The organism is Pseudomonas sp. GW456-E7, assembly GCF_059424105.1.
This window is the reverse complement of record NZ_JBWKZB010000055.1, coordinates 1-41,583: the sequence shown is the minus strand read 5'-3', so window position 1 is coordinate 41,583 and position 41,583 is coordinate 1. Positions and strand designations below refer to the sequence as shown.

Sequence of the window (41,583 nt, the reverse complement as noted above, 5' to 3'; positions counted from 1 at the left end):
GTGTGTCAGGCAATACAGATGTCGACTGACACACCGCTTTCGCGAGCAAGCCCGCTCCCACAGGGTTTGCGGTGCTCGTTGTGAGCGAGTTATCACGTTTAATTTAACTTTACGTGAGGATTTGGCGATCTTCCGGCTCCCATACTCGGCCCCAACGAACAACAACACAGGGGAGCCGGACATGTCGCAGACCACTGCTTCACCCAAGGCCAGTCATCCACGCTGGCTACGCCTGACCCACTGGCTCAACGCCCTGGCGGTGCTGGTGATGGTCACCAGCGGTTGGCGCATCTACAACGCCTCGCCCCTCTACGAATTCAGCTTTCCCAGGTCGATCACCCTCGGCGGCTGGCTCGGTGGCGCGCTGCAATGGCATTTCGCGGCGATGTGGTTGCTGGCGATCAACGGCCTGATCTACCTGGCCTTCAACCTGTTCAGCGGGCGCCTGAAGCGGCGCTTCTTCCCGGTTTCGCCCAAGGGCGTGCTGCAGGATCTGTGGGCCGCCTTGCGCGGAAAACTCGCACACGCCGACCTCAGCCATTACAACCAGGTGCAACGCGTCGCCTACCTGTTCGTGATGGTCGACATCACGCTGCTGGTGCTCTCCGGGCTGGTGTTGTGGAAGTCGGTGCAGTTCCCGCTGCTGCGTGAATTGATGTTCGGTTACGAAGGCGCACGCCGTGTGCATTTCTTCGCCATGGCGTTGTTGGTGGCCTTCGTGGCAGTGCATCTGCTGATGGTCGCGCTGGTACCTAAAACGCTGTTGGCCATGATCGTCGGCCGCAAGGAGCAAGCATGAAAAAGCGCATTCAGATCCCCGGGCTGGACGAATCGTCGATCCTCACCGACGCCCGCAAGATCCTCGCCCCGCAAATCGAAGACCGCTCGCGGCGTTCGTTCCTGCTGCGTGGCCTGACCCTCGGCGGCGTGGCCATGTTGTCCGGTTGCAACATCACCGACAACGAAAGCGTCGACACCGCGCTGTCCTCCATGTCGCGCTTCAACGACCGCGTGCAGGGCTGGCTGTTCAACCCCAACGCCATGGCGCCGACTTATCCCGCATCGATGATCACCCGGCCGTTTCCCTTCAATGCCTTTTACGGCATCGACGAGGCACCGACAGTGGAGGAGGAGAGCTATCGCCTGGAGGTCAGCGGGCTGGTCGCCGACAAACGCAGTTGGCGCCTCGAAGAGCTGCGCGCCATGGCCCAGACCGAGCAGATCACCCGGCACATTTGCGTCGAAGGCTGGAGCGCGATCGGACGGTGGGGCGGCGTGCGCTTCAGCGACTTCCTCAAGCGCATCGGCGCCGACACCGACGCCAAGTACGTCGGCTTCAAATGCGCCGACGACTACTACACCAGCATCGACATGGCCACCGCGCTGCATGCACAAACCCTGCTGGCGCTGACCTGGGACGGCGCGGTGCTGCCGCGCGAATACGGCTTCCCGATGAAGCTGCGCATGCCCACCAAGCTTGGCTACAAGAACCCCAAACACATTCAGGCGATTTTCGTCAGCAACACCTACAGCGGCGGCTACTGGGAAGACCAGGGCTACAACTGGTTCGGTGGCAGCTGACGGATGCCTGGCCCTTTCACACCTCCACAACCCACGCTCCAAGGAGTTTCATCATGAAAAAGTTGACCACCGTTGTACTGTCCATGTGCCTGGCCGTTGGCGCTGCCTCCGTGTTTGCAGCTGACACGATGAGCAACGACAGCATGAGCAAGGATTCGATGTCCAAGGATGCCATGTCCAAGGACGCGATGAAGAAAGATGCAATGTCCAAGGACGCGATGAAGAAAGACGCGATGTCCAAAGACTCCATGAGCAAGGACGGCATGAAAAAAGACGCCATGTCCAAAGATGCGATGAAGAAGGACGCCATGTCGCAGTAAACATCAGCCGCCTCCAGTGGGAGCCCCCACTGGGGGAGCGGCAAGCGATGGAGAAGGTGCGCCGCAGCCAGCAAACAATTAGTTACGATGCCAGTCTTGCCGAAAGTGCACGCGCAACCAAAACTGCATGTTTAAAGTGCTGTACTCAATTCGCGGTAGAAAGAAATAACATGCTCTCACCTAGTATTTCATCATTAAACAGTCTGGCCACTAGCAAGCAAGCTGACACGCCGACAGTGGCGGCACCATCTTCCGAACACTATTTTCTTTCTTCTTTTTCTCCCGCCAATGGCGATCTGGTGTTAGGCCGGACATCCGTTGCAAGCAAGGAAGACTCAATGTGGACACCAAATCGTCTGCGGGAAAGTCTGTTGTCAATGTTTAATATAATGGTTGAGCAGCCTGAGTTTTTTTGTTTTCAAGACGCGGAGTGCACGAAAATAAACGACAGGCCGGATTCGATCGTGGATTTGGTGGACACGATGGATGTGGTCTTGAAGGAGGAGCGTCAGCGTAAAATATCAAGAGTGAACAACGAGCCGGTCAGACAGCCCGAGAATATAACTATTCACAATTCCAGCGTTGATTTGGCGAGGGGCTCAGTCGATGAGAGTACTTACGTCAGGAACTTTTGCAATGGTTTTCTTGATGCGATGTATGAGATTGAGGAAGGTATGGGAGACTCCAATGTCAGTGATGGCAGCGCATTGACGGATTATCGCGGAATTTTTTTATGCAGTAATCTAGATGGCTTGTTTTTAGAGTTGTGTAAGCACTCTCGTTATATTCCAGCAGACAAGCTTCTCGAAGCTGCAAATAATCAGAAAGAACCCATCGATGGAAACTCATGGCAGCGTATCCACAAACCTTCCGCCCATTTATTTTCGGCTATCAGTAAGGGCATGATTGATGGGTTCATTCGGCAGCAAAGCAAGTCCGAGCCTACCGCCCGTATTCATTTTTTTCTGGATGGCATCCCCATACATGATGTGGTTGACGGGACTGACACAGATGCCAGTAGAACAACGTCTGAGGAACTGCGTCATCTCTATCAACGCAGGGATGAGTTGGGCGATACGGTGAGGTTCTATCAAGATAACCTGGCGGTACCATCGCCGTGGGAGCAGGATCCGAATTTGTGGAGTCGTTGCGCAATCGGTGCCAATGTAACTCCAGCGCCGTCAGCACCTGAAAAAACGATAACCACAAACCTTCAAACTGACTCAAAGGGAGAGATGAGTGCATCGGTTTCATACCCGTTGACAGGTAAGTTTTACTTTTGTTTCCGTGATTTCGAACTTGGTGTTGAGTGCGCCAAACTTAATATAGGTTCTCCGGAGAGTATTAGTAAGGCGTATAGGGAGGAAAAGTGGGGTCGCATTATTACTCAGGAAGAATATGCCTCTCTTTTAGCCTATAAAATTAAGGGGTTTGATAAGTATATAAATCCTTGTTTGGGTAAGGTGGATTCAGGAAGAAAGGGTTTTAATACAATCGTATGCTACATAGTGTCTGCGTTGAATAAGTTGAGAGAGTCTGGGTATTCTAAATATTGTGATGAGTTTCTTATAGACGGGTTTTTTGCAGAAGAACAAAATCAGGGGCTTCCAGATGAGTTTCGCAAGGAAAGCTACCTGCAAAGTTCTGTTTGGCGGATACCGCCGCTTTCTGGTTATTCTCAAGAAAAAGCAGCGCGCCCTGATCAAGTGTTCGACTTCAAGAGAAATGATAAAAATGAGTATGTCTTTGTCCGGAAAAGCAATGGCGAAAGCTGCAAGCTGAACGGCGTGTTTACCTATGTCATTCTTGCAACTGAACCTGATCATGTTTATTGCGGTGTGGGAAATGGTCAGCAGAACTCGAAAGGGGAGCGGAACGAAAATCGGCATAGTAATCGAGACTACGTAGAAGGTCACAGCTCACTGGCTCAAGGTAAAGATGTACTGTTTGCTGGTGAGTTTTTGTTTGTGGACGGACAGCTGAAGCTCTGGACTAATGGTAGTGGCCATTATAAGCCAGTGGCTGAGCTTCGTTTGACTAATTTAACGGAGGTGGTTAAACGCATACTTCCTGAAAGTTTATTCCGAGATCACGATAAGCTGACGGCAACTGAAGTTCAGGAGCGCAATGCGTATATACGGATTTCGGAAAAGGACGAAGGCATTTTGAGGGCTCGTTACTCCGCACCTGCCGACTCTGATTCTGAGTCTGATTCCGACTCCGAAACCGATGCAGATATCTTCAGGGAATCAATGATAAAGAGAGGGTTGGGACACCGGGTGGCCGTACGGGCTGATGGTCCGAAAAACGGAGGCGCCGTATGAAGAAAAAAATGAGATGAAGTAACCGCTCCCATCGACGCCGCTACGAACAGAGTACTCTGGGGGTATGACTTGAAATCATACCCCCGTGACTTTTAATGGTTACAACCCACCCAACTCCAGGTGTTAAAAAATCGCAAACCAGCTCAGTCGTTCGGTGGAGCCGATATGACTATCAGCAAGGTGCCGTTGCAAGTGTTGTTTGCGCTGACGTCTTCGCGGGCAAGCTTCCCACAGGGATCACCACTGAACCTGTGGGAGCGGCGATGCGGCGATCCGACTTGCTCGCGAAAGCGTCCTTGCAGACGCTACAAATCCCGGATCAGAAGTAATACCCGATGTTCATGTACAACTGATTCTCCCAATGATCCGTCCCGCCCGCCCCAAGGCTCTGGGTGTAGCTGCTTCCACCAATGTACGGATCGTTCTTGCCGAAGATCCATTCCGTGGCGATCCACAATTTGCTGAACGAGAACGAAGTACCGAGGATCGCCCGCTCGGAGGTCTTGAAGTCATCGGCGGATTTGTCGAAGGCGCTGTAGTTGGCGTAGAGCTTGACCCCGCTGATCTGGTCGAACAGGTATTTGCCGGCCACGTCATAGCTGAGGTCCGCCACGTACAGGTTGCCGCGGCTGGCGACGTTGTAGGTGCCGTCGTAACCGCCGAAAGTCACCAGTTCATCGGTACCGGGGTTGCGTGGAGACATCTGCTGGCGCGCTGCCTGCAACTGCACGCCCCAGGGGCCGTTCTTGCCCAGGTAGTGCAGTGCGACGGCATTGCGCCGGCCGTCATTGTCGGTGTCGCGGTTTTGAATGCTCGACGTCAGGCCGGACAGGCCGACCTCGGATTTCCACGGCCCCAGGTCCAGCGCCCTGGCTACGCGCAGCACCACGGTGTGGCGTTCCTGGTTGTCGCTGCCGTCGGTCACGTAGCTGTCGGCTTCCGATACCACGCTGGAGTAGGTGACGCCATTGCTGGTGCCTTTGCCTTGCCACGCCGGACGCAGGTAGTACCCGGCCTGGACGTTCCAGTCGCCGCTTTGCTGGATGTACTTGGCGCCGACCTGCTGCACGTCTTCCAGGCCGATGACGTTGCCCAGGGTTTCGTAGAAGGTGCTGCCGAAGTACGGCTGCAATCCGAACGGCACCGAGTTCAGGCCCACTTGCACCTGCTGGTCGGGGTTGAACCTGTAGCCGGCCCACGCGTACTTGGCGAACTGGATGTCGCCGTAGTTCCTGGTGTACTGGTAGGGATAGGAGCGGCCGTAGAAACGGTACTGGGCCTCACCGATCCAGGTGTCGGAGTTGTACTTGGCGCTGAGGAATACGGTGTCCAGGCCGAATTTCTGGATGTCGCGGTCCGGGTCGTAGTCCCAACGGGCCCGCACCGCGCCGCCGAGGTCGAGGTTGTCGGTGACTTGCACGGCCATGGCCGGGGCCGCAAAGGTGCAGAGTAGAGCGAGGTACAAAGGACTGAAGCGCAGGGAAACAGGGAAGGGCATGTGGCAGCTCTCGGTTATTTTTATTTGAGATGCCGGCCAGTCTTGCGATCTGAGCTGCGATGAACAAACGATTAAAAATCCGCTGAAACCTTCCTCGAACGCATGTTACTGAAAAAATCCTGTAGGACAATGCCTCGCCGCCATGGGATCCTTGCGCCCTGTCACTGGTCCTTGAGAGCCTTTCATGAAACGCAAAATGCCCGGCCTGAATGCGCTCAAAGCGTTCGAAGTGGCCGGTAGCACAGGCAGCTTCACCCGCGCCGCCGAACTGCTCAACGTCACCCAGAGCGCGGTCAGTCGCCAGGTGCGGCAGCTGGAAGAGCAACTGGGCGAAAACCTGCTGGAGCGCCGTCACCATCACCTCGAACTGACCAGCGCCGGCCGGGTTTTGCTGCGGGCATTGCACCAATCCTTCGACAAGATCGAGCTGACGGTGCGCAGCATCCAGCAGAAAACTCATTCCAACCGCCTGCACATCAACGCGCCGCCGACCTTCACCAACCGCTGGCTGATGCCGCGCCTGGGGCGCCTGCGCGAGAAGCATCCAGAGCTGGAGTTGAGCATCACCACGCGCCTGCAGGACAGCCTGGCGGAAACCAGCACGCTGGACTGCGCGATCCGGTTCGGCAACGGCGAATGGGATGGCCTGGACAGCTCGTTACTCTTCAAGGAGCGGCACATCGCGGTGTGCGCGCCATCGCTGTATGCGCGGGAGTGGAGCGAGCAGGGTATCGACCTCAATCGCCTGACGCTGCTGCATGTTCTGGCCCGGGAAGACCAGCGCTACCTGACCTGGAAACACTGGCTGGACGCGGCACGCATCCATGGCGTCGATACTCAGGGCGGATACGAATTCGACCTGCTCGACCTGGCGATCCGCGCGGCCATCGATGGCCTGGGCATCACCATCGCCGACTGGCACATGGTCGCGCCGGAGCTGGCCAGCGGGCAACTGACCCAGGTGCTTAACGTGCATGTCGAAGGCCATCAGTCGTATTGGCTGGTGACCCGGCCGGAACAGTCACTGCCGCAGTTGCAGGTGTTCAGCCAGTGGTTGCAGGAAGAAATCTGGCTGGCGCAAAGGCAGCTCCTACAGGGTAACGTGCGTTTTTTGAATGTTATCTCGCTCAATAAATCGTTTGTCCAACTTGCGCCGGATGCCAAGACTGCTCGAACTGGATAAAAACAACGATGGGCGATGCACATGCGACTCGAGCGAAACTTTGTTAACGGGCAATTCAATGAGCCGGCCAGCGCTGCGTTGATCGCCGTCTATAACCCGGCCACCGAAGCGCTGATAGGCCACGTCTCGGCCGCCACCCGCGACGAAGCCACGGTTGCCGTCGAAGCGGCTGCAGCGGCGCAGAAAACCTGGGGCAAGCTGACCAGCATCGAGCGCGCCGACTACCTGCGTGCCTTTGCCGATGCCCTTGAAGCCAACGCACAAAACATCGGTGAGGCGCTCGCCGCCGAGTCCGGCAAAAGCGTGAGCGATGCCAGCAACGAAGCCCGTTACGCTGCGCAGATCACCCGTTATCACGCCGAATGGGCGCGCCGCATCGAAGGCGAGATCATTCCCAGCGACACACCGAACGAAAACCTCTTTCTGCACCGCGAACCGATTGGCGTGGTCGCCTGCCTGATCCCGTTCAATTACCCGGTCTACACCTTGCTGCGCAAAATCGCTCCGGCGCTGATTGCCGGCAACACGGTGGTCGTACGCCCGAGCAACAATACGCCGACCTCGGCCTTCGAAATCGCCAAGGCTGTACAGCAATCCGGCATGCCGGCGGGCGTGATCAATATCCTGACCATGGATCACGCCACCGCCGCCACGGTTTGCACCCACAAAGCCGTGGGCCTGATCACCCTCACCGGCAGCGTCAATGCCGGGCGCATCGTGCTCGATTATTGCAAGGCCAACATCGCCAAGCCGTCCCTGGAACTGGGCGGCAAGACCCCGGCGATCATCGAGGCCGACGCCGACCTCGAGGCCGCCGCCACTGCAATCGTCGCCTCCAAGACCACCCACTGTGGCCAGTTGTGCACGGCGGTGGAGCGGGTCTATGTGCAGGAAAGCATCTACGACCAATTCCTCGGCCTGCTGAAAGAGAAAATCAGCGCCGTGAAATACGGTGACCGCGCCACCGATGCCGGCCTGATGGGACCACTGGTCAATGCCAGTTCGCAGCAGAACATCCATGCCATGGTCGAGCGCGCCATCGCCGACGGCGCGGTGCTGGAAACCGGTGGTGTGCTGCCGGAAGGCAAGGGCCATTTCTATCCGCCGACCCTGCTCAGTGGCTGCCGCCAGGACATGGAAATCATCCAGGAAGAAATCTTCGGCCCGGTGCTGCCGGTGCTCAAGTACCGCGACATCGACGAAGCCCTGGCCATGGCCAACGACCACCAGTTCGGCCTGTCGTCGGTGCTGTACACCGAGAACTATCGCACCGCGCAGAAAGTCGCCAACGCCATCGAGGCCGGCGAGCTGTATGTCAATCGCACCCCGGCCGACCCGTACCAGGGCTTCCACGCCGGCTGGAAGCGCTCGGGCCTGGGTGGTGATGACGGCAAGCACGGCATGCTCGAATTCACCCAGACCCGATTGGTGGTGATGAAGTACTGATTTACCCGAAGCACCCCTCTCGCTTATGTGGGAGCGGGCTTGCTCGCGAAGACGTCTTATCAGTCGACATTGATGGTGCCTGACACTCCGCTTTCGCGAGCAAGCCCGCTCCCACATTGGCCTGAGTACACCTGAGTCATATAAAAACAATTATTCGAGCGCCCGGACCACCGGGTGCCAGAGGTCTACTCGATGTCCAAGCCAGCAACCACTGTTGCCGCTGTTCAGGGTTCGAACGCGGGTTCAAAAAGCCAAAGCGACAAGGGAAGTCGTTATTTCCAACTGATGCTGTTGGTGCTCGCCGCCGGTGCGATCTATCCGATCCTGTACCTGCGCCAGGTCTACCAGACCACCATGCTCGAAGTGTTCCAGATCAGCCACAGCGAGCTGGGCTACCTGTACTCGATGCTCGGCACGATCTTCCTGCTCTCGTATTTGCCCAGCGGCTGGCTGGCGGATCGCATCGCACCACGCTTCCTGATTTTCTTCTCGCTGGTGGCCACCGGCGCCCTGGGCCTGTGGTACTCCACCGCGCCGTCGATGACCGGTTTGATGATCATCTTCGGTTGCTGGGGCCTGACCACCGGTTTGACCTTCTGGGCTTCGGTGCTCAAGCGGGTGAAGATGATTGCCCATCACACCGAGCAGGGGCGGTTCTTCGGCATCCTCGACGGCGGTCGCGGTCTGGTCGAAGCCCTGCTGGCAACCGTCGCCCTGGCGCTGTTCGCCTTCGCCACCGAAACCCGTGGCGAGTCGGTGGCCGAAGGCTTCAAGCACGTGGTCTACCTGTATTCCTTCACCTGTATCGCCATCGGCTGCGTGCTGGTGCTGATCAAGGACCCGAAGGCCATGGAAGACGCGCCGACGGTGGAAAAGGGCAAGTTCAACCTGCTCAGCGACCTGACCACGCTGGTGAAAATCCCTGAACTGTGGCTGGTCACCGCCATTGTGTTCTGCGGTTACCACATCTTCTGGGCCACCTACAGTTTCTCCGATTACCTGCAGGGCGGCGGCATGACCGCGGTCATGGCCGGCACCATCACCACCATCAAGCTGTGGATGCGCCCCATCGGTGGCATCGGCGGCGGTTGGCTGGGTGACAAGTTCTCCAACATTTCGGTACTGGTCGTCGCGTTGTTCCTCGCTTCCCTGGCGATGATCGGCCTGATCGTGTTCCCGGCCCTCAACAGCCTCGGCCTGCTGATCGGCACGGTGATTTTCATCGGCCTGATGACCTACGCCATTCGCGGGCTGTACTGGGCGATCCTGGACACCTGCAACATTCCGCTGCGCATCACCGGCCTGGCCATCGGCATCGTATCGGTAGTGGGTTACCTGCCGGATGCCTTCATTCCCTTGATCAACGGCTACCTCACCGAGCATTTCCCCGGTGCGTTTGGCTACCAGCTGTATTTCGGCTACATCGCATTCGTCGGCCTGCTCGGGACCCTGGCGGCCCTCACGCTGCGTGCGCGCATCAATCGTAATTCCATGAATAAGAAGACAGGTGCCTGAGATGAAAATCGTCGCCCTTGAAACCCATATCGTTGCTGTTCCGCCACCGCACATCGGCGGGATGTACTGGCTGTTCGTCAAGATCAAGACCGACTGTGGCATCGAAGGCGTCGGCGAAATCTACGCCGCGACCTTCGGCCCCAAGGCCATGCTGCCGATCATCGAAGACGTGTTCGAGCGCTACCTGCTGAACCAGGACCCGCACCACATCGAACGCTTTTTCCGCCAGGCCTATTCGAGCGGCTTCACCCAGCGCCCGGACCTGACCATGATGGGTGTGGTCAGCGGTCTGGAGATGGCCTGCTGGGACATCATCGGCAAGGCGGCGAACAAGCCGGTCTACGAGTTGCTCGGGGGCAAGGTCCACGAAAAGCTGCGTTCCTACACCTACCTGTACCCGGTCAACAGCAAGGGCGAGTACGACTACGACGACCCGGACCTGGCCGCCGAGTGCGCCATCGAAAACATGAACAAAGGCTTCACCGCCGTGAAGTTCGACCCGGCCGGGCCGTACACCGCGTACTCCGGTCACCAGATTTCCCTGGAAGTGCTGGAGCGCTGCGAAACCTTCTGCCGCAAGATCCGCGAAGCGGTGGGCGACAAGTGCGACCTGCTGTTCGGCACCCACGGGCAGATGGTGCCGTCCTCGGCCATTCGCCTGGCCAAGCGTCTGGAGAAGTACGACCCGCTGTGGTTCGAAGAGCCGGTGCCGCCAGGCCAGGAAGATGCGATGGCGCAAGTCGCGGCCAAGACCAGCATCCCGATTGCCACCGGTGAACGCCTGACCACCAAGTACGAATTCTTCAAGTTGCTGCAGGCCGGCGGCGCGTCGATCCTGCAAATGAACGTCGCACGCTGCGGCGGCCTGCTGGAAGCGAAGAAGATCGCGAGCATGGCCGAGGCGTATTACGCGCAGATCGCCCCGCACCTCTACAACGGGCCGATCGGCGCGGCGGCGAGCTTCCAGTTGGCGACTTGCACGCCGAACTTCCTGATCCAGGAAAGCATCATGACCTGGGGTGGTTTCCATGCCGAAGTCCTGACCAAACCCTTGCAGTGGGAGGACGGCTACATCATCCCGTCCACCGAGCCGGGGCTGGGCGTGGAGCTGAACATGGACGTGGTGCGCAAGCATTCGCCGTACACCGGTGAGCGGTTGCACCTGCAAATGGCGCCGACTCCGGCGGATGTCAAAGACACTTCGCCGGCCAGGGGCTGACGGGAGAGGGCGCAATCCCCTGTAGGAGCTGCCGCAGGCTGCGATCTTTTGATCTTGCTTTTGAAAAATCAAAAGATCGCAGCCTCGTTGCACTCGACAGCTCCTACAGGGGGAGGCGCGGTTTTTTTTGTACAACGACTTACGCGGTAACCGTGCATGACATACGACTACATCATCGCTGGCGCCGGCGCAGCAGGCTGCGTTCTGGCCAATCGCCTCTCGGCTTCCGGGAAACACACGGTGCTGCTGCTGGAAGCGGGCGGGAAAGACTCGTCCTTCTGGTTCAAGATCCCGGTCGGCTTCGCCAAAATGTATTACAACCCGACCTTCAACTGGATGTACTACAGCCGCCCGCAAAAGCAACTGAACAACCGTGAGATCTATGCCCCGCGCGGCAAGGTGCAGGGTGGTTCGGGCTCGATCAACGCGATGATCTACGTGCGTGGCCAGGCCCATGACTTCGATGACTGGGCGGCCAACGGCAACGACGGCTGGGGCTTCAAGGACGTGCTGCCGTACTTTCGCAAGCTGGAAAACCACCCGCTGGGTGACAGCGATTACCACGGCGGCAGCGGCCCGATCAGCATCACCCCGATGAAGGGCCAGACCCATCCGATCTGCGATGTGTTCCTCAAGGGCTGCGACGAATTGGGCTACCCCATCAGCGACGACTTCAACGGGCCGAAATTCGAAGGGGCGGGCATCTACGACGTCAACACCCGCGACGGCCAGCGCTGCTCCAGCAGCTTCGCCCATTTGCACCCGGCATTGAGCCGGCCGAACCTGACGGTCGAGCATTTTGCCCTGGTGGACCGGGTACTGTTCGACGACCGGCAACGCGCTACCGGGGTCGCCATCACCCAGCACGGCGTGGTGCGCACCTTCAGCGCCAACAAGGAAGTGATCCTCTGCGCCGGTGCCGTGGACACGCCGAAGATCCTGCAACTGTCCGGCGTGGCCGATCAGGGCTTGCTGGCCAGACACAACATCCCGCTGGTCAAGCACCTGCCGGCGGTGGGGCAGAACCTGCAGGACCACCTGTGCGCCAGTTACTACTACAAGGCCAACATCCCGACGCTGAACGACCAGCTCAGTTCGCTGTTCGGCCAGTTCAAGCTGGGCCTGAAGTACCTGTTTACCCGCAAGGGCGCGCTGGCGATGAGCGTCAACCAGGCCGGCGGGTTCTTCCGTGGCGACGCGCAGCAGACCAACCCGAATTTGCAGCTGTACTTCAACCCGCTGTCGTACCAGATCCCGAAGAACAACAAGGCCAGTCTCAAGCCCGAGCCGTACTCAGGCTTCCTGCTGTGCTTCAACCCGTGCCGGCCGACCAGTCGCGGGCATATCGAAATCGCCTCGAAAAACCCGCGGGATGCAGCGCTGATCGACCCCAATTACCTGAGCACCCAGAAGGACATCGACGAGGTGATCCAGGGCAGTCGCCTGATGCGCAAGATCATGCAGGCGCCGGCGCTCAAGGGCATCACCGTCGAAGAGGTGTTGCCGGGACCGGTGGTCGAAACCGACGAGCAGATGCTGCAGTACTTCCGCGAAAACAGTGGCTCGATCTACCACTTGTGCGGTTCCTGCGCCATGGGCCCGGACGAGCAGAAGTCGGTGGTGGACAAACGCCTCAAGGTCCACGGACTGGACGGATTGCGCATCGTCGATGCGTCGATTTTCCCCAACGTGACGTCGGGCAACACCCACGCCGCCGTGTTGATGGTGGCGGAAAAGGGCGCCGACCTGATCCTGCAGGATGCGTGATGCCGGTCACCGGGTTGTATCAAAAATGAATTTCCGCGGTCTGCGCTGCTCATACCTTTAGGCAGCGGATCCAATTCCGCGAAATCATTGAGGCAATCAGGGAGCGGCACGGTCATGAGTCGAGTACCGACGGCGGACGGACATCGTCCTGGCGGGTTGATTCTGGTGGTCGAGGACGACCCGCTGATCCTGGAGTTTCTCTGTGAGATTCTTCAGGAGGAGGGTTTTGTCGTCGAGCCGCACACCAGTGCGGATGCGGCAGCGGTCTATCTGGAGCAGCATGCGCCGCAGGTGGGCATGCTGCTGACAGACATCACCATGCCCGGCACGCTCAATGGCGCGGACCTGGCCAACCAGTTCGGCGATCGCTGGCCGGACAAGCCGATCATGATCATGTCCGGTTTCGAAACCCCTGAAAGCTCAGGGGTGCGGCACGCGGTCTCGTTCATCAAGAAGCCCTGGATGATCGGTGGGCTGCTCGATTGTGTGGGCCAGACCTTCAAGTCCAAACGACTCAACTGAGCCGCTCGCAGATGCTACATTGCCGGGCAATTCCGTCCGGCAGCTGCGAGGTTCCTTTCCTTGTCCGATCACCCTGTATTCAACTCGACTTACCGTGCCTTTCTGTTCGACATGGACGGCACCGTCCTGACGTCCATTGCCGCCGCCGAGCGGGTCTGGACCACCTGGGCCCTGCGCCATGGAGTTGATGTCGAGTCCTTCCTGCCGACCATTCACGGCGCCCGCGCCATCGACACCATCAGGCGCCTGGGCTTGCCCGGGGTGGATGCCGAGGCCGAAGCCGCGTGGATCACCGAAGCGGAAATCGACGACGTCGACGGGGTCTTCGAAGTGGCGGGCGCGGCGAAATTCCTGGTCCTTGCCGGCCAGACAGTGGGCCATCGTCACCTCCGCGCCACGGGAGCTGGCGCTGCGGCGGATGGCGGCGGCGGGGATTCCCGAGCCTGAGGTGATGGTAACTGCCGAGGATGTGACTGCCGGCAAACCGGACCCCGCGGGTTACCGACTCGCGGCCCGGCGCCTGGGCGTGGAGCCTGGGCAGTGCCTGGTTTTTGAAGATGCCACGGTGGGGATTCTGGCGGCAGAAGCGGCGGGGGCGGATTTGGTTATTGTCACGGCGACCCATGAGCAGCCGATCGAGACGGTGCATGGGACGTTGGCAAGTTATGAATCGGTGCGGGTTCTGGTGGATGCCGCAGGTCTGCGCCTGCACGCGGTCTAATGTGGGAGCGAGCCTGCTCGCGAAGACGTCGTGTCAGCGGCTATTGATGTTGGCTGACACACCGCTTTCGCGAGCAGGCTCGCTCCCACAGGGGATATGTGGCATTCAGTAGAGTCCCGGAACCAACCGCCAGGTGCGGGCGCAATAGGCCTCGTATTCGCTGCCGAACTGCGCCCTGAGCAAGGCTTCTTCCGAGTGAATCCGGGCAATCAGCGGGATCAGGGTCAATGCCGCCAGCAGCAGACCGACCCCCGAGCGAAACGCCAGTGCCCAGCCCACGGCGATGACCATCATCCCCAGGTAACTGGGGTTGCGCAGGCGCCGGTAAATGCCCTCGGTGACCAGTCGGTGCCCCGGCTGGATCGCCACCAGCCCGCTGAAGCGCTTGCCCAGCACAAACACCGGCCACAACCGCAGCGTACCGCCCGCGATGAACAACAGGGCCCCGAGCCAGCGCACACCTTCACCTCCAAAGGTCCAGAAATCGATGCGGTCGGTATAGGCCGGCACAAAGCCGCTGAGCACGCCGATCACGCCGAAGACCGGGAGGACCCAGCGATTGGCCCGGTCTTCGCGTTCTCCCGAACTCAGGTTGACCTCGGTGAACAGCGATGCGACAGCCATGACCAGGGTGGCCAGGGCAACGACAACCAGTGAGCCGTGGCTGAAGTAAGCCGCGAAACCGCCCAGTCCCCAGATCGCGAGGGCGAGGTAGGCGAGGGTGCTGACGACGGCGAAAAACGCCAGTTTGGCCGAGATTTTCATGGCGCCTCCAAAAAAGACCTCCGGTATGTTCAGTGTAGATACCGAGTGTTCCCACGCAGAGCGAGGGGGCGATCAAATCACCTCTGCTCGCGCATTGCGCCGGATCACCTGGGGTGGTTGCCCGAACACCCGCAGGAAGGTTTCGCGCATGCGTCGGCGGTCGGTGAACCCGGTTTCCACGGCGATCTGGTCGAGGGTCAGGCGTCCGCGCTCGAGCATCTGTCGCGCCGCTTCCAGACGCAGGTTCTCGATGGCCTTGGCCGGCGATTGCCCGGTTTCGGCGCGAAACGCCCGGCTGAATTGCCGGGGGCTGAGGTTGGCCACTTGTGCCAGTTGCTCCACCGACAGGGGCTGGGCGAGGTGTTCCTGGGCGTAGCCGAGCACGGTTTGTATGCGGTCGGATTTCGGCGCCAGTTCCAGCAGCGCCGAATGCTGCGACTGGCCGCCGGCGCGGCGGTGGTACATCACCAGTTTCTGCGCCACGGCCCGGGCCAGCTCGGCGCCGTGGTCCTTTTCCACCATCGCCAGTGCGAGGTCGATACCTGCGGTCATGCCGGCGGACGTCCAGATCGAACCGTCGATCACGTAGATGCGATCAGCCTCGACCTTGATCGCCGGAAACCGCGCCTGCAGTTCCCGGGCGTAGGCCCAGTGGGTGGTGGCCCGCCGTCCGTCGAGCAAGCCGGCCTGGGCCATGACGAACGCCCCGGAGCAGATCGACGCCGTGCGGCGCGCGCTGTGGATGCTGGCCTTCAGGTACTCCAGCACGGCCTCGGGCGCCTGCTCGATGATCGAGTCGCCGCCGACCACGATGACGGTGTCGAACACGCGCCCGTCGAAGGCCTCGGTGCAAACGCTCAAGCCACCCGAGGCGCGCAGGGTGTGGCCGTTTTCCGACAGCACGCGCACGTCATACAGGGTCTGTGCGGCACTGAAGTTGGCGTATTCGAACACCGGCATGGCGGCCAGCGCCATGGACTGGAAACCCTCGAAAACCACGAACGCCACGCTGATCATCGGCTTGTCCTCAAACGGTTATGTCCGAAAAACGTACTTTAAACGTCATTTGAGACAGGCGTAAGTCCCTTTATAACGGTCTGCACCCGGCGAATCTCTCGCCTTACCCTTGAGGAATTGCACCATGGCTCTCTCATCCAAAGGCACTGCACTGATCACCGGCGCTTCTTCGGGCATCGGCGCGGTGTATGCCGACCGCCTGGCTCGCCAGGGTTACGACCTGATCCTGGTAGCCCGCAGCCGGAGCAGACTCAATGCCCTGGCCAAGCATTTGAGCGACCAGACCGGGCGCAGCGTGGAGGTGGTGGCCGCCGACCTGACGAACAAGGCGGATTCGCTGCGGGTCGAACAGATCCTGCGCAACGACGCCAGCATCACCCTGCTGGTCAACAACGCCGGGGTCGGTGGCGTCATGCCGCTGCTGGCCAGCCCCGTGGACGACATGGAGGCGATGGTCAGCCTCAACGTGACGGCGCTGATGCGCCTGGCCTACGCCGCTGTACCCGGCTTTGTCGCCCGTGGCGCCGGCACCCTGGTCAATATCGCCTCCATCGTCGCCATCGCCCCGGAAATCCTCAACGGCGTGTACGGCGGGACCAAGGCGTTCGTCCTGGCCCTGAGCCAGTCGATGCAGCATGAACTGGCGGACAAAGGCGTACGCGTCCAGGCGGTGTTGCCGGGAGCGACCGCCACCGATTTCTGGAGCGAGGCCGGCAACCCGGTGGAAAACCTGCCGCAGGAGATCGTAATGTCCGCCGAAGACATGGTCGATGCCGCGCTCGCGGGCCTGGCGGCCGGTGAAACAGTGACCATCCCGGGCCTGCACGATGGCAGCCAGTGGGATCGTCACGAAGCCCAGCGCAAGACGCTGTCCGGGTTGTTTGGAAATAGCGTGGCGGCGCCGCGTTATCGCTGAGACTGCCCCCGGACCGGGTGAACTAAACTTGCATGAGAGGACCGTTCACCGCTGGCTCGTCGACCTGTCTGGCGAGCCGGTGGCGTGTAACAGGAACCGACATGCTTCACATCCGCACGCCTTTGATTCTGCACCCTGGCCTGTCGACCCCGACCCGCCGTATCTGGCTGAAACTGGAAAACCTGCAACCTGGCGGCTCGTTCAAAATACGTGGCATCGGCTTGCTGTGCAGCCGGGCGGCGCAGCAGGGCAAGCGCAAGGTGGTCTGTCCCTCCGGCGGTAACGCGGGACTGGCCACGGCCATGGCCGCGGCATGCCTGGGGCTCAAGGCCTGCATCGTGGTGCCGCACACTACCCCGCACAGCACCCGGGCGCGGATCAGCAAGACCGGCGCCGAGGTGATCGAGCACGGCAAAGTCTGGGACGAAGCCAATCAATGGGCCCGGGAACTCGCCCAGGACCCACGCAGTGAATTCGTGCCGGCCTTCGACCACCCGGTGTTGTGGGAAGGGCACAGCACCATGGTCGATGAAATCCTTGCCGACTGCCCGCCAGTGGATGTGCTGGTGGCATCGGTGGGCGGCGGTGGCTTGCTGGCCGGGCTGCTCACCGGCCTGATTCGTCATCGGCACACCGATTGCCGCATCGTCGCCTGCGAGACCGAAGGCGCGGCGTCGTTCGCTGCAGCAGTCGCGGCCGGGCACCCGGTCAGATTGCCGAAAATCGACACGGTTGCCACGTCCCTGGGGGCCGCGCAAGTGGCCGCCTGGCCGGTCAGGCATATCGGCGATTTCCCCTATGAGTGCGTCGTGCTCAGTGATGATGAGGCGATCATGGGCGTGGTGCGTTACGCCAATGATTTGCGTCAGCTGGTCGAGCCGGCGTGCGGCGTTTCATTGGCGACCGCCTACCTGGATCACCCGGCGATTGCCGACGCCCATGACGTGGTGATCGTGGTGTGTGGCGGGGTGAGTATCAACGCGCAACTCGTGGCCGGGTGGGCACGCATGTCCACTGGCACACACGCGAGGCAGGGCTGGAAACGCTATCCCGGTGTCACAAGCCCCACCGCTGGCGATGACGATCTTCAGTGATCGGCGGCAACGCCTTCCTGGACGAGGATGGCGCGGGCCAGGTCTTCGTCGCTTGCGTTGTTGAGGGCGGGATTGTCCTGACGGATCTTTTTCAACACCGACTCCAGGTAAGCACCACGAATCGCACCGCCGCTGGCGACGAAGCTGGAGGCGTCATCCCGGGCGGGAATCATGAGTTTGTCGTCTTTGAATGTTGAGTACAGCGAGGCGGAAACCCCGGCCGAGGTAGCGACATCTTTGGCATCCACATCGGCCAGAGCCGAACCTGCGGGTAAACAAAGTACCAGTGCAGAGATGATAAATAGGCGGCGCATGACGGTGTCCTCCGACAGCCTGAAGCATAAGGGATGTACCACATAGTTTAGGATACGTGGCAGTCGACGAGAGTTCCGTGACGGGAGCTCTGAGGCATCGCCGGTGAGAACAGGTGTGGGAGGCAGGGTCGTTGAGCGTCGATATTCAAAGCGTGGTGATCGGGGCCGGAGTCGTCGGGTTGGCGGTGGCCAGGTGCCTGGCCATGAGCGGGCGGGACGTGCTGGTCGTCGAGGCCGGGGCGGGCATCGGCACGGGCATCAGCTCGCGCAACTCGGAGGTGATTCATGCCGGTATCTATTACCCGGAAGGCAGCCTCAAGGCGCGGTTTTGCGTGGAGGGCAAGCAGCGTCTATACGCTTTTTGCGATGAGCACGCCGTTGAATACCGGCGCGTCGGCAAGCTGATCGTGGCCACCGATGCGCAACAGCGCTCGGCGTTGCAGCGTCTGTTGGAGCAAGGGCGGCTTAATGGTGTCGATGACCTGCAATGGCTCGACAGCGCACAGGCCCGCGAGCTCGAGCCGGCGTTGTCGTGCGTCGCGGCACTGTGGTCGCCCTCTACTGGCATCGTCGATTCCCACGGGCTGATGCTGGCACTTCAGGGCGACGCCGAGCGGTTCGGTGCGACGCTGGCCTTGCGCACGCCGTTGCTGTCGGCCCTGTGCCTCGACCAGGGCTTCGAGCTGCACATGGGCGGCAGCCAACCCATGACCCTGCGCTGCCGCGAAGTGATCAACTGCGCGGGGCTGTCCGCTCCCGAGGTGGCGCGCGCTATCGTCGGTCTGCCTGCACAGTGCGTTCCCCAGGCGCATCTGTGCAAGGGCAGCTATTTCAGTTTCAGCGGCCGGGCACCCTTTCGGCACCTGGTGTATCCGGCCCCGGAGAGTGCGGGACTGGGCGTGCACATGACGCTCGACCTGGGCGGGCAGGCGCGCTTCGGGCCGGATGTCGAATGGGTCGAGCACATTGATTACCGCGTCGAACCCCGCCGGGCCGAGGGCTTCTATCAGGCGATCCGCCGTTATTGGCCGGGTTTGCCGGACAACAGCCTGCAACCGGCCTACAGCGGCATTCGCCCGAAAATCAGCGGGCCGACCGAGCCGGCCGCCGATTTTCTCGTCAGCGGATGCGCCGAACATGGCGTGCCGGGGCTGGTGAATCTGTTTGGCATCGAGTCGCCGGGGCTGACCAGTTGCCTGGCGCTTGCCGAGTACGTGGTGAAACGCCTCGACGACCGATGATCAGTGCTGGCCCTGCCTTGCGGGCATCGGGTCTATGCTAGGGAGTGCGCTTACTGCCATCGGAGACCTCTGATGATCACCGTACGCACTGCCTGCCTGCTGGCCGATTACAAACGCTGGGCCAATCAGCGTCTGTTTGACAGCCTTGCGGCGCTTCCTCCGGGCGAAGTCAAAAAACAACGGGTGTCAGTGTTCAACAACATGATCGGCACCCTCAATCATGTCTACGTGGTGGATTGCATCTGGCGGGCGCACCTTGAAGGCCGGGGACACGGTTTCAAGACCTCCCACGATCTGCTGCATGCCGACCTGTCCGAACTGCGCCAGGCGCAAAAAGAGATCGATCGCTGGTACTGCGACTGGAGCGCCCGGCAAACCGATGCCTCCCTGGACAAGCCGGTGGAGTTCACCTTTGTCTCGGGCGAAAGCGGCACCATGAGCGCCGGCGCGATGCTGATGCATGTGGTCAACCACGCCAGCTACCACCGCGGCTGGGTGGTGCAGATGTACTTCGAGATTCCGGCCATGCCACCGGTGACCGACATGCCGGTGTACCTGCGCGAATCCGAGCCGGTGCTCCTGCAGTCGATCAATGCCCCGACGGTGGCGCCGCCATGTGCTGTGCAATTTTCGAACGCAACCAGCGTTCTGCCGGATCGTTATCGCTGACCCCGTTCCAGACCATCGACAGTTCGGACAGGTTGATCTCAAAGGGCGCATCGTCCGCCCGTAACTGGCTGCTGCCTTCGATCAGCGCACTGGCCGCGTAATCCGGTACGGTGGCGAGCATGTCAGTCCCCGCCAGCAACGCCCGCAAGCCCGCGAACTGTGGCACCGCCAGCACCACCCGGCGCGAACGGCCGATGCGGGCCAGGTCATTGTCGATGGATCCGCTCAGATCCCCGGAAAACGACACCAGTGCGTGAGGGCGCTCGCAGAACTCGTCGAGGGTCAACGGGCCGGGACGGTCATCGCCGCGCAGGATCTTCACACTCAGGTCGCGCAGTTTCTTGCGCTTGGCGTTGGCCGGCAATTCCGTGGTGTAGCTGATACCGACGGAAATCTCGCCACTGGCCAGCATCGACGACATCAGCAGGAAATTCACCCGGCGCACCACCACCACAACGTTCTGCGCCTCTTCGCGAATCTGCTTGAGCAGCGGCGGAAAGAGCCCGAATTCGGCGTCGTCGGACAGGCCGATGCGAAACACATCGCGACTGGTGGAGGGCTCGAAATCCTTGGCCCGGCTGACCGCCCCGGAAATGGTGTCCATCGCCGGCTGCAACTCCTTGAGAATCTGCAACGCCCGCGGGGTCGGCTCCAGGGTTCGACCGTTGCGCACCAGCAACGGATCGTCGAACAGATCGCGCAACTTGGCCAGCGACGCACTGACAGCGGGTTGACCGAGAAACAGTTTTTCCCCGGCCCGGGTCAGGTTCTTCTCGAACATCAGGGTTTCGAAAATCACCAGCAGGTTCATGTCCACGCGGCGCAGGTCATTGCGGTTCATTGTGGCGGGCTCGGTGGGGGTGGGTTTTTTCAGTAAAGCAGCAAACCCTGCGGAATCTAGGGTTCGCTGAATACCTGTGGGAGCGAGCTTGCTCGCGATTGCGGTGCATCAGGCACATCATCGTTTACTGATGCTCCCTCATCGCGAGCAAGCTCGCTCCCACAGGTTCGGCGCTTTATTCAGGCGGATCAAGTCGATCCAGCGCCCGGTTCACTGCCAACTCACCCAGCATGATGACCTGAGCAATGCCCAGCAGCGTGTTGCGATGCGAGCCCTCCAGAAAACCCGCCAGATCGTTGGTCATCACATTGGCCGAGGCCAGTGATTCGCAGGCGTGGGCCAGCAGGGTTTCGGTGTCGAGGTCGGGGTTGATGGTGAACATCGTGGACGGTTTGTGGGGCGTGGCCATGATGTTGGCGGCGGTGTTGAGGTAGTGATTGAGGGCGTGTTCGGCGGCTTCGTGGAATGGCTTGGCGTCGGGGCTTGCGTAGGGGGAGGCTGGATCGGTTTCTGGCGGGTTGGGTGTTGGTTTGATCATCGATAGAACTCCAGTACTGTAAAAATTGGAGCCATCACTTTCGCTACCAAACGAAGGGCGGTGGCCATGCACAGGTTGGTAGACCGGAGTACTGGAACCGGCGCCCCCGAAGAGGCCCTGCGCATGACGACCATAAAAGCAGCAACTGCTTGAAGTGGCGCTACGCGCAGTACTCCGGGCTACCAAACCCGATCGCTGTTTTTCAGCGACCGGCTAACGATAAAGCCCGGACTCAAGGCGCGTAAGCCGGCGGATTCTGGCGTAACCGTAGGCAATGACGCAAGGCGCTGTAGCTTTCATCAAGTAACGCTGACAGCCGTTAAACAAGGTCGGTCAGTCGATGTTTAATATGCGGTTGTCACGACAAAAACATGGCTTTGGGCTGAGCACGAAACCTGTGGGAGCGGGCTTGCTCGCGAAAGCGGTGTGTCAGTCGACAACATTGCTGGCAATGCCGACGCCTTCGCGAGCAAGCCCGCTCCCACAGGTTCATGGGGTGGATTCAGGCTCGGTCAACATTTTGCGGAAGGTCTCCACCAACGGCCGCAAATTGATCCGGTGCCACGCCGCCCACAGCGGTCGGGTGAGGGAAATCCACGGCACTTCCCGCAGCACCACACCCGGCGGTGCGTTGCGGCTCAAGCCTTTCTGGATCATGGCGATGCCCAGGCCCGAGGCCACCAGCGCCATGGCGGTGAACGGGCCGGTGGCTTCCATGCGGATATCCGGGGTGAAGCCGGCGCGGATGCAGGCGCTGACGAAGTTTTCGCGACTGGCGACATTCTGGTGTTGCACGCCAATCCACTCCTGACCGGCGAGGTCTGCCGGGGTCAACACGGCCTGTTGTGCCAGCGGATGGTGCTCGGGCAGGGCCAGCAGCATTGGGTCGTCCAGCACCTGAAAACCCAGCAGGTCCGGGTCGTCTTCGGTCGGTGGTTCGCTGACCAGGGCGATGTCCAGGCTACGCTGGCGCAAGCCTTCGAGTTGTTCGGCCGAGCGCAGGTTGTACAGCGCCACGTGTACGTTCGGCCGGTTGACCCGCAGCACACGCAAGGCATTGGGCAGCACGCCGGCATGCATGGCATTTTCGATGTAGCCGATGCACAGGCCGCCTTCCTCGCCGCGCCCCAGGCGTTTGCCGAGGGATTCCAGGCGATTGGCGTGGGTCAGCAGGGCGCGGGTTTCGGCGAGGAAGGTCTGGCCGTCGCGGGTCAGGCGGATGCGTTGCTGGCTGCGCTCGAACAGGGTCAGGCCCAGGCGCTCTTCGAGCTGGGCGATCTGCCGGCTCAGGGGCGACTGGGAAATGTGCAGGCGTTCGGCGGCGCGCCCGACGTGTTCTTCCTCGGCGACGGCGACGAAGTAGCGCAATTGGCGGATGTCGATCATGTCAGACCTTCAAGGACTCAAGTGCTGCACATTATGTCTTGGACGGTCCGATGCTCGCAATCTAGGATCGGCTCAACGGTCAGCCACCTGACCTCTGATACTCAAGAGGATTCACCATGAGCTTGAAAGACAAACTGCCCGGCGCGCTGGGCCTGGGCACCGCACCACTGGGCAACATGTTCCGCGCCATTCCCGAAGACGAGGCGTTGGCCACTGTCCATGCCGCCTGGGACGCCGGCGTGCGTTACTTCGATACCGCGCCGTTCTACGGTTCCGGCCTGTCGGAAATTCGCCTCGGCGCCGCATTGGCCCGCTACAACCGCGACGACTATGTACTGAGCAGCAAGGTCGGCCGGGTGATCCTCGATGAAGTCGAAGACACCGCCGCCCGTGACCTGGGCGAGAAAAGCGGGGTGTTCGAGCACGGCCTGCCGAACAAAATCGTCAACGACTACAGTGCCGACGCGACCCTGCGTTCCATCGAAGACAGCCTCAAGCGCCTGCAAACCGATCGCCTGGATATCGTCTGGGTCCACGATATCGCCCAGGATTTTTATGGTGATCAATGGCTGGAGTACTTCAACCAGGCCCGCACCGGCGCGTTCAAAGTGCTGACACGCTTACGTGAAGAAGGCGTGATCAAGGGCTGGGGCCTGGGGGTGAACAAGGTCGAACCCTGCGAGCTGACCCTTGATCTGAGTGAAGCGCAGCCGGACGGTTTTCTGCTGGCGGGTCGCTACACTCTTCTGGACCATGATCGCGCCTTGCAGCGTTTGATGGACGCCGCCCTGGCGCAGCAGGTCGAAATCGTGGTTGGCGGTCCTTACAGCTCGGGCATCCTGGCCGGCGGCGCGCACTTCGAATACCAGAAGGCCAGCCCGGCGATCATCGACAAGGTCGAACAGATCAAGCGTATCGCGGCGGCCCATGGCGTCGACGTCAAGGCCGCAGCCTTGCAGTTTTCGCTGGCTAACCCGGCAGTCGCCGCGGTGATTCCGGGTTCCAGCCGTCCGCAGCGGATTGCCGAAGACGTGGCCGCGCTGTCGGCAGTGATTCCCGCTGCTTTCTGGCAGGCGTTGCGTGAGGCGAAGCTGATTTCCGAGCGCGCCCCTTTGCCCCTCATTGGAGCTTGAACATGAAGATTGATTTGAGTGGAAAACTGGCAATCGTCAGCGGCAGTACCGCCGGCATCGGCCTGGGCATCAGCCAGGCATTGGCCGAGGCTGGCGCCACGGTGGTGGTGATCGGCCGCGATACGGCCAAGGTCGAGCAGGCACTGGCGAGCATCCGTCAGCGTGTTCCAGCTGCGCAATTGCGTGGCGTGACCGCCGACCTGGGCACCGCCGAAGGCGCCGAAAAACTGTTTGCCGCCGAACCTCGGGCAGACATCCTGGTGAACAACCTCGGGATCTTCAATACGGTGGACTTCTACGACGCCCCGGACAGTGAGTGGACGCGCTTCTACGAGGTCAACGTGATCTCCGGTGTGCGCCTGTCCCGGCACTACACGCCGGGCATGGTCAAGCAGGGTTGGGGGCGGGTGATCTTTCTGTCTTCGGAATCCGGCGTGGCGACACCGGCGGACATGATCAACTATGGCGTGACCAAAAGCGCCAACCTGGCGGTGTCCCATGGCCTGGCCAAACGCCTGGCCGGCACCGGGGTGACGGTCAACGCGATCCTGCCCGGCCCGACCTTTACCGATGGCCTGGAAGAAATGCTCAAGGACGCCACGGCCGAATCCGGGCGCAGCGCCCGGGACGAAGCCGATGCGTTCGTGCGCAAGGCCCGGCCGACCTCGATCATCCAGCGCGTGGCGGACGTCGAGGAGGTTGCCAATCTGGTGGCCTACATCGCTTCGCCGTTATCCTCGGCCACCACCGGTGCTGCCTTGCGGGTCGACGGCGGTGTCGTCGACAGCCTGGCCATCTGAACCTTATTGATTGGAGAAAGCATTTCATGGCAACTGCAACAGCCTTCATCGACATCCCGGCTTCGGCCGAACAGGTCTGGCAATTGATTGGCGGGTTCAACTCGCTGCCGGACTGGCTGCCGTTCATTCCCAGGAGCGAGCTCAGTGACGGCGGGCGCGTGCGCAGCCTGCAAACGGCGGATGGCGCGGTGGTGATCGAACGCCTGCAAACCTTCGACAACGCGGGCCGAACCTACAGCTACTCGATTGAGCAGGCACCCTTTCCGGCGAGTGATTATCTGGCGACGATCAAGGTCGAGGCGCAAGGCGAGGGCGCGCGGGTGACCTGGTCCGGGCGGTTTGAACCGGTGGGCGTGAGCAATGAGGAAGTGGAGGCGTTGTTCACCGGCATCTATCAGGGTGGACTTGAGGCGCTGCGGGCCAATTACCCGGCCTGATTCACCCAGCAGAAAACACCACCAATCCCCTGTGGGAGCGAGCTTGCTCGCGATAGCGGAGTGTCAGGCGATATATTTTTACCTGATACACCGTCATCGCGAGCAAGCTCGCTCCCACAGGGGGGATCATTGTTTGTAAGAGTTTGTCAGGCCGGTGGAATCAAACTCTCCCGACAATCAAGCACCAGCCGCGCACCGCCCAGTTCGCTGCTGCCCACCTCCAGCGTAAAACCGTGCAGGCTGACAATCGCCGCGACGATGGACAGGCCCAGCCCGAAGCCGGTCTTTTGATTGCCGGCCTCGGCGCGATAGAAACGCTGGAATACCGCTTCACGCTCTGCCTCGGGAATGCCGGGGCCTGAGTCGAGCACTTCGATCCGTGTATGCCCGCCAGCATTGACCCCGCGCAGGATCACCGCACCACCGGGCGGGGTGAACTTGATCGAGTTGCTGAGCAGGTTCGCCACAGCTTCGAACAGCAGCGCCCGGTCGCCATTGAGAGGTGGCAATGACGCGGGCAGGTGCAGTTGGAAAACCAGGCCGTCGTCTTCCGCCAGGGGCAGGTAGAACTCATGCAGTTCCTGCAGCAACGCCACGGGGTCCAGTTGCACGAAACCGGAGCGGCGCCGGCGATCTTCCAGTTCGGAAATCCGCAGCAGGCCACGGAAACGCGCCATCAGCGTGTCGGCCTCGGCCAGCACCAGGTCCAGTTGCATGGCCTGCGGCGAGCCTTCGCCGGCTTGCTGCTGCATGCGGTAAAGCTGCGCGCGCAGACGGGTCAGGGGCGTACGCAGGTCATGGGCGATGTTGTCGCACACGCCCTTGACCTCATGCATCAGGCGCTCGATGCGTTCGAGCATGGCGTTGACGATGGCGGCGAGCATGTCCAGTTCGTCACGCCGATTGGACAGTGGCAGGCGCCGGCTCAGGTCGCCCGCGACTATGGCTTCGGCACTGGCCTGGATCCCGCGGATGCGGCGCAACGGCCGGCGCCGCAGCAGATACCAGCCGACGATGCCCGGCAGGATGGTCAGGGTCACCCCCCAGAACAACGCGTGAAGAATGATGCGGGTCACGGCGAACAGCGAACCGTTGTCGCGCACCAGCACCAGCCAGCGGCCGTCGAGGGTGCGGGTCGCCACGGCGTCGCAACTGTCGGCGGGCAGGGTCTGGTCATCATTGTCGCCGTAGGCATCGCAGTCGCGCAGCATGTGGATCTTGCCATCGAGCGGCAAGCCGTCCGGAATGTAGCGCAGGGCGCCGCTGAGGTAATGGTGCCGGGCATCGAACAGGCCGTAGGCGTCGATGCCGCGGATGTCGAAGGCCATGCTGACGGCGAGGGCGTCCACCAGTTGCTCGCCCGAGAAACGCGAAAACAGGTGCTGGCGCTGCATCAGTGAATGCTTGGCCAGATTGTCCAGGTAAGCGGAAACCTCGTAGTACATGACCCCCATGAGGATCCCGCTCCAGATCACGAACAGCGAACTGTAGAGCGCCAGCAAACGGCTGCTGGAAGAGCGCCAGCCTTTAGACGGGTTCGGCAATGACATAACCCGAGCCTCGCACGGTCCGAATCAGTGGGACATTGCCAGGCGGGTCGATCTTCTTGCGCAGACGGCCGATGTGTACGTCGATCAGGTTGGTGCCGGGGTCGAAGTGGTAACCCCAGACTTCTTCGAAAATCATCATCCGCGAGAGGATCTGCCCGGTATTGCGCATCAGGAATTCCAGCAGTTTGTACTCGGTGGGCAGCAGCGTCAGCAGTTGACCGTCGCGGCTCGCTTCGTGGCTGATCAGGTTCAGCTCCAGGTCCGCCACCCGCAACGTGGTGGCCTGGGCGGTCACGGTGTTCTGCCGGCGCAGCAGGACTTCGACCCGGGCGGCCATCTCATCGGTGGCGAAGGGTTTGGTCAGGTAGTCGTCGCCGCCGGCGCGCAAGCCGCGCACGCGTTCATCGACGTCGGACAGTGCGCTGATCATCAGGATCGGCGTCGACACGCCCATGGTCCGCAGCGTGGTGACGATCGCCAGGCCATCGAGCTCGGGCAACATGCGGTCGAGGGTGATCAGGTCATAGTTGCCGCTGACCGCACGCTCCAACCCTTCGCGGCCATTGTCGACCCAGTCGACGTCGAGGCCGTGGCTACTCAGTTCGGCGACAATTTCCCGGGCGGTCACAGCGTCGTCTTCGATGGTCAAGATGCGGGTCATAAGGCTGGCCTGATTTGCAGTTCAATACGAAGTTGCGAGCATTTTGCCAAGAAAAAACCGCGACTTAATAAATTAACTTTCATCTGGGCGGGGTCGCTTCACGCATTCCCGGGGAATTGTAGGAGCCAGCCTGCTGGCGATGGACTCACATGCGCCGCGTTTATCCAGTTCACACGCGTCATCGTTAACGACCATCGCTGGCAGGCCAGCTCCCACAAAAGACCGCAATTGTAGGAGCCAGCTTGCTGGCGATGGACTCAAGTGCGCCGCGTTAATCCAGTTCACACGTGTAATCGTTAACGACCATCGCTGGCAAGCCAGCTCCTACAAAAGGCCGCGTCCTAATCGAAAAACCGGTGAAAGCCCCGAAAAAGGTTGTCTGACTCCCCAGTGGCAATAAAAGCTACAAATAACCCATGCATAAAACCCGTTGGCTCAACCTGTTCCTTGCAGTTTGCATGGGGCCGGGAAGTTCAAACTTTCTAAGCAATTGAAGCACAACGATTTATTCAAAGTGCGTGACTGGCACGGTGACTGCAATTCCTTCCTCGAAGAGTTGTAACACCATCTTTCTGCCTGGAGCGATACAACTATGAATAGATCCTCTGACGGTTTCTATCCCGCCATGGATGAATCCACCACGCTGTCCGGCGTGTCCTGGGGCGCGATTATCGCGGGTGCCGCTGCCGCGGCGGCGTTGTCGCTGATCCTGGTGTTGCTCGGCTTCGGCCTGGGTTTTTCGGCGGTATCGCCTTGGGCCAATGAAGGCGTGAGCGCCAAAGGCCTGGGGATCTCGACCATTGTCTGGCTGGCCTTCACCCAGATTGTCGCTTCGGGGCTTGGCGGTTACATCGCCGGGCGACTGCGGGTGAAGTGGGCGTACATGCACGGCGATGAAGTTTACTTTCGCGACACGGCCCATGGTTTTCTGGCCTGGTGCGTGGCGACGCTGGTGACGGCCACGCTGGTCGCCGGGTCGGTCAGCAGTCTGGTCGGCGGTGGCGTGCAGGCCGGGGCGAACATGGTCGGCGGTGCCGCCAGTGCCGCGACGCAAGCCGTGGGCACTGCGGCGGGCAATACCCAAGGCGATGAGTACGGTTACTTCGTCGACAGCCTGTTCCGTGATGATCGCCCGGTTGCCGTCAGTGATGATGCGGCCCGGGGCACCGTCACCCGGATCTTTGTGCGTTCCCTGAGCAGGGGTGAGCTGGCCGCCGAAGACCGGACTTACCTGGCGCAACTGGTCGCGCAGCGGACCAACCTCACTCAGGCCGACGCCGAACGTCGTGTCGATGAGGTCTATGCCCGCACCCAGAAAGCCGTGGCCGACGCCAAGCTGGCCGCTCAACAAACCGCTGACACCGCTGCGAAAGTGGCGGCGTGGACCACGCTGTGGATGTTCGTTGCGCTGTTGGCCGGTGCGTTCTTCGCCAGCCTTGCCGCAACCTTCGGCGGTCGTCGTCGGGATGCGGTGGTGTATCTGGAAACCGATACCTACGTCACCACTGCACCGATTCGTTAATCCAGGAGAACTACCATGCGTTCATTACTGCTGTTCTTTCTCGGCGTGCCGATCCCGATCATTATCTTGATTGCGTTGTTTGTGCATTGATTCGACTGCCGCTTCTGCCTTTGGGTGAAGCGGCGCTTTTGCTTAAGCCATCGCGAGCAAGCTCGCTCCCACAGGGAATCACGCTTTCCTGTGGGAGCGACGGTGCGGCGATCCGACTTGCTCGCGATGGCGGTCGATGAGGCAAAATGAATCCGTCAGTCAATCGGCGTACTGACAAACACCTCAAGCCCTTCGGCATACGCCGTGAACGCGGCGATCCGCGGAAACTGCGCCGCAGTCACCTGATCCGGCACCACCAGGTTGGTGAAGCTCCAGGCTACAGCGAGGGTGATGCCGTCCTGCTCGATCGTACCGTCAGTCTTCAGCGGCTGCTTTTCCAGCTCCCGTTCCAGCGCCGACCAGGCCGCCACCAGCTGTCCTTCGACCCGCTGCACCCAAGGCTCGAACTGAATTTCCGCCGGCCGCAGGTTGCGCTCGTAGTAAAGCTGCACGGACTTTTCGCTCGCGGCCAGCGCCAGGCCGATCAGGCGCAAAGAGCGCAGGCGCTGAGCCGGTTCCCCCATTTTTCATGTTTGTTAGTAACGCCATGCCATGATTATTCTAATTTTTGTCAAAATGACTTGAAGGCAGAGTTTCAAAATAAGTGAGAATCTGCGAAATTTAGGACAAAAAGCTCAACTTTGTGGGCTCTGTAAATTTAGTGGATGTCATTTAATTTTGGGGGCGCGAAGAAAGATCGAATTGAATTTTTCAACAGCGGGAACCTCATGGAGGTAAGATGGTGGGGGTCATACGAAGCCGTGCTCAGTGGCGAAGTTTTGTAACTGTATTTTATCGATCATCGAACAATTGGAATAACCTTTTAAGGGGTGCGCTAATAAAAGTTTGTTTCTTTTTGTCAGATTTCGTGTGTGTTTATGGCCCAAGTATCTATCTGCTTGTGAAAAGGTACAATATTTTTCTAAAATTTCCTCCACTTTGGACACGTCATCCTGACTCAGGTATGTGGTTACACCAATGCGAATTGGATCAGTGAAGCCGGAGTTTAAAAATAGCCGCCCGAAGGACCTGCTATTGATATCATATTTTTTCCAAAGATCAGATATATTTATTAAAGTTGGCTGAGGCTTTTGTACTGGTGTATCAGGATTTTCTCGATCTGGGATCGAGAAGTAATTCGCGATGTCGTCAATGGAATAGATAAGTTGCGAGCAGGCGTTAACTGATGCGCCGCTTACCGGGGTTATACCAAGTCTGCTTAGTATCTTGTATGCGAAAGGTGCGCGAGTTTTCAACCAGTGAGCTACGGTAGTTAATTTGGCGTAATTTTTGTAAAATGTATCGATACTGCTATTTTTTATTTTGTTATTGGTTTTAGATTTGGAGTCTGCAATTTGAAGGGTTTTTGTTGCGATCATGTTGGAAATTGCTTCGACTGGAACCTGAAGTTTTTCTGAGGCTTGCAGTATTGTGTGTCCATTGTTATTTTCTTGGTGGCGTTGATCCCGATTTTTGGTGTGCGACAAAACTTCATCTCGCAAAAAAAAATAGCAGGATTGTCATCGATTTCTGGACTCGTGACAGGTAAGACTCCAAAAGCTTTGAGGGTTTTGGTCACTTTTCCACGACTATAATTAAATAATTTACAGACTTCTGCTGCGCTTACGTATTGTGTTTTAAATTTTTTTAGTATTCTGATGTCTATGAGATGGCCACCCACTTCACATTTTTGAACGTTGGTAAGAAATCCAAGCTTTGTAAGTTTTCGTATGACTTGTTTTGATGTGTCAAGATATTCCGCGGCTGCAGCAGAGGGTAACCAGGCCTCTGTCTTAGTATGGGTGTGTAGTGCGCGTTTGGTTGAAGGGCTTCTGGGCTTTAATAGCTGTTGCTCAATATCGTTACACCATTCAATAACTAATTGGCTGGTGTGAGTGCTTATCAGTTGAATTTGAAGTATGTTGTTTTCAATGTTTAGTGGTGCTATTTTCAAGTGCGCTATGGCCCTGCGGATTTGTTTGGTGGGGATGTTAGTTTGGCTGGATAGAAGTTTCACGGAAATGAAGTTTTTAGTAAAGTTTTCTATATCGTGCGGATCAAAGTACATTTTGTGACTTTTTTCCCATTTGGGCGCCAAGAGATGGTGCTCAATTGCGCCTTTTATTGCAGCCGCGCTTAGCTGAAGCATTTCTTGGAGGTGCTTTGGCGGTCTTTCAGAATTACGTGTTATTTTCTTCTTGAAGCCGTTGCGAAGCTTTATCGTTAATACTTGTTTTGATAGTGATTGAGCTTGTATCCAATTGTATTTAGTTTTGTCTGGCTTGATGTTTATTTCCAAGCGTAAGATTTTCCAATAATGCTGGCGTATGTTAAGCCAAGCACCAATTTGCCGCTTCGTTAAAGAAAATGAGTGAAGTGGTGCTGTTGTGAAGGTCCCGTTTTTTTTCGCATTTTCATGTGAGTGATATTTGATGAAGTCTCGCGCACAGTCCCGTGCCTTGGGTTGGGGGAATAGCGAAAGTTTGGCTGCGATAATATATGCAGGTGTTTCTGGGTATAGTTCATTTAGTCTTCTAAGGTGAGCCAATACTCCCACCATGTCTTCCTCAAGGAAAGCGAGTGCTAGTGATAATAAACACCTATTGGCTGGACATTCAGTATGGCGCTCCACCCGATACCCCAAGTCGTTTAGGTAGTCACAAAGTTGGCGAAATTTCTGTGAGTCGCCCATCCTAAATATATTGAGCAGTTTCTGTTCGTTTGTCGCCGTATCGGCCGAACATGGTGGCGAAATCAGCAGATGATTACACCTACATTTTACATCCAATGCATGCCAATAAAGTTTTACCTGGCAGTTAGGGCATTTTGTAAGATATTTTCTGAGGTGGTAGGGGCAGTAGCTAGAGAGCTTGAGGTCTTTGATGAAATGCTCTATGCCGTTTTTCCAGCATTCGGAACAATATGTGGCTCCCCTCTTCCGTATCATGTCGGCGCTAACGGAGAGCCCTGCGATTTTCAGAGGTGGAGCGTGATGTAGCGCACCAATTGGTTCATAAAAACCGCTAAGAAACTCATCGCCTGCCGCACCCGCCCGTTTAGAGATTTCTTGAATAATGGGGTGCGAGCGGGAAATTAGGGAGCCGTTAAAACATGTTCGACCAAAAAGTGCCTTAAGATCCGAGCGTAATATGCAACCATGCATGATAGCCATGCGCTTAAGGATACTGGTTGGACTTTCTTCAGGCAGTGGTCGAGGTGTGAACAATATTTTACTCATCGCGAACCTCCTCGTAGTCCAATATAAGCTTCATCAAATCGTCATAAGACTGGAAAAATGGATTGCCATCTGACAAGTTGTTCGGTAAGTCCACATATTGGCAGGCAGTGGAGAAGTCACTTGCTTTCAAAGTGCGCGGAACGCCCCTGCGCAAGCAGGTTTTTAGTGCGTCATTAATGATCAGCCGCATCCTCTTCAGATTGCCGCTGGTACCTATGAAGAGTGGCGCTGCGATGGTTGGATCGTTAAGGTGGACACCCTTTGCGAGTTCCGCAATTTCGTACATTGCGATATCCAAATGTTTTAATGTCGCGAAAAAATCGGAGTCGACTTTCGCGTCATAAGTGAAGTGTGATAGCTCCGCGAAATATGGATATCGATTTTCAAACGCCTCATCTTCACGCCGGATGTCTCTGCAGAGTTCGGTGCCCGAAAGGATCACGGGAATTCCTGATCCATTGAGAAGCGAGACAATCCATTGTAGCGAGTCAAGACGCACCTTTTCGGCGACGGTGGTAATACAGAGGCGTTGAATTTCGTCGAGAAAAATCACCTTCACGTGACACGTTTTCATGCAAGTGATTAGTTGGTGGGTGAGCTTCTCGATGGTGCCGTTTGGAGTTTCGTCAATCAAAAAACGAAGCATGTTTGTGATCAAGCCTTTGACAGTTGTCGGGGATGGGACCTCGCAATAGAAGACGGGCAGATTTGCATAGGTCCCGTCGTCACCGCGAATCACCGAGTTGCTGTTGTAAAGCTTTCGAAAGTAATGACAAAGGGTAGACTTCCCAGTACCACTTGGCCCGCAAAGCAGGGCACATACCGGTTCACCTAGCGCTTCGGTGTTTTCGATCGCGTTCTGAATTTGCGAGCATGCCTGCCGATAGCGTGGATGAAAGACAATTCTGGCTTTGAATGCTTTAACGATTTGTTGGATGTCGGATTCCATTGTAATGCACCTCTTTTTGTTCAGATCTAATCAATAGGCTGAACGGTGGCGCAGGGGCGGGTGGTTGATGAACCCAGATAAGGGCCGCGTTTAGCGACACAACGAATGTCTGAGTACATCGCTTTCACCAAGTGATTATCTGCGCGCTCCTACAATGATTGCCGCTCGAGGCGCTTCAGCTCCGTGGTGATCGTTGACACATGCAAGCTTTGCCTCAGCGGAGCGCAGTCGGCTGTGCGGACAACGCTGTGCAGGGGCGGATGTGCATGGCGTTATACCTCCACAGACGAATAATCGTCGGGTGTGTCTCCATGATGGTGATAAACCTCTTGCGTATTAGGTTTGTTGGCCGTTGTCCTCGTTGAGTGTTTCTGTGATTTTTGAAGCGAACCTTTCTCCGCAGCCTGCTGACGTTGACGTCGCTGTGCCGGGGTCTTCACCTTGGCCAGCTCACGGAGCAATGCCACTCTCGCTCGGCGCGCCTTGCTCGGGTCGAAGGCAGTGCGTTCGGCCTTCAAGCGCTTAAGCGTCAATTGATGCAGGTGCATGGTGAGTCCTTCCTGGTAATCAGGATCGACCGCCTGCAGTTCAAGAAGCTCGTCGGGGTAGCTGGGATGGCAGGCCCAGGCATGTCCCAGGTCACTTGGGTCGTAATAGACGAGGAGTTTGTCCGGGCGGGGTTCGCGATTGGCCAGATATGGCACCGCGGGTCCTGTCCAGAACAGCGAATTAAACCGCAGCCGTCCTTGTTGCGGAGAGGCTTGGAACGCGCTTAAGAAGTACTGGCGAAGTTCCGAGGGCGAATAGCGCCGTGGTGGAAACAGGGCCGAATAAGCCGCCTCCCATGCCAGCCGGGGAGAGATGTTCAGGCTGCTGTGCACCCGCTCACAGTACACGTCGGTAACCCAGCGGCTGAAGATACTTCTGACTACCTCTATGGTAAGGCGTGCGTTGTCTTCAGAGTTGTAATCGCCCCGTGTGGTGATGTTCGAGAAAGTCGTGCCGGGCATCGCGTGGGCGATCTCTTTCGACCAGACGCCAAAAAAGGCTTCTACGTGCGGTTTTTGATTGCCTGCCGCGGGCTCGCAGTAACAAATCTCCCCCCCCAACATGGCGATGATGCGTCGAAGGTTATGCTCCACGAACTCAGGGCCACTGTCGAAGATGTAGCGTATTGCGGTACCGCCATAAGTATTCTCGCTGGACAACGACAGCTTAAGCGCTTGCAGGGTGGTGTCCAAGGAGGGTGGGTTAAATCCGATGGCCCAAGCGTAGGGCATTCGCGTAAAGACCTCTAGGAAAACGGTCAGGTAGGGGCGACCGATGACTTCGCCGTCATCATCCACCACTACTACGTGCATCTCTTGAGTGTCAGCCTCTACCAGTTCGAACAGCCGCCCCGGGCTTGGCCGTTTACGCGTCCAGCCTTGCCTTTTTTGGGCATACTTGCTGCCGTGTTGAGCACAAGCCGTTTCGTGGGCATCCAGCTCTCGCAGGAGCCGATTGAGGGTCGACTCCGAGGGTATTTTCAGCCTGTCGTGTTTGGGTCTGCCGTCATTGAACGTTTTCAGCTCCTGGACGATTGCATCGATCACTTCGGTTTTACAGGTAGGTTCCGGCTTCAGGTACAGCTCTTTAACCTGCTGTTGGATGATCTGCTGAGTTTCCCAAGGCTGATGGTCCAAGCGATGTTTCCATTTAGGTTTTTTAGCCGGTATGAGCGCGAGGTAGCTATAACCTGACTTGCAAAAAATCCGGATCCAACTGCGTGCCGTACTTAGGCTGGGTGGGCTGATATCGTTGATCTGCTTCGCTAGTGTGCTAATTAATGCTTGGGCACTTTCCGCCGGCATACGTCCGTGGTAGCGATTCATCAGCGGACGCACGTAGTAACAACGACGGTTGAACGCTTCGGCGTAGGGCTTGGGCAGCCCCGAGAGAACTTTCTGTGGATCCTTCTCAATGGGCGCCTCCTGATCTTTAACGAAGTCTCCGCGCTTCATCGCCCGCTGCAGGATGTCATGGGTCTGGCGCAGCACGATCCTGCGGCCCTCGAGGGCGCGCAGTTGCACGCTTTCACCTTGGAGATCTACGATCTGAAAGCGCTGACCGCGATAGCGGTAATGTTCACCGATCTTGAATTGAACGAAGTCCATCATGCCCTCCGTAGATCACAGTTTGTGGCGTGAGCTTTTGCCTCAGGTCTATCCGCAGTTCATCAAGGAAAATGGCGTAACAGATGGCCTGTGAAGGGATGTCGTTGGCGAGTAAGGCTTTAAGAGTTGTGCCCTGCCTGCCCAGCGCGAGTACTTTGGCGCGAACCTGTTTTGCCGCCCGTCTCGAACAGCCAAAACCGTAGTGATAGAGAAAGCGCAGGTTATGGGTGATGAGCGAGGGAGCGAGTAGGTCTGGCGTGAGCCAGCGGAACACATAGCCGCCGTCCAGCAGCATAGCTTCGACCGCCTGCGCCCACTCCCGCGTGTGGCTACCCCTTTGGCCCTCGGAGCACAGAAATTTTTGATAGACGATCAGTCCGCTGTCCAGTCGCACCAGAAAGTCGGCTTTATATAGTGTGTCGCCACAGCGCAGTGCGGCAGGCCGGCACTGGTAACTGAGGACATCGTGTCGATACTCAAGATGGACGCAGTAGTCAGCTTGCATCAGGTTGTTGCAGGCCACCGGCCCGCGGTTTTTTTGGGAAGGAAAAAATGTGACGCGACTGCCGCTCCGGCCTTTGTTCAGGGAGGTACGGGCGAGTGTTTCAATGGGCGGTCGGCTTAGTGCAAGCATGGTAATACCTCTGTGGTACGGGGTGGGGCGAAAAAATCGGTGGGTAGTCACCACCCAACGGACCGTGAAGTCGCTGCAAGTCGTCGGCATAGGACGGTCGCAGCGCGCGCCGCGAGGGTTACACCATTAGTGTCGGTCGGCATATCCACCTGCTTTCGCTGTACCAATGGCCGACTGGCACTAGGTGGACTAGCGACTCGACCACGCATCTTTCATTGGCGCGCTGGTGGTGCGTAATGTCGTGAGCGCTCAGGGAACACGCGCAAACGAGGTGAGGCGTGGCGCCAAAACCAACTCCATCGGAACTCGATGTACACGTAAATGCCACGCAAGGTTTCACCGCCGGGGACTTTCCGATACGTGCGGCAAAGGTATTTATAGTGGATCACTCCGCCAATTTCGGACCGGCCCAAGGCAATTGTGAGGGCTCGGCCCGTGTCCAACGCCCGCCACTTGAATATGGTCATTACCCAGCTGGATTGGCTGCGAGTCAGTGAGAGCATTCCCCACTGACTGGGGGGACGGTCAGCCGCCACTGGTGGCCTAACGGACGGGCGTAACCGCAAGCGCCACGGCGTAACTATGATAACCGGGGCCAAGAGGCGCGCTGCAGAACGCTGGTGTCGATGATGGGTTTGCATCTTTTTGTCCTCCAGACCGATTCAGCGAAACTGTCGGATGGACGTTCACTTTAACCAGTACGTACCGGGATTTCTCTGTACGGAAACACGTCAAAAAATGCCATAGACGTACTCTATTCCCATATATAATCAGGCACTTGAATAATCAAAGTTCACGCACAACGCCTAATCAGCCCTGGCTGGCGACCGAGGCACGGAATTGGTTGATAACCGTCTCATAGACGTAGGTTATGCCGTCGTAAAATCAGCAACTTGCAGGGGACTGTAAGCGCACGTACCGCTTATCTAGGTAGCATGTAGGTGCGGGCAGGCGCGCAGGTGAGGCCCAATCGGTATGTATGGGTGTATAGTTGCGTCCGGGGTGGTTGGGGGCAGGAGTTGACAAGTGTCGACACTTTCCAGTGCTTCCGTTCGGCGTTGTCGTAATCGGTTTTTCGGGGCAACGTTGTACCAACTTTCCGGGGCGTCATCACGCACGGAGTATGCCCGCTGGTGCGATCATCTGGATCGCCCGCAGCTGTTCACCGCACCGGGTACCGTCGGCGGGGCGTCGGTTGGAACCAATCCCAAATGGCTTAGGTTGCTGGACGCGGGCGTCCAGTTGCATGAACACTGCCTGAACCACTTGATGGATGTTTTTCCAGAATTGAAGGCGGTTTACAACCATCCCCTCTGGGAGGTACTGGGCTGGGATAGCAATGATCGCCAGCTAACTGCAATGTACCTGGCGACTCGACGGCCACATTGCGTTGCACTGCAGGGTTCTTCGTATCCTTGTCGCGTCAATGCGCGGATGAGATGGGCCTTGGGCGTCCCTGATTGGACCCTTGTAGTTCTGCCGTTAGCATTGTTTCGCAACCCAATCCCGCCCGTGAGCCCACAACAACGCTGGCTGCAGCAACGTTTCAGCCATTACGTGGCGCTTGCCTCGCTGATGCCCGCTTACCACCAGTGTTTCAACGACTTATGGGCGTTGTTAGATTGTTGGTTGAAGTGCAGCGGTCAACTCTTTCCGCTGGCCTGGGCCGCTGATGCGGAGCAGTTCGAGTATCAGCGCGAATTCTGGCAGATAAGCCGCGATGAAATGATTGACTACGGCTGGCTGCCACCATCTAACCACCCGACGCGATGCGACCTGGCAATGCTCTGGTGTATTTGCCTTGCTAGCCCATTTCTGGCGGATAGGCTCAATCAGAGCCTGAGTCGCGGTGTCCGTCGCTGTCCTCCGCTGCTTCGCCAGCTCATGAGGGAGCTGGACCCAAGGCTGGATGTGCTCGCCACGGTGTCGCTGGATCAAATGCCCAGGAGCTAGCCGTCAGCAATGACGCTGTCTTGGTCTTCGCCGTCTTCAGGCGAGGGCAGGGTGGTAACGCCAGCAGTAGGTGCGGCAGGTGTTCGATCTGGCGCTGCTTCTCTAGGGCGCTGCGTAGTCGGCTTCGGAGATCGACCGGCTCGTCCCGTCACTGCGCCTGATGAGGTGTCTGCGTGACTTGCTCCCAGTCGGCTTGGGTCTTCTGACTGGCTTGTGCCTCTATGGATGTCTGCTCGGCGGAGTATCTGGAGCCGGTATTGCCGAGTTCGCCGCGGGTGGCATCGATTGCGTGGCCCCATGTGCCGTTGAAGTACTCGAAGCGCACATATCACAATGAATACCAAGATTTAGCCAGAGGCTGTCAACTGGCGCAACAACGTTTGTAGCGTCTCAATTTGACGCGCCTGCTCGCGTAACTGGCGCCGATCGTTACGGTGCTGAAGCAAGTAGGGATTGACCCGGTCACGCAATACCGCCTGTTCGGTCAGCAATTTACGCACCTGTTCGCTCAATGTGTCGTTGGTTTGCTGATGGTCACGTATGGTTTTTGTGTGTTGTCGGAGCTGCTCCTGTTGCCTACGATGGTCATTAAGTAGGCGTTCGTGTTCGCAATACACGCTAACCAATTCCTCCTGTTTGGCCAGTTGCGCATTCTGCATTGTTCGTAGCTCCTGGCGTAACTGTTGGATTAGCTGGTCGTGTCGGTGCAGTTCTTGTCCGCGTTGGGCCAGTTGCTCTTGCCGATAGTGCTCTAGCCCCTCCCAGGCATGTTGATGCTTGTCCTCCAGTGACTGCACCTGATTGGCGCGCTCTTCGAGCATCTGTTGCTGGCCCGCAACCAACTGACGCAAGCGTTGGCGTTCACCCTCGCTGTCTTGTAACTGCTCGCGCAGTTGTCGTTCGCGCTGACGCTGCGTCTCTAATTCATTCGTCTGAGCGGATATCATTTCCAATGCTTGATCAAGGCGTTCGCGCAGTTGCGCATGCTCCTGGTGATAGGTCGTCTGTTGCCGATCAAGTTGCGCCCGTTCCTCAGCCACTGCCTCTTGAGCTTGTTGAGTCAGCCGCTCGGCTATGCTCGTCACCAATAAAAGCATTTCTTCACTAACAGTTGGGGGCGACGTGTCGTCGACGGCAGGACGGGTGCTGAGTTCCTTTAGGTAACGTTGGATCGTGCTTTTCGAACCGGTATTGCCCAGCTCCACGCGCACCAGATCGATGCTGGGGTGAAGCCCACGGGCCAGCAACGCGTCACGAGCGGAATGCACCAAGGCTTTATTGATACCGCCACGGGCCATGTCAGGAGCTCCTGTAGGGTTCCCGGTAGTTATGCAGTATGGCGCATGGTGGTCGACTTGCTCGGTGTTGAATGGTGATCGTGACTCCGTTCACGCAGGCAGGGACAGCTCGCGCTGGCGGCGCGGAGGGCAAACATATGACATCGGCTTCAGAGCGGTATCTTCAGGCTGCACGGCGCGAAAGTACCATTCGGCGTTACAAGCAGGCATTGGAGCATTACGAGATTGGCTGGGGCGGCTTTTTGCCGGCGTCCAGTGAAAGTATCGTGCGTTACCTCGCCGAGCACGCGGGGCTGTCCATCAGTACCTTGCGCAGTAATCTGGCCGCTTTGGCGCGCTGGCATTTGAACCATGGTTTTGTTGATCCCACCAAAGCGCCGCAAGTGCGGGATGTATTACGCGGCATTCAAGCCTTGCACCCGCGGCAAGTCCGTCAAGCCGAACCCTTGCAATTGCGCGAGCTGGAGCAGTGCGTGGCGGCCCTGCAGCAGGAGGTGGCGTCACCGGACCTGTCCGTGCGCCTGCGCGCCAGCCGCGATAGGGCCTTGCTGTTGCTGGGTTTTTGGCGAGCCTTTCGCAGTGACGATTTATGCCGCCTGCGCATTGAAACCAGCCAGTTGGTGTCCGGCGAAGGGTTGAGTCTGTTTCTGTCCAGCAGCAAAACCGACCGTGATCATCAGGGGCGCACCGTCAGCGTGCCGGCCTTAATACGACTGTGTCCGGTGCAGGCCTACGAGGATTGGCTGACGCTCAGTCAACTTCGGTCGGGGCCGGTGTTTAGAAGCATCGACCGCTGGGGGCATCTGGGCCCCGCCGCGTTGCATCCGTATAGCGTCGCGCGGGTGTTGCGCCGGGCACTGACGCGCGGCGGCGTTGCGGGGGAGCGCTACAGCGGGCATTCGTTACGCCGCGGGTTTGCCACCTGGGCCACCCGCAATCAATGGTCTCCCAAGGCCTTGATGGAGTATGTCGGCTGGCGTGACGTGCACAGCGCTCTGCGCTACGTGGAAGCCGACGCGCCGTTCGGTAACTGGCGGCGTGAGGATGGGGCCGAGTCTAAATGACTGCGCGAGTGACGATTTCGTACTGAGCTACGGCCTATGTTATTACAGCTGTACAACGTTACTTTTCGACGATTCAAGTGAGCGGTAATAGAGGTTTGAGAAACCAAGATTCTCAAACCTCATGGCGTTTTGGGTGTTGAGAGGCTCGAATGGTGGTACGGCGAGGAGAGAGGGGCGTGATTCACGGGCGGATCCCAGCGATTGCCCCCCTGTGCAGCTTTGTTTTAGGTGTAGGCTGTAGGTGATTTACCGACCAACAAACTGCGGCGGAAGCCAGCAAGCTCAGAGCGGCTGGACCGTGCCCGGTGCGTGCGAGGAGGACACCATGATCATGCCGAACGAGCGCACGCGAGCGCTGATTCAGGCGCGAGACTTTTTAGTGGCGCTGGCAGAAGATCCCGCGCGCTCAGCGTCCATTCGCCGCTAGGCCCGCCAGCTGTCACGGCACTATCCCCATGCAATCGAAATATTGCGGGCGGGGCTGCTCGACGAGCAACGAGTAGACCGGCTGACCGAGCCGTTCCTAAGTTCAAGTATCGATTGAATGGATTGGTGACTCATCCTCGGTCCCAGGCCACTGCTCCGGAGTTGTTGATACGCATAGGGGAAAGGACTCCATTGCCTGATCAACCTTCTGCGTTACGCAATTGCACCCGCGCTCAATGGCCGTTCCGGTTCGACAGGCGTTAGCTCATATTTCAGTTGACGAAAAATTACGGAGGAGGGTGTGTGGATGAGCACTTCAATTGCGACACAAAGAAAGATGCCTCCCGAGAGGAGGGGCTCGCGGCCTTTTGGCGATTCAGTTCCGATCGAAAGTCGCTGACGGAGTCGGAGAGGTTGCAGCAAATCAAACGGGGGGGGCCGTTGACCTTATCCGGGCTTTTCGTTTGGCCTTCAACCTTCAAGACTGAACTGGCCTAATGATTTTGGACACTTCAATCGGGCGCTATGATGGCGCCCAAATCTGAGGTGTGTGGATATGCGTAAATCTTATTCCAGTGAGTTCAAGCTCAAGGCTGCCAGCATGGTGCTGGACGAGGGCCAGTCAGTTCCCGATGTTTGTGCCAGTTTGGATATTGGCCCTACGGCCTTGCGCCGTTGGGTCGACCAGGTTCGCAAAGAACGCTTGGGTTCGACCCCCGTGGGGGCCAAGGCAATCACCGCCGATCAGCGGGAGATTCAGCAGCTCAAAGCGTTGCTCAGGCAAAAAGACCTGGA

General features: G+C 58.5%; 37 protein-coding genes and 2 pseudogenes. 23 read left to right on the top strand and 16 right to left on the bottom strand.

The annotated features are described in order from the left end of the window. Nucleotides 1–181: 181 nt before the first annotated feature. The 4 genes from AC07YV_RS25960 to AC07YV_RS25945 are packed head-to-tail and all read left to right on the top strand — an operon-like array spanning nucleotide 182 to nucleotide 4,225. Nucleotides 182–799, top strand: coding sequence for a cytochrome b/b6 domain-containing protein (locus AC07YV_RS25960; RefSeq protein ID WP_102701953.1), 618 nt, complete (start codon nucleotides 182–184; stop codon nucleotides 797–799). Continuing rightward, entirely contained in the window at nucleotides 796–1,581 is a 786-nt protein-coding gene (locus AC07YV_RS25955) for a molybdopterin-dependent oxidoreductase (protein ID WP_102701954.1), read from the top strand. Before AC07YV_RS25960 ends, AC07YV_RS25955 begins: the two co-directional genes overlap by 4 nt. Before the next feature lie 53 nt (nucleotides 1,582–1,634). Next, a complete protein-coding gene (locus AC07YV_RS25950; RefSeq protein ID WP_102701955.1) occupies nucleotides 1,635–1,901 on the top strand; it encodes a pentapeptide MXKDX repeat protein in 267 nt (88 codons plus the stop codon). A 47-nt stretch (nucleotides 1,902–1,948) separates the two neighbouring features. Next, nucleotides 1,949–4,225, top strand: a complete 2,277-nt coding sequence (locus AC07YV_RS25945; RefSeq protein ID WP_146025406.1) for a hypothetical protein — start codon at nucleotides 1,949–1,951, stop codon at nucleotides 4,223–4,225. A gap of 319 nt (nucleotides 4,226–4,544) precedes the next feature. Here AC07YV_RS25945 and AC07YV_RS25940 read toward each other — a convergent pair whose 3' ends face one another. Next, on the bottom strand, nucleotides 4,545–5,723 hold the full coding sequence (locus tag AC07YV_RS25940; protein ID WP_102701957.1) for a hypothetical protein: 1,179 nt from the start codon (nucleotides 5,721–5,723) through the stop codon (nucleotides 4,545–4,547). Nucleotides 5,724–5,907: 184 nt separating this feature from the next. Here AC07YV_RS25940 and AC07YV_RS25935 point away from each other — a divergent pair, with 184 nt between their 5' ends. The 7 genes and pseudogenes from AC07YV_RS25935 (at nucleotide 5,908) to AC07YV_RS25905 (ending at nucleotide 14,096) form a co-directional block, all read left to right on the top strand. Beyond that, complete coding sequence (locus tag AC07YV_RS25935; protein WP_494990365.1) at nucleotides 5,908–6,906, top strand: LysR substrate-binding domain-containing protein; 999 nt, start codon at nucleotides 5,908–5,910, stop codon at nucleotides 6,904–6,906. 21 nt (nucleotides 6,907–6,927) lie between these two features. Further along, nucleotides 6,928–8,352 carry an aldehyde dehydrogenase gene (gene aldA, locus AC07YV_RS25930; protein WP_102701983.1) on the top strand — a complete coding sequence of 475 codons (1,425 nt, stop codon included), beginning with the start codon at nucleotides 6,928–6,930 and terminating at the stop codon, nucleotides 8,350–8,352. 192 nt (nucleotides 8,353–8,544) lie between these two features. Then, complete coding sequence (locus tag AC07YV_RS25925; RefSeq protein WP_102701958.1) at nucleotides 8,545–9,867, top strand: MFS transporter; 1,323 nt, start codon at nucleotides 8,545–8,547, stop codon at nucleotides 9,865–9,867. Between the two features lies 1 nt (nucleotide 9,868). Further along, entirely contained in the window at nucleotides 9,869–11,086 is a 1,218-nt protein-coding gene (locus tag AC07YV_RS25920) for a mandelate racemase/muconate lactonizing enzyme family protein (protein ID WP_102701959.1), read from the top strand. A gap of 156 nt (nucleotides 11,087–11,242) precedes the next feature. Beyond that, nucleotides 11,243–12,853: a GMC family oxidoreductase gene (locus AC07YV_RS25915; RefSeq protein ID WP_102701960.1), complete on the top strand. Its 1,611-nt coding sequence runs from the start codon at nucleotides 11,243–11,245 to the stop codon at nucleotides 12,851–12,853. Nucleotides 12,854–12,967: 114 nt separating this feature from the next. Next, the gene (locus AC07YV_RS25910) at nucleotides 12,968–13,375 is read left to right on the top strand and encodes a response regulator (protein WP_102701961.1); all 408 of its coding nucleotides are present in this window, start codon (nucleotides 12,968–12,970) and stop codon (nucleotides 13,373–13,375) included. Between the two features lie 111 nt (nucleotides 13,376–13,486). Next, nucleotides 13,487–14,096 (top strand): annotated as a pseudogene (locus tag AC07YV_RS25905) (HAD-IA family hydrolase). A 105-nt stretch (nucleotides 14,097–14,201) separates the two neighbouring features. Here AC07YV_RS25905 and AC07YV_RS25900 read toward each other — a convergent pair. Further along, nucleotides 14,202–14,861: a methyltransferase family protein gene (locus AC07YV_RS25900; RefSeq protein WP_102701962.1), complete on the bottom strand. Its 660-nt coding sequence runs from the start codon at nucleotides 14,859–14,861 to the stop codon at nucleotides 14,202–14,204. 72 nt (nucleotides 14,862–14,933) lie between these two features. Next, nucleotides 14,934–15,878, bottom strand: a complete 945-nt coding sequence (locus tag AC07YV_RS25895; RefSeq protein ID WP_102701963.1) for a GlxA family transcriptional regulator — start codon at nucleotides 15,876–15,878, stop codon at nucleotides 14,934–14,936. A gap of 124 nt (nucleotides 15,879–16,002) precedes the next feature. On the opposite strand from AC07YV_RS25895, the gene AC07YV_RS25890 reads away from it, so the two are divergent. Next, the gene (locus AC07YV_RS25890; protein WP_102701964.1) at nucleotides 16,003–16,794 is read left to right on the top strand and encodes an SDR family NAD(P)-dependent oxidoreductase; all 792 of its coding nucleotides are present in this window, start codon (nucleotides 16,003–16,005) and stop codon (nucleotides 16,792–16,794) included. A 101-nt stretch (nucleotides 16,795–16,895) separates the two neighbouring features. Then, nucleotides 16,896–17,888, top strand: coding sequence for a pyridoxal-phosphate dependent enzyme (locus AC07YV_RS25885; protein ID WP_102701965.1), 993 nt, complete (start codon nucleotides 16,896–16,898; stop codon nucleotides 17,886–17,888). Here AC07YV_RS25885 and AC07YV_RS25880 read toward each other — a convergent pair. Beyond that, complete coding sequence (locus tag AC07YV_RS25880) at nucleotides 17,882–18,202, bottom strand: DUF2388 domain-containing protein (RefSeq protein WP_095967997.1); 321 nt, start codon at nucleotides 18,200–18,202, stop codon at nucleotides 17,882–17,884. The two genes, AC07YV_RS25885 and AC07YV_RS25880, sit on opposite strands and share 7 nt — an antisense overlap. Before the next feature lie 131 nt (nucleotides 18,203–18,333). Here AC07YV_RS25880 and AC07YV_RS25875 point away from each other — a divergent pair, with 131 nt between their 5' ends. Together AC07YV_RS25875 and AC07YV_RS25870 are read left to right on the top strand one after the other, a co-directional pair. Next, nucleotides 18,334–19,443 (top strand): NAD(P)/FAD-dependent oxidoreductase, encoded by a 1,110-nt coding sequence (locus AC07YV_RS25875; protein ID WP_102701966.1) that lies wholly within the window; start codon nucleotides 18,334–18,336, stop codon nucleotides 19,441–19,443. A gap of 72 nt (nucleotides 19,444–19,515) precedes the next feature. Beyond that, nucleotides 19,516–20,112: a DinB family protein gene (locus tag AC07YV_RS25870; RefSeq protein ID WP_102675765.1), complete on the top strand. Its 597-nt coding sequence runs from the start codon at nucleotides 19,516–19,518 to the stop codon at nucleotides 20,110–20,112. Here AC07YV_RS25870 and AC07YV_RS25865 read toward each other — a convergent pair. The 3 genes from AC07YV_RS25865 to AC07YV_RS25855 form a co-directional block, all read right to left on the bottom strand. Further along, nucleotides 20,033–20,953 (bottom strand): LysR family transcriptional regulator, encoded by a 921-nt coding sequence (locus AC07YV_RS25865; protein ID WP_102701967.1) that lies wholly within the window; start codon nucleotides 20,951–20,953, stop codon nucleotides 20,033–20,035. The genes AC07YV_RS25870 and AC07YV_RS25865 overlap by 80 nt on opposite strands. Before the next feature lie 175 nt (nucleotides 20,954–21,128). Further along, the gene (locus tag AC07YV_RS25860) at nucleotides 21,129–21,491 is read right to left on the bottom strand and encodes a DUF6124 family protein (RefSeq protein WP_102701968.1); all 363 of its coding nucleotides are present in this window, start codon (nucleotides 21,489–21,491) and stop codon (nucleotides 21,129–21,131) included. A gap of 489 nt (nucleotides 21,492–21,980) precedes the next feature. Further along, entirely contained in the window at nucleotides 21,981–22,877 is an 897-nt protein-coding gene (locus AC07YV_RS25855; protein ID WP_102701969.1) for a LysR substrate-binding domain-containing protein, read from the bottom strand. 116 nt (nucleotides 22,878–22,993) lie between these two features. On the opposite strand from AC07YV_RS25855, the gene AC07YV_RS25850 reads away from it, so the two are divergent. The 3 genes from AC07YV_RS25850 to AC07YV_RS25840 are packed head-to-tail and all read left to right on the top strand — an operon-like array spanning nucleotide 22,994 to nucleotide 25,247. Further along, nucleotides 22,994–24,010, top strand: coding sequence for an aldo/keto reductase (locus AC07YV_RS25850; RefSeq protein WP_102701970.1), 1,017 nt, complete (start codon nucleotides 22,994–22,996; stop codon nucleotides 24,008–24,010). Nucleotides 24,011–24,012: 2 nt separating this feature from the next. After that, nucleotides 24,013–24,810, top strand: a complete 798-nt coding sequence (locus AC07YV_RS25845; RefSeq protein WP_102701971.1) for an SDR family NAD(P)-dependent oxidoreductase — start codon at nucleotides 24,013–24,015, stop codon at nucleotides 24,808–24,810. A 26-nt stretch (nucleotides 24,811–24,836) separates the two neighbouring features. Next, a complete protein-coding gene (locus AC07YV_RS25840) occupies nucleotides 24,837–25,247 on the top strand; it encodes an SRPBCC family protein (protein WP_102701972.1) in 411 nt (136 codons plus the stop codon). A gap of 146 nt (nucleotides 25,248–25,393) precedes the next feature. Here the strand turns inward: AC07YV_RS25840 and AC07YV_RS25835 are convergent, their stop codons facing one another. Both AC07YV_RS25835 and AC07YV_RS25830 read right to left on the bottom strand, forming a co-directional pair. Next, nucleotides 25,394–26,797, bottom strand: a complete 1,404-nt coding sequence (locus AC07YV_RS25835) for a sensor histidine kinase (RefSeq protein ID WP_102701973.1) — start codon at nucleotides 26,795–26,797, stop codon at nucleotides 25,394–25,396. Beyond that, nucleotides 26,775–27,458 (bottom strand): response regulator transcription factor, encoded by a 684-nt coding sequence (locus tag AC07YV_RS25830; RefSeq protein ID WP_102701974.1) that lies wholly within the window; start codon nucleotides 27,456–27,458, stop codon nucleotides 26,775–26,777. The genes AC07YV_RS25835 and AC07YV_RS25830 overlap by 23 nt, the downstream gene beginning before the upstream one ends. 592 nt (nucleotides 27,459–28,050) lie before the next feature. On the opposite strand from AC07YV_RS25830, the gene AC07YV_RS25825 reads away from it, so the two are divergent. Further along, complete coding sequence (locus AC07YV_RS25825) at nucleotides 28,051–28,980, top strand: hypothetical protein (protein ID WP_102701975.1); 930 nt, start codon at nucleotides 28,051–28,053, stop codon at nucleotides 28,978–28,980. Between the two features lie 245 nt (nucleotides 28,981–29,225). On the opposite strand, the pseudogene AC07YV_RS25820 reads toward AC07YV_RS25825, so the two are convergent. The 6 genes and pseudogenes from AC07YV_RS25820 to AC07YV_RS25795 form a co-directional block, all read right to left on the bottom strand. Beyond that, nucleotides 29,226–29,585 (bottom strand): annotated as a pseudogene (locus AC07YV_RS25820) (glutathione S-transferase); the annotation flags it as partial. Nucleotides 29,586–29,819: 234 nt separating this feature from the next. Then, nucleotides 29,820–30,449 carry a hypothetical protein gene (locus AC07YV_RS25815; RefSeq protein ID WP_146025407.1) on the bottom strand — a complete coding sequence of 210 codons (630 nt, stop codon included), beginning with the start codon at nucleotides 30,447–30,449 and terminating at the stop codon, nucleotides 29,820–29,822. Continuing rightward, nucleotides 30,446–32,308: a TniQ family protein gene (locus tag AC07YV_RS25810; protein WP_102701976.1), complete on the bottom strand. Its 1,863-nt coding sequence runs from the start codon at nucleotides 32,306–32,308 to the stop codon at nucleotides 30,446–30,448. Before AC07YV_RS25810 ends, AC07YV_RS25815 begins: the two co-directional genes overlap by 4 nt. After that, nucleotides 32,301–33,257 (bottom strand): TniB family NTP-binding protein, encoded by a 957-nt coding sequence (locus tag AC07YV_RS25805; RefSeq protein ID WP_102701977.1) that lies wholly within the window; start codon nucleotides 33,255–33,257, stop codon nucleotides 32,301–32,303. Before AC07YV_RS25805 ends, AC07YV_RS25810 begins: the two co-directional genes overlap by 8 nt. A gap of 272 nt (nucleotides 33,258–33,529) precedes the next feature. After that, complete coding sequence (locus AC07YV_RS25800; protein WP_158248461.1) at nucleotides 33,530–35,413, bottom strand: TnsB C-terminal domain-containing protein; 1,884 nt, start codon at nucleotides 35,411–35,413, stop codon at nucleotides 33,530–33,532. Beyond that, the gene (locus AC07YV_RS25795) at nucleotides 35,385–36,047 is read right to left on the bottom strand and encodes a hypothetical protein (protein WP_102615154.1); all 663 of its coding nucleotides are present in this window, start codon (nucleotides 36,045–36,047) and stop codon (nucleotides 35,385–35,387) included. Before AC07YV_RS25795 ends, AC07YV_RS25800 begins: the two co-directional genes overlap by 29 nt. 1,026 nt (nucleotides 36,048–37,073) lie before the next feature. On the opposite strand from AC07YV_RS25795, the gene AC07YV_RS25790 reads away from it, so the two are divergent. Beyond that, nucleotides 37,074–38,000: a hypothetical protein gene (locus AC07YV_RS25790; protein WP_146025408.1), complete on the top strand. Its 927-nt coding sequence runs from the start codon at nucleotides 37,074–37,076 to the stop codon at nucleotides 37,998–38,000. 347 nt (nucleotides 38,001–38,347) lie between these two features. On the opposite strand, the gene AC07YV_RS25785 is transcribed toward AC07YV_RS25790, so the two are convergent. Continuing rightward, on the bottom strand, nucleotides 38,348–39,298 hold the full coding sequence (locus AC07YV_RS25785) for a DNA-binding protein (protein ID WP_102701980.1): 951 nt from the start codon (nucleotides 39,296–39,298) through the stop codon (nucleotides 38,348–38,350). Nucleotides 39,299–39,435: 137 nt separating this feature from the next. On the opposite strand from AC07YV_RS25785, the gene AC07YV_RS25780 reads away from it, so the two are divergent. The 3 genes from AC07YV_RS25780 to AC07YV_RS25770 all read left to right on the top strand — a co-directional run. After that, nucleotides 39,436–40,362: a site-specific integrase gene (locus AC07YV_RS25780; RefSeq protein ID WP_158242639.1), complete on the top strand. Its 927-nt coding sequence runs from the start codon at nucleotides 39,436–39,438 to the stop codon at nucleotides 40,360–40,362. 325 nt (nucleotides 40,363–40,687) lie between these two features. Next, nucleotides 40,688–40,789 carry a BPSL0761 family protein gene (locus AC07YV_RS25775; protein ID WP_494990364.1) on the top strand — a complete coding sequence of 34 codons (102 nt, stop codon included), beginning with the start codon at nucleotides 40,688–40,690 and terminating at the stop codon, nucleotides 40,787–40,789. A gap of 555 nt (nucleotides 40,790–41,344) precedes the next feature. Beyond that, the coding region (locus tag AC07YV_RS25770) for a transposase (protein WP_146025338.1) at nucleotides 41,345–41,583 on the top strand (239 nt) is incomplete at its 3' end.

Coding starts and splice junctions, on each gene's coding strand:
- AC07YV_RS25935 (WP_494990365.1), top strand. CDS start 5,908: ATGAAACGCAAAATGCCCGGCCTGAATGCGCTCAAAGCGTTCGAAGTG.
- AC07YV_RS25860 (WP_102701968.1), bottom strand. CDS start 21,491: ATGATCAAACCAACACCCAACCCGCCAGAAACCGATCCAGCCTCCCCC.
- AC07YV_RS25780 (WP_158242639.1), top strand. CDS start 39,436: ATGACATCGGCTTCAGAGCGGTATCTTCAGGCTGCACGGCGCGAAAGT.
- AC07YV_RS25960 (WP_102701953.1), top strand. CDS start 182: ATGTCGCAGACCACTGCTTCACCCAAGGCCAGTCATCCACGCTGGCTA.
- AC07YV_RS25865 (WP_102701967.1), bottom strand. CDS start 20,953: ATGAACCGCAATGACCTGCGCCGCGTGGACATGAACCTGCTGGTGATT.
- AC07YV_RS25900 (WP_102701962.1), bottom strand. CDS start 14,861: ATGAAAATCTCGGCCAAACTGGCGTTTTTCGCCGTCGTCAGCACCCTC.
- AC07YV_RS25855 (WP_102701969.1), bottom strand. CDS start 22,877: ATGATCGACATCCGCCAATTGCGCTACTTCGTCGCCGTCGCCGAGGAA.
- AC07YV_RS25785 (WP_102701980.1), bottom strand. CDS start 39,298: ATGGCCCGTGGCGGTATCAATAAAGCCTTGGTGCATTCCGCTCGTGAC.
- AC07YV_RS25845 (WP_102701971.1), top strand. CDS start 24,013: ATGAAGATTGATTTGAGTGGAAAACTGGCAATCGTCAGCGGCAGTACC.
- AC07YV_RS25830 (WP_102701974.1), bottom strand. CDS start 27,458: ATGACCCGCATCTTGACCATCGAAGACGACGCTGTGACCGCCCGGGAA.
- AC07YV_RS25815 (WP_146025407.1), bottom strand. CDS start 30,449: ATGATCGCAACAAAAACCCTTCAAATTGCAGACTCCAAATCTAAAACC.
- AC07YV_RS25870 (WP_102675765.1), top strand. CDS start 19,516: ATGATCACCGTACGCACTGCCTGCCTGCTGGCCGATTACAAACGCTGG.
- AC07YV_RS25800 (WP_158248461.1), bottom strand. CDS start 35,413: ATGGACTTCGTTCAATTCAAGATCGGTGAACATTACCGCTATCGCGGT.
- AC07YV_RS25945 (WP_146025406.1), top strand. CDS start 1,949: ATGGAGAAGGTGCGCCGCAGCCAGCAAACAATTAGTTACGATGCCAGT.
- AC07YV_RS25775 (WP_494990364.1), top strand. CDS start 40,688: ATGATCATGCCGAACGAGCGCACGCGAGCGCTGATTCAGGCGCGAGAC.
- AC07YV_RS25940 (WP_102701957.1), bottom strand. CDS start 5,723: ATGCCCTTCCCTGTTTCCCTGCGCTTCAGTCCTTTGTACCTCGCTCTA.
- AC07YV_RS25895 (WP_102701963.1), bottom strand. CDS start 15,878: ATGATCAGCGTGGCGTTCGTGGTTTTCGAGGGTTTCCAGTCCATGGCG.
- AC07YV_RS25805 (WP_102701977.1), bottom strand. CDS start 33,257: ATGGAATCCGACATCCAACAAATCGTTAAAGCATTCAAAGCCAGAATT.
- AC07YV_RS25925 (WP_102701958.1), top strand. CDS start 8,545: ATGTCCAAGCCAGCAACCACTGTTGCCGCTGTTCAGGGTTCGAACGCG.
- AC07YV_RS25850 (WP_102701970.1), top strand. CDS start 22,994: ATGAGCTTGAAAGACAAACTGCCCGGCGCGCTGGGCCTGGGCACCGCA.
- AC07YV_RS25890 (WP_102701964.1), top strand. CDS start 16,003: ATGGCTCTCTCATCCAAAGGCACTGCACTGATCACCGGCGCTTCTTCG.
- AC07YV_RS25910 (WP_102701961.1), top strand. CDS start 12,968: ATGAGTCGAGTACCGACGGCGGACGGACATCGTCCTGGCGGGTTGATT.
- AC07YV_RS25810 (WP_102701976.1), bottom strand. CDS start 32,308: ATGAGTAAAATATTGTTCACACCTCGACCACTGCCTGAAGAAAGTCCA.
- AC07YV_RS25955 (WP_102701954.1), top strand. CDS start 796: ATGAAAAAGCGCATTCAGATCCCCGGGCTGGACGAATCGTCGATCCTC.
- AC07YV_RS25840 (WP_102701972.1), top strand. CDS start 24,837: ATGGCAACTGCAACAGCCTTCATCGACATCCCGGCTTCGGCCGAACAG.
- aldA (WP_102701983.1), top strand. CDS start 6,928: ATGCGACTCGAGCGAAACTTTGTTAACGGGCAATTCAATGAGCCGGCC.
- AC07YV_RS25920 (WP_102701959.1), top strand. CDS start 9,869: ATGAAAATCGTCGCCCTTGAAACCCATATCGTTGCTGTTCCGCCACCG.
- AC07YV_RS25950 (WP_102701955.1), top strand. CDS start 1,635: ATGAAAAAGTTGACCACCGTTGTACTGTCCATGTGCCTGGCCGTTGGC.
- AC07YV_RS25915 (WP_102701960.1), top strand. CDS start 11,243: ATGACATACGACTACATCATCGCTGGCGCCGGCGCAGCAGGCTGCGTT.
- AC07YV_RS25885 (WP_102701965.1), top strand. CDS start 16,896: ATGCTTCACATCCGCACGCCTTTGATTCTGCACCCTGGCCTGTCGACC.
- AC07YV_RS25835 (WP_102701973.1), bottom strand. CDS start 26,797: ATGTCATTGCCGAACCCGTCTAAAGGCTGGCGCTCTTCCAGCAGCCGT.
- AC07YV_RS25795 (WP_102615154.1), bottom strand. CDS start 36,047: ATGCTTGCACTAAGCCGACCGCCCATTGAAACACTCGCCCGTACCTCC.
- AC07YV_RS25825 (WP_102701975.1), top strand. CDS start 28,051: ATGAATAGATCCTCTGACGGTTTCTATCCCGCCATGGATGAATCCACC.
- AC07YV_RS25880 (WP_095967997.1), bottom strand. CDS start 18,202: ATGCGCCGCCTATTTATCATCTCTGCACTGGTACTTTGTTTACCCGCA.